The 57,671-nt window shown below is 39.0% G+C and carries 45 protein-coding genes (1 of these 45 cut by a window edge); 28 read left to right on the top strand and 17 right to left on the bottom strand.

The window, feature by feature from the left end:
• Window positions 1-94: 94 nt before the first annotated feature.
• Window positions 95-1,699, bottom strand: coding sequence for a xylulokinase (locus G626_RS0104165; RefSeq protein ID WP_022931541.1), 1,605 nt, complete (start codon window positions 1,697-1,699; stop codon window positions 95-97).
• 693 nt (window positions 1,700-2,392) lie between these two features.
• On the opposite strand from G626_RS0104165, the gene G626_RS0104160 reads away from it, so the two are divergent.
• The 18 genes from G626_RS0104160 (at window position 2,393) to truA (ending at window position 27,670) form a co-directional block, all read left to right on the top strand.
• Entirely contained in the window at window positions 2,393-3,622 is a 1,230-nt protein-coding gene (locus G626_RS0104160; protein ID WP_022931540.1) for a serine hydrolase domain-containing protein, read from the top strand.
• Window positions 3,623-3,671: 49 nt separating this feature from the next.
• Window positions 3,672-3,869: a DNA-directed RNA polymerase subunit omega gene (locus tag G626_RS0104155; RefSeq protein ID WP_022931539.1), complete on the top strand. Its 198-nt coding sequence runs from the start codon at window positions 3,672-3,674 to the stop codon at window positions 3,867-3,869.
• Window positions 3,853-4,836, top strand: a complete 984-nt coding sequence (gene miaA / locus G626_RS0104150; protein ID WP_022931538.1) for a tRNA (adenosine(37)-N6)-dimethylallyltransferase MiaA — start codon at window positions 3,853-3,855, stop codon at window positions 4,834-4,836. Before G626_RS0104155 ends, miaA begins: the two co-directional genes overlap by 17 nt.
• A 118-nt stretch (window positions 4,837-4,954) precedes the next feature.
• Window positions 4,955-7,114, top strand: coding sequence for an adenylate/guanylate cyclase domain-containing protein (locus tag G626_RS15365; protein WP_022931537.1), 2,160 nt, complete (start codon window positions 4,955-4,957; stop codon window positions 7,112-7,114).
• Window positions 7,077-9,866, top strand: a complete 2,790-nt coding sequence (locus G626_RS0104140) for a FecR domain-containing protein (protein WP_022931536.1) — start codon at window positions 7,077-7,079, stop codon at window positions 9,864-9,866. Before G626_RS15365 ends, G626_RS0104140 begins: the two co-directional genes overlap by 38 nt.
• A complete protein-coding gene (locus G626_RS18020) occupies window positions 9,856-11,433 on the top strand; it encodes a collagen binding domain-containing protein (RefSeq protein ID WP_022931535.1) in 1,578 nt (525 codons plus the stop codon). The genes G626_RS0104140 and G626_RS18020 overlap by 11 nt, the downstream gene beginning before the upstream one ends.
• Before the next feature lie 22 nt (window positions 11,434-11,455).
• Window positions 11,456-12,931, top strand: coding sequence for an InlB B-repeat-containing protein (locus G626_RS0104130; RefSeq protein ID WP_022931534.1), 1,476 nt, complete (start codon window positions 11,456-11,458; stop codon window positions 12,929-12,931).
• 10 nt (window positions 12,932-12,941) lie between these two features.
• Window positions 12,942-16,562, top strand: a complete 3,621-nt coding sequence (locus G626_RS17270) for an SUMF1/EgtB/PvdO family nonheme iron enzyme (protein WP_022931533.1) — start codon at window positions 12,942-12,944, stop codon at window positions 16,560-16,562.
• Window positions 16,563-16,679: 117 nt separating this feature from the next.
• Window positions 16,680-16,856 (top strand): hypothetical protein, encoded by a 177-nt coding sequence (locus G626_RS18015; protein WP_022931532.1) that lies wholly within the window; start codon window positions 16,680-16,682, stop codon window positions 16,854-16,856.
• A gap of 2 nt (window positions 16,857-16,858) precedes the next feature.
• A complete protein-coding gene (locus tag G626_RS17265; protein ID WP_022931531.1) occupies window positions 16,859-17,164 on the top strand; it encodes a hypothetical protein in 306 nt (101 codons plus the stop codon).
• Between the two features lie 9 nt (window positions 17,165-17,173).
• Window positions 17,174-20,692 carry an SUMF1/EgtB/PvdO family nonheme iron enzyme gene (locus G626_RS17260; protein WP_196800458.1) on the top strand — a complete coding sequence of 1,173 codons (3,519 nt, stop codon included), beginning with the start codon at window positions 17,174-17,176 and terminating at the stop codon, window positions 20,690-20,692.
• A 242-nt stretch (window positions 20,693-20,934) separates the two neighbouring features.
• Complete coding sequence (gene dxs / locus G626_RS0104105; protein ID WP_022931529.1) at window positions 20,935-22,890, top strand: 1-deoxy-D-xylulose-5-phosphate synthase; 1,956 nt, start codon at window positions 20,935-20,937, stop codon at window positions 22,888-22,890.
• Window positions 22,878-23,723 (top strand): dihydropteroate synthase, encoded by an 846-nt coding sequence (locus G626_RS0104100; protein ID WP_022931528.1) that lies wholly within the window; start codon window positions 22,878-22,880, stop codon window positions 23,721-23,723. Before dxs ends, G626_RS0104100 begins: the two co-directional genes overlap by 13 nt.
• Window positions 23,724-23,838: 115 nt before the next feature.
• Window positions 23,839-24,654 (top strand): diadenylate cyclase CdaA, encoded by an 816-nt coding sequence (gene cdaA / locus G626_RS0104095; protein ID WP_022931527.1) that lies wholly within the window; start codon window positions 23,839-23,841, stop codon window positions 24,652-24,654.
• Window positions 24,632-25,612, top strand: a complete 981-nt coding sequence (locus G626_RS0104090) for a CdaR family protein (protein ID WP_022931526.1) — start codon at window positions 24,632-24,634, stop codon at window positions 25,610-25,612. The genes cdaA and G626_RS0104090 overlap by 23 nt, the downstream gene beginning before the upstream one ends.
• The gene (gene acpS, locus G626_RS0104085) at window positions 25,612-25,986 is read left to right on the top strand and encodes a holo-ACP synthase (protein WP_022931525.1); all 375 of its coding nucleotides are present in this window, start codon (window positions 25,612-25,614) and stop codon (window positions 25,984-25,986) included. The genes G626_RS0104090 and acpS overlap by 1 nt, the downstream gene beginning before the upstream one ends.
• Before the next feature lie 12 nt (window positions 25,987-25,998).
• On the top strand, window positions 25,999-26,874 hold the full coding sequence (locus G626_RS0104080; RefSeq protein WP_022931524.1) for a DUF2225 domain-containing protein: 876 nt from the start codon (window positions 25,999-26,001) through the stop codon (window positions 26,872-26,874).
• On the top strand, window positions 26,858-27,670 hold the full coding sequence (gene truA / locus G626_RS0104075) for a tRNA pseudouridine(38-40) synthase TruA (RefSeq protein ID WP_027726967.1): 813 nt from the start codon (window positions 26,858-26,860) through the stop codon (window positions 27,668-27,670). Before G626_RS0104080 ends, truA begins: the two co-directional genes overlap by 17 nt.
• A 92-nt stretch (window positions 27,671-27,762) precedes the next feature.
• On the opposite strand, the gene priA is transcribed toward truA, so the two are convergent.
• From priA to thiI, 3 genes are all read right to left on the bottom strand, one after another.
• The gene (gene priA / locus G626_RS0104070; protein ID WP_022931522.1) at window positions 27,763-29,844 is read right to left on the bottom strand and encodes a replication restart helicase PriA; all 2,082 of its coding nucleotides are present in this window, start codon (window positions 29,842-29,844) and stop codon (window positions 27,763-27,765) included.
• A gap of 12 nt (window positions 29,845-29,856) precedes the next feature.
• Window positions 29,857-30,618, bottom strand: coding sequence for a uracil-DNA glycosylase (locus G626_RS0104065; RefSeq protein ID WP_022931521.1), 762 nt, complete (start codon window positions 30,616-30,618; stop codon window positions 29,857-29,859).
• A 114-nt stretch (window positions 30,619-30,732) separates the two neighbouring features.
• Window positions 30,733-31,908, bottom strand: coding sequence for a tRNA uracil 4-sulfurtransferase ThiI (gene thiI / locus G626_RS0104060; RefSeq protein ID WP_022931520.1), 1,176 nt, complete (start codon window positions 31,906-31,908; stop codon window positions 30,733-30,735).
• A gap of 38 nt (window positions 31,909-31,946) precedes the next feature.
• Here thiI and G626_RS0104055 point away from each other — a divergent pair, with 38 nt between their 5' ends.
• Window positions 31,947-32,990, top strand: a complete 1,044-nt coding sequence (locus G626_RS0104055; RefSeq protein ID WP_022931519.1) for a hypothetical protein — start codon at window positions 31,947-31,949, stop codon at window positions 32,988-32,990.
• A gap of 42 nt (window positions 32,991-33,032) precedes the next feature.
• Here the strand turns inward: G626_RS0104055 and G626_RS0104050 are convergent, their stop codons facing one another.
• Genes G626_RS0104050 through G626_RS0104035 form a run of 4 tightly spaced genes read right to left on the bottom strand, consistent with a single transcriptional unit; the run spans window position 33,033 to window position 36,566 of the window.
• Window positions 33,033-33,863 (bottom strand): glycosyltransferase, encoded by an 831-nt coding sequence (locus G626_RS0104050; RefSeq protein WP_022931518.1) that lies wholly within the window; start codon window positions 33,861-33,863, stop codon window positions 33,033-33,035.
• Window positions 33,864-34,670 carry a lysophospholipid acyltransferase family protein gene (locus G626_RS0104045; protein ID WP_022931517.1) on the bottom strand — a complete coding sequence of 269 codons (807 nt, stop codon included), beginning with the start codon at window positions 34,668-34,670 and terminating at the stop codon, window positions 33,864-33,866.
• A 2-nt stretch (window positions 34,671-34,672) separates the two neighbouring features.
• On the bottom strand, window positions 34,673-35,542 hold the full coding sequence (locus tag G626_RS0104040) for a lysophospholipid acyltransferase family protein (RefSeq protein WP_022931516.1): 870 nt from the start codon (window positions 35,540-35,542) through the stop codon (window positions 34,673-34,675).
• A complete protein-coding gene (locus G626_RS0104035; protein WP_022931515.1) occupies window positions 35,520-36,566 on the bottom strand; it encodes a glycosyltransferase family 8 protein in 1,047 nt (348 codons plus the stop codon). Before G626_RS0104035 ends, G626_RS0104040 begins: the two co-directional genes overlap by 23 nt.
• Window positions 36,567-36,698: 132 nt before the next feature.
• Here G626_RS0104035 and G626_RS0104030 point away from each other — a divergent pair, with 132 nt between their 5' ends.
• From G626_RS0104030 to G626_RS0104010, 5 genes are all read left to right on the top strand, one after another.
• Complete coding sequence (locus G626_RS0104030) at window positions 36,699-37,526, top strand: hypothetical protein (RefSeq protein WP_022931514.1); 828 nt, start codon at window positions 36,699-36,701, stop codon at window positions 37,524-37,526.
• 64 nt (window positions 37,527-37,590) lie between these two features.
• A complete protein-coding gene (gene ileS, locus G626_RS0104025; RefSeq protein WP_022931513.1) occupies window positions 37,591-40,812 on the top strand; it encodes an isoleucine--tRNA ligase in 3,222 nt (1,073 codons plus the stop codon).
• Window positions 40,799-41,674, top strand: coding sequence for a hypothetical protein (locus G626_RS0104020; RefSeq protein WP_156003163.1), 876 nt, complete (start codon window positions 40,799-40,801; stop codon window positions 41,672-41,674). The genes ileS and G626_RS0104020 overlap by 14 nt, the downstream gene beginning before the upstream one ends.
• Before the next feature lie 62 nt (window positions 41,675-41,736).
• Window positions 41,737-42,774 carry a uracil phosphoribosyltransferase gene (locus G626_RS0104015; RefSeq protein WP_022931511.1) on the top strand — a complete coding sequence of 346 codons (1,038 nt, stop codon included), beginning with the start codon at window positions 41,737-41,739 and terminating at the stop codon, window positions 42,772-42,774.
• Window positions 42,746-43,450 (top strand): tetratricopeptide repeat protein, encoded by a 705-nt coding sequence (locus tag G626_RS0104010; RefSeq protein WP_022931510.1) that lies wholly within the window; start codon window positions 42,746-42,748, stop codon window positions 43,448-43,450. Before G626_RS0104015 ends, G626_RS0104010 begins: the two co-directional genes overlap by 29 nt.
• Window positions 43,451-43,481: 31 nt before the next feature.
• On the opposite strand, the gene G626_RS17255 is transcribed toward G626_RS0104010, so the two are convergent.
• The 5 genes from G626_RS17255 to G626_RS0103985 are packed head-to-tail and all read right to left on the bottom strand — an operon-like array spanning window position 43,482 to window position 51,148.
• Entirely contained in the window at window positions 43,482-44,813 is a 1,332-nt protein-coding gene (locus G626_RS17255; RefSeq protein WP_022931509.1) for a nucleotidyl cyclase domain-containing protein, read from the bottom strand.
• Between the two features lies 1 nt (window position 44,814).
• A complete protein-coding gene (locus G626_RS0104000; RefSeq protein WP_022931508.1) occupies window positions 44,815-46,308 on the bottom strand; it encodes a motility associated factor glycosyltransferase family protein in 1,494 nt (497 codons plus the stop codon).
• Window positions 46,295-47,773: a 6-hydroxymethylpterin diphosphokinase MptE-like protein gene (locus G626_RS0103995; RefSeq protein ID WP_022931507.1), complete on the bottom strand. Its 1,479-nt coding sequence runs from the start codon at window positions 47,771-47,773 to the stop codon at window positions 46,295-46,297. The genes G626_RS0104000 and G626_RS0103995 overlap by 14 nt, the downstream gene beginning before the upstream one ends.
• A gap of 2 nt (window positions 47,774-47,775) precedes the next feature.
• Window positions 47,776-48,573 carry a hypothetical protein gene (locus tag G626_RS0103990; RefSeq protein WP_022931506.1) on the bottom strand — a complete coding sequence of 266 codons (798 nt, stop codon included), beginning with the start codon at window positions 48,571-48,573 and terminating at the stop codon, window positions 47,776-47,778.
• A 1-nt stretch (window position 48,574) separates the two neighbouring features.
• Window positions 48,575-51,148, bottom strand: a complete 2,574-nt coding sequence (locus G626_RS0103985; RefSeq protein ID WP_022931505.1) for a midas domain-containing protein — start codon at window positions 51,146-51,148, stop codon at window positions 48,575-48,577.
• Between the two features lie 155 nt (window positions 51,149-51,303).
• Here G626_RS0103985 and G626_RS15335 point away from each other — a divergent pair, with 155 nt between their 5' ends.
• The gene (locus G626_RS15335) at window positions 51,304-51,801 is read left to right on the top strand and encodes a septum formation initiator family protein (RefSeq protein ID WP_022931504.1); all 498 of its coding nucleotides are present in this window, start codon (window positions 51,304-51,306) and stop codon (window positions 51,799-51,801) included.
• Window positions 51,802-51,807: 6 nt separating this feature from the next.
• Here G626_RS15335 and G626_RS0103975 read toward each other — a convergent pair whose 3' ends face one another.
• Both G626_RS0103975 and smpB read right to left on the bottom strand, forming a co-directional pair.
• Window positions 51,808-52,689, bottom strand: a complete 882-nt coding sequence (locus tag G626_RS0103975; protein ID WP_022931503.1) for a TP0183 family DNA metabolism protein — start codon at window positions 52,687-52,689, stop codon at window positions 51,808-51,810.
• A gap of 1 nt (window position 52,690) precedes the next feature.
• Window positions 52,691-53,152, bottom strand: a complete 462-nt coding sequence (smpB, locus tag G626_RS0103970) for an SsrA-binding protein SmpB (RefSeq protein ID WP_022931502.1) — start codon at window positions 53,150-53,152, stop codon at window positions 52,691-52,693.
• Window positions 53,153-53,400: 248 nt separating this feature from the next.
• Between smpB and lepB the strand changes: the two genes are divergently transcribed.
• Window positions 53,401-54,099: a signal peptidase I gene (lepB, locus tag G626_RS0103965; protein ID WP_022931501.1), complete on the top strand. Its 699-nt coding sequence runs from the start codon at window positions 53,401-53,403 to the stop codon at window positions 54,097-54,099.
• 8 nt (window positions 54,100-54,107) lie between these two features.
• On the top strand, window positions 54,108-55,295 hold the full coding sequence (gene hemW / locus G626_RS15330; RefSeq protein ID WP_022931500.1) for a radical SAM family heme chaperone HemW: 1,188 nt from the start codon (window positions 54,108-54,110) through the stop codon (window positions 55,293-55,295).
• Here hemW and G626_RS0103955 read toward each other — a convergent pair.
• Together G626_RS0103955 and G626_RS0103950 are read right to left on the bottom strand one after the other, a co-directional pair.
• Complete coding sequence (locus G626_RS0103955) at window positions 55,276-56,640, bottom strand: HAMP domain-containing sensor histidine kinase (RefSeq protein ID WP_022931499.1); 1,365 nt, start codon at window positions 56,638-56,640, stop codon at window positions 55,276-55,278. The genes hemW and G626_RS0103955 overlap by 20 nt on opposite strands.
• 12 nt (window positions 56,641-56,652) lie before the next feature.
• Window positions 56,653-57,372, bottom strand: a complete 720-nt coding sequence (locus G626_RS0103950; RefSeq protein ID WP_022931498.1) for a response regulator transcription factor — start codon at window positions 57,370-57,372, stop codon at window positions 56,653-56,655.
• A 237-nt stretch (window positions 57,373-57,609) separates the two neighbouring features.
• On the opposite strand from G626_RS0103950, the gene G626_RS0103945 reads away from it, so the two are divergent.
• Window positions 57,610-57,671, top strand: the start of a protein-coding gene (locus G626_RS0103945) for a flagellar FlbD family protein (RefSeq protein WP_022931497.1). The gene runs 139 nt beyond the window's last position; 62 of the gene's 201 nt are visible here — the first part of the coding sequence; its start codon is at window positions 57,610-57,612; its stop codon lies beyond the right edge, outside the window.

Below are 57,671 nucleotides of genomic sequence, written 5' to 3'. Positions count from 1 at the left end.
CTCGTGTATTATGGTGATTTCGATACACCGCTTTCGCGGCACTCAATCACCGCGGTGGTTGAGTAGCCCGAAAGGGCGTATCGAAACCACATTTTTAAAGATTTTCTACTGCAGCCTTTTCGATTGCAAGGCCTTTCATATATCTGTCAAAGAATATATTAAAGCTTTCTACTAATTCATTTTCAGGTGCTGCAGTAGTTTTTTTGCAAGATTTGAATACTTCATTATTCAGGAAGTCATCAAGTGTTTTGTTATTTTTAGAATCAATAGCATATGCAGCTAGAAGTGCCATACCCCAAGGTCCGCCTTCACCCGCAGTTTCCATAGCGCTAACGCTAGTCTTCATAGCCGCAGCCATGTATTTCAATCCGGCTTCAGTTTTAAAGTAGCCGCCGGCACCAGTCATGCTTTCTACAGGAACCTTTTCTTCATCATAAAGAATATTCATACCTGCACGGAGAGCACCAAGAGAAGCGAACATCTGAGTACGCATAAAGTTTGCAACGTTGAACTTAGCATTTTCTGCACGTGCAAAGAGTGGGCGTCCGCTGTTAAAGCCTGTAATTGTTTCACCGGAAAGATAGTTGTAAGCGAGAAGTCCGCCACAGTCTTTATCAGCTTCAAGAGACTTGCCGATCAGATCATCAAAGAACTTACCAATCTTTGGTACATTGCCTGCACCGCACATCAAAGTAGCTACTTCATAGAAAAGATCCATCCAGTAGTTATGCTCGCCTGTACAGTTATTTGCGTGAACCATTGCAACAGGAAGTCCTGCAGGTGTAGTTACGATATCAATAATTCCAGGGTAAGCCTTCTTCAAATCCTTTTCCAGAACTACCATACTGAATACAGAAGTTCCGGCAGAGATGTTACCAGTTTTAGCGGCAACAGAATTAGTTGCAGCCATACCTGTTCCCGCATCTCCTTCCGGAGGACAGAATGGAATACCAGCCTGGAGCTCTCCTGTAGGGTCAAGGAACTTAGCACCAGCTTCAGTAAGCTCACCGGCAGATTCCCCGGCCATCAAAACCTTAGGGAAAACAGAATCAAGCTTAAGGCCGAGCGCCTTAACACCAGGAAGAGCTTCAAACTTAGCCTTGAAATCCGGATTATAATCAGCTTTACCAGCCTCGTATTTTACAGGGAACATACCGCTGGCATCGCCGACACCAAGCACCTTCTTTCCTGTAAGCATATAGTGGATATAGCCTGCAAGTGTATAAACATTGTTTATCTTGTTGATATGAGGTTCTTTGTTCAAAATAGCCTGATAAAGGTGAGAAACAGACCAGCGCTCAGGAACAGGGAAGTTGAAAAGGTTTGAAAGCTCCTTAGAAGCCTGACCTGTAATAGTATTTCTCCAGGTTCTGAATGGAACGAGAAGATTTTCTTCCTTATCAAAAGCAAGGTAGCCGTGCATCATGGCAGAAATACCGCCGGCACGGAACTTTGTAAGCTTTACGCCGTATTTTTCGGCAACGTCTTTTTTAAGGTCAGCATAACAGGTCTGCAGCCCCTCGTGAATCTGGCTCAAAGGGTAGGTCCAGATACCATTATCCAGAGTGTTTTCCCAGGTATAAGAGCCGCCCGCAATAGGCTCATATTTGTCATTAATCAGCACAGCCTTAATACGTGTTGAACCAAACTCAATTCCCAGAACGGCAGAGCCGCTTTCTATAAGTTCTTTGTTTCCCATAATATTTCCTTTTTAGTAAATCCTTTAACTAAATTATAGCCTATTATATTCAATATTAAAGTCTTTTACAATTAAGATTTTTACTGAATAAAGTTGAAATATTTACGTAGTTTTTAAGGAGGGGGGGCCCCCCCCTGCGCTCCAAAGTCCTCACTCACGGTGGTTTCGATACGATAGGTGCTTTAGCACCGTACTACTCTAACCACCGTTCGCTCCGGTCTTTTCCGCTACCCCCCCCCCGAACGGGGCACAGTTTTTTTACAAATTCACAATAAAGAATCCCAATCACTAAAGTACCGGCCCCGTAACGCCCCACTTTCCCGCGGGGGGATGGGCTCATAATGATTTTTTTCCGACAAAATACATTTCAAAGCTCCTCTTTGTCGGAAAACAACAAAGCCGAAAAACTAAAAATCCGACAAGACTCCCCTCAGGTATCTATTTTGTCGGAAAAAATGACTTAAAAACTCTCACAATTTATTAATTCAATCAAAAATCTCGACATTTTTCCGACAAAAACCTACCCAACTCTTCTTTTTGTCGGATTTTCAAAAAACAGGTCTGAAAATTTTCCGACAAAAGGCACTTCAGAGCTCTTGTTTGTCGGAAAATCCCTAAAATCTTCCCACCCCAACACTAAAAATCAGAAATCTCCATGATGCAAATCCCCTGTAACTGTGCTATCATAAAACTATGAATTATAAGTTACTCGAAAATGTACAGTCAGTTTTAGACGATTTTGTAAATAAAAAGGAAGCCGCAGGCTTAAATCTTCTGGTTTGCAAAGATGGCCGCGAGCTTGGTTACTGGCAGTCAGGCCTCGCAGATGTAGCCGCCGGCCGGGCCTATAACCGCGACACAATCGCCCGCCTTTATTCCATGACCAAGCCGGTTACCGCCGTTGCCGCCATGATTCTTATGGAAGAGGGTAAGCTTGACTTCGCCGCCGAAGTTTTCCGCTACCTTCCCGAGTTCAAAGATGTCAAAGTATGCACAGATCGCGGCCGCAAGGGAAATCTAAGACCCGCAAGGCGCCCGATCCTTATTCAGGACCTTTTGAATATGACAAGCGGCTACGGTTACGGCGCCTGGGGAGAAGGCTCTTTTTATGGAGAACACCTTACATCAGTTCTCATAAAGGACCTTAATGAAGACGAAAAAGACGGCGGCAAAAATCAGATTACCACAAGAGAATTTGCCCGCCGTATAGCCCAGATTCCACTGAACTTTGAGCCGGGAACAGAATACAACTACGGCTATTCCGCAGATATTCTAGGTGCCGTAATAGAGGTCGTTTCTGGCCAGAGCTTCAGTGATTTTATGAAAGAGCGTATTTTTAAGCCTCTTGCCATGAATGATACAGATTTTTATGTGCCTGAAGAAAAACAAAGCCGCCTTGCAAAGGTTTACCGCTCTATAGAAGACTGGACAGACGGCAGCGAAAAGCACACCCTGCAGCTTTTTACAGACTGCAACCTCGGCGTTCAGGATAAAATGAACCATCAGCCGGCCTTCGAAAGCGGCGGCGCCGGTCTCTGTTCAACCGCAGACGACTACATGAACTTTGCCCTTATGCTGGCAAACGGCGGAAGTCTCAACGGCCGCCGTATACTCAGCGAAAACACAGTGCGCCGCCTGAGCGACTCCCGCCTTATGCCGTCAGTTCAGCAGACTTTCGACATCAAAATGCCGCATCTGGCAGGTTACAGCTACTGCAACCTCATGAGAGTGGCTGCAAATCCGGGGGCCTGCAACGTATTTACCAGCAAAGGCGAGTTCGGCTGGGACGGCTGGCTTGGCCCATACGTCTCTGTAGACCGCGAATCAGGCCTCACAATTGTAATGACCATGCAGCGCTGCGATTCCGGTACCACTGCCGCCATCCGCCGTGCTCGAAACATCATTTACAGCTCACTTTCTTGACACTAAGTGTTATAATTGTTAAAATATTCTATTATATTTGAGGTGAAGAATGGTTTTTCCTTTGGAACAGTTAGTAACATTTAACGGCAATATTTATGAGATTACAGTAGCAGCAAGTCTTCGTGCATATCAGATGGCAAAAGTAAATGATCCTGAAATTGCTGCAAACCAGGATAAGGTTGTTTGTGCAGCTGCAAAACAGCTTTTTACACATAGAGTAACTTACCGCATTGAGCACAAAGACTAAGGTTTTAGTTATTTTTGCGCCCACAGCTTCGGGAAAGACTGCCTTAACGAGGGAACTTTTTTCACCTCAAGGCAGTCATTTTATTTTAAAGGCAGAAATAATCAGCGCAGATTCACAGGCAGTCTATAAAGAAATGGACATTGGCACTGCAAAGCCCGAAGCAGACCTTCAGAAAGAAATCCCTCATCATCTAATAAATCTTCTTACACCAGACCTGCAGTATAATGTGTCTGATTTTGTGAACGCTGCGGACAAAGCCTGCCAGGAAATAACGGCCCGCGGTAACTTACCGGTTGTAGTAGGCGGAACAGGCTTTTATATCAGAAATTTTTTATATGGCCTTGCTCCAACTCCGGTTTCAGATGAAAAACTCCGCAATGAACTTAAAGAACGCATAGCCCGCGAAGGAAATCAGGCCCTTTATGATGAACTGAAGAAAATTGACCCGGAAAGTGCGGCAAAAATCCATCCAAACGATGCTTACAGAATCTGCCGTGCCCTTGAAGTTTTTTATCTTAGCGGTAAAAAACGCTCAGAATATCAGGCAGAAGGTCAGGGGAAAATCCGCGATAAGTTTGATTTTAAGTTTCTTGTTTTGCAGCCAGAACGGGAAGAGCTTTATGACCGTATCCGCCGCCGTGTAGACCTCATGTTTGAAGTAGGACTGGAAGATGAAGTCCGTTCTCTTGTTGCAAAAGGCTACGGCAAAGACAGCCCCGGTATGAAGGCTATAGGCTACAGCGAATGGTTTGCAGAAGACGGCAGCCTTTATGGCCCGGAAAAAATCGAAGAAATCAAAGAAGCCATAAAACACCACAGCACAAAATATGCAAAGAAACAGTACACCTATATTAGAGATATTCCGGGTAGCCAGGTGATTGAATTTACTGCACAGGAAAATGATATTTTGAACATTACAGAAATAATAAATCAATGGATTGCCACGTCGCTTCGCTCCTCGCAATGACCTTGCTGTAACTTTGTCATTGCGAGGAGACCCTTGGGGCGACGTGGCAATCCATCATAAACATACAATTATTTGTAAGAATCTACTATAAATGCTATAATATTCCGATAATATTCTTATGGACAGTAACAAAGTGAAAGAAAAAAAAATCCCAAAAAATAAAGCCGATAAGGTTAGACACCCTATTGGTATAAAACTCATTGCAATTATTTCAACAATTGTACTTATTGCACTTGGCGGTGTTACCTACGCCGTCTCATACTTCGTAACCGCCGACGTCCGCAACAACGCCGAAGAAAACAATCTTACAATCAATAGCCGCACCGCCGCCGATACAGAAAACCGAATCACTTCGGCCCTGTCCAGTGTTGCTATGTTTATAGACCTCTTAAACACTGCCGGCTCCAATCAGACCGAAATCATGGCTCTGGAAAATCTGTACTTCGACCGCAACAAATCCGTGGCGGCCGTATATCTGCCGGACTCAGGTCGTCTCTTCACAAACACTGCCTTTTTTATTTCTCAGGAGCTCGAGCCGGATTCGGCTCTGAATTATTTTTTACAGGAAGAAGCCTTAATCGAAAAAGCCTCAAACGGCTATATGGAGCTGCATAACGCATCGCCGTTTTTTAACGCACCGGTCCTTTCCTTTTTTTATCCGGCAACCAGCGGTGGAGCGGCCCTTGCAGACGGATCTGCCCCAGAGAACTCAGGAAACAGTGTAGTCGCATTTTTGTTTTCTGCAGAAGACCTTAGCAACAGCTTTGCATCAGGCAGTGTAAACCAGTCTTTCTTTGTAAACAAAGACGGAACCATCCTTCTTCACAGCGACAGCTCTCTTATGATGCAGGCTGCAGACGAATCATCAAATCCTATAGTTAAGGCAATGCAGGAAAGTGCTGCAAACAACTCTCAGATTACCTATAACACAAAAAACGGAACAGAATACATAGGCGCCTTTAGAAAACTTTCTTTTGGCGACTGTGCGGTAATCACAACAGCCCAGACTTCAATCATTCTGGAAGGTGTAAAAAGAACTACCCGCAGAAATCTTTATATATCTGCAATCATTCTTTCGCTTTCAATCCTCATAATTTACTTTTTCTCAAAATCTCTCAGCCGTCCGCTTAAGGTGCTTACGGCAATTGTAAACGAAATCAACCAGGGAAACTTTAATACAGAGCTCTTCAGCGAAATCAAAAAAACACACAGAGATGAAATTGGTGTCCTTGCAAACTCAACCAAGCATGAACGCGAAATCTTAAATACCTTCACCAAGCTTACAAACAAGGGCGTTACTCAGGCTATCATCAAAAAGGAAATTGATTTTGAGCCACACCTTAAAGACATTACAATTTTCTTCAGCGACATTCGAGGCTTCACTGCAATTTCAGACGGCTTCAAAAATCGTTTTGGCGAAAAGTCTGCCGGCGAAATCATCAGCTTTTTGAACGACTATATGAGCCGTATGGTTTCCTGCATTACACGTACAGGCGGAACTGTAGATAAATTTGAAGGTGATGCCATCATGGCTGCCTGGGGTGTGCTTCGTAACGAAAGCCTTGACTGGGAACAGCTGCCGCCGGATTCAGCCGAATACAAAAAAGCAAAGAAACATCACGACGCATATGTAAAACGCGATGCCCTTGCCGCCATCACCTGTTGTATGGCAATGCGCTATTCCCTCATGCTTTACAACAAGGAAGCAGAAGCCTTTACAAAGGCACACGAAAAAGAACCTCTTGCAAAGTACAAGCCTCACATCAGAATTGGTGCAGGTCTCAACTCCGGACGCGCAACAGTAGGCTTTATGGGATCCTTCGACAAAATGGAATACACTTCGATTGGTGATGCCGTAAACTTTGCCAGCCGTACCGAAGCTTCTAACAAACCATGTGGAACAGATACTCTTATCACTCAGGATACCTACGATATTCTCAAATATGATTTTATAAAATGTAAGGAAAATAATTTTACAATCAAGCCTGAAAATAAACCTTGCGAACTGATTGTAGAACAGATTCCTGTAGACTTTGAAGTAAAAGGAAAGGGCAAGCAGCACTTCTTTGGTGTTGTAAATATGCCTGCCTTTGATATTGAAAAGTTCTTCAGTTTTGATAAGGACTTTAAACTGGATAAAGATTGCGAACGTGCGATAGGACCAAAAGGACCTAAGACACTTTCAGAAATGAGAAAGCTGCTCGGAATTGCTGAGCCTGATTTTGGAAAGGTTAACCTGGATGCGGAAGAGAACAAAATTCAAGTCGCCGGTTCGTGATTTTTTTGTAGTTGTTCTAACTCTTTCTGTAGCAGGCTTTTTCAGCTGGACCTTCTGGAAAGATTTAAACAATTCATCGAGCCGTGATGATAAAGATGAAATTGCAATAATCACTTTTAAAAATCGTATCGCCCAGCGTAAATACGAAGACCGTGTTGTCTGGGAAAGAATCGATAAATCAACTCCTCTTTATAACGGCGACCTTATCCGTACTGCAGAACTTGCAGAAGCAGTAATTACTTTCAACGACGGTTCAGAAGTAAACATTTATGAAAATACAATGATTCAGGTTTACTATTCTGATTTTGAAGGCGTAAATATTTCTGTAGGTAATGGAAACCTTCAGGTTGAATCTTCGGAAAAAGGTAATGTACAGCTTACAATGAACGATGGTTCAACTGTAAAAGCTTCAGGCGGAACAAGCCTTTCTGCAAAAACAAGTGCGGGTGGAGCAGGTTCTAAAACTGTTGAAGTTCAAAGCGGCTCGGCAACAGTCACAGGCGCCAGCGGTATAACAGAAGCAATGCAGGCAGGCCAATCATTAAGTGTAAAAGCAACTGGTGAAATTGCAAAGATGCCTGTTACCGTAACTTCAATTCCGCCGGAGCTGCGTGTGCTTAATGTAGAAGGGGAGCCCCTTCCTGTAAAACTTGAATGGAACAAAATTAATTCAAACCAGCCAGTAATTTTACAGACATCAAGAAAAAAAGACTTTTCACAGATTGCAGAAGAAAAAGTGTTAGCCTCGGCTAATGACTCTCTTATAAATATTTCTCAGGGTACTTTGTACTGGCGCGTATTCCCTCAGGGAAATGAAGACGAAGCGACAGAAGGAAAAATATCTGTAGAAGCGGCAGAGCCTCTTGAACTTATTTCTCCTGCAGAAAACGGTTCTTTCCAGTATAGAAACAGAAATCCTCTTTTGAATTTCCGTTGGAAGGGTAACGATTATGCTAAAAATTATCTTGTAAAAGTTTCTTCAACTCCGGATATGCAGACCACTGTAATTTCAAAGGTTGTGGTAAATCCTTCTTTGCAACTGGATTCTCTAGGAAGCGGCCAGTGGTGGTGGCAGGTTACTCCATATTACGAAGTAAACTCAATAGGTTATGCCGGAGCAAGTAAAGTTGCAAGTTTTATAATAGAAAGAACTGAAGGTATAACACCTCCGTCTCTTACAGTGCCTCTGCAGAATGCAGAGATTCATTATAAAGATTCACTGGATGTAAACTTCAGCTGGAAGAGTGACATTAAGGCTTCTTACGAACTGCTGGTTTCTGCAGATAAAGATTTTAATGATATTATCACAAGAAGAAAAACTGCAGGCCAGCGTGCCAGTGTTAGTTTTGCCTTACCAGAAAAAGACGGACAGGAATATTACTGGAAGGTAATCCGTAATTCTTCGGAACCGGATGATTTTACACCAGAATCAGATGTCCGTCATTTTACAGTTTCAAAATATGTAAGTGTACCGACAAAGCTTGTTTATCCTCCGGAAGAATTCAGTACAGAAAGTACAAAGGTAAGCAGCCTGCGCTTTATGTGGAAGCCTTCGGATGAAGCAAAGACAAACGGAAAAGAAACTACAATTCAGATTTCTTCAAGCAAAGATTTTTCTTCTGTTCAGGTAGAAAAAACAGTTCCGGGAACAACAATCGAAAATATAAATCTTCCTCATGGAGAATACTACTGGCGTGTTGCTACCGAAGGAATGGATGGAGAGCTTGAATATACACAGCCAAATCATCTTGTAGTTCAAAAAGAGTTAACCGCTCCTAACGTAACAAATGTAAAAGATGAAGCAGAAGTACTTATTGCAAAAGATGCTCCTGTAAAATTAAACTGGTCACCTGTTCAGGGTGCAGATTTTTATAACGTTCGTGTTTACGATTCAGACAATAAACTTGTAGCAGAAAAGCCGGAAGCAGCCGGAACAAGTGCAAGCTTTACTCTGCCGGATGATTCTTATTCAGTTAAGATTCAGGCTGTTGCTTCTCAGACAGAAATATCACCACTGAGAACCGGCCCTGTAGAAACTGTAGACTTTACTGTAAGAAGACCGGAGAACCTTACAGCCCTTAGTCCTGCCCCTTCTGCAAAAATCGACGGACTTAGTGCCCTGCGTACACCTGTAAACTTCACCTGGAAGCCAGGCCGCGACAAGGCTGTATCTACAGAGCTTGTAATTAAAAAACGCCAGGACGACGGAACCTTACGCACTGTAGAAAGTATCAAAACAAATAAAACTACTGCGTCAGTTCCTCGTCTAACTACAGGCTCTTATACCTGGCAGGTTATTGCAAGTACCCAGGATGGAATTCCAATCAATACAGAGCCTGTAAACTTTACTGTAACATCGGTTGCTTCGCTTGCCCGTCCAATGCTTATGTCTCCAAAACATAACCTTACAATGGACGCATCTTATCTCCGCAAAAACCGTTCAATCACCTTTGAATGGAAAGATGTTGCAGACGCTACAGAATATAACTTTGTACTTTATAAAAAACAGATTAATGGAAGCCTTACTCCGGTTTATACAGAAAAAGGAGTGAAGGGTAACAAGGTCAAACTCAAGAAACTTACTATGCTCGATTTAGGTGAGTTTGAATGGGATGTAACAGCCTTCTCTTATGCAAAAGACGGTTACGAAGAAAGAAGATCTCAGCCGGCCCAGGCAACATTTAAAATAAAGTTCGACGCACCAAAGCAGATAACAACAGAAAAAACAGGAAGGATGTTCAGTGAAGAATAATTTATTAAACCGAACAGCTAAAATCCTCACTGCAATTTTCTGTATCATGCTCCTGACAACAGGACATTTGTCTGCTCAGTCGTCATCTGGTGCTGCCCAAAAGTTTAAGCAAACTCTCCAGTGGAGCAGTGACCCTAACGTACTAGAATATAAAGTAGAAATTCAAAATAGCAGCGGTCAGATCATTCAGTCTCTAACGACAGAAGAAAGTTCTGTTAGTCTTGCCTTAAAAGAAGGTACCTACCGTTACCGCATCACCGCCTACGACTTCCTTGGCCGCGAGGCAGTTTCTACAGGCTGGGTAAACTTCGAAGTTGCAATTGCCAAACAGCCGGAAATTAAACATGAGAAAAAACTTGAGTCCCTTGCAGAAGACGGAAAATCTCTTGAACTTGATGTGAATGTTGCAGACGTAACTTCAGATTCAAAAGCAGAACTTGTTAATATGGAAACAAAAGCCCGCATTCCGGGAAAACTTATTCTTTCTGCTGCAGCGGGTGCCCCTGCGGTTGGACTTTCAGCCTCAGAAACACATGCTGCAAATAAAGTCCGCTTTACAGATGTTCCTGAAGGTAAGTGGAAGTTAGTTATTACTAACCCAAGTGGACTTTCAACAGAGACAGAAAGCTTTGAAGTAAAAGATACAATTAAAGAAGAGCGCCTAGCCGCTGCCAAAGCAGAAGCCGAACGTAAGGAAAAAGAACGTCTTGAACAGGAAAGATTAGCAAAAGAAGCAGAAGAAAAGGCAAAGGCAGAAGCAGAACGCCTGGCCCGCGAAGAAGCAGAAAAAGAAGCCCAGCGACTTGCAATCGAACAGGCAGTTCGAGAAGAAATGGAAAAAATGGCTGCAGAAAAAGCCGCCCAGGAAGCAGCACTTGAAGAAGAACGCAGACAAAAAGAAGAAGAGGAACGTCTTGCCCGCGAAGAGGAAGAGCGCTTAGCCCGCGAGGAAGAAGAACGCCTTGCAAAAGAAGAGGAAGAAAAGGCTAAGGAAGAAGAAAAAGCAAAACGCCGCGAACAATGGCTCAACTACGACCGCAAGTTCTACGTAATAGCAGGAGCCGGTACTGCAATGCCAATATATGACAGCGACTTCTTTGATGATTATGTTGAAAAAAATTTATTAAATCTGTCTCTTACTGCACAAATTGGCTGGCTTCCTGTTCATACAGAAAAGCTTCGCTTTGGTATGGAACTTAACGGCATTGCAAGCCGCTTTAATAATGAAAATGAATATTACAAGCTGGATCTTAATACACTTATGCTGCAGGATAATCTTGTTTTAAGATTCCGCTTTAAATCTAAAAAAGTTTGGTGGCAGGTCAAAGGAGGGGGCGGTATAGCCCTTGTTCAGGAAAGACTTGACTATTCGGAAATTTACGAAAATAATAAACAGAATAAGACTTTGAATTTCGGCTATTTCACTGCAGGCGGTGGTCTTTCTGTTTTAATTATTCCATCAGCAATGTTTATGATGGAAATAGGAGCAGATTTTTATAATCTGTTTATTCCAGACTTAAATATTGGAATCCTTAATCCTTATTTAGGAATAGGAGTAAGATTCTAGTATGATATGGAGAGTAGATTAAATGCGTGAGATTTTCAAACATTCAAAAGTTAAACTTTCTCTATTTTTCACATCTCTTCTATTAATTACATTTATATCTTGTAACGGCTTTAATTTTGGTGATATTGATTTTAACGGAGATATTCGTACTCAACTGGAAGAAGATATTGGTGTAACCTATTCTTTTTATGAATATCCGGATCTTGAATCTCAGCATATTGATCAGACTCTTATAACCGGAAAAACAATTTCAAATTCAAGATTTCCTGTATATGAACATGAAGATACACTTCTTGTAGGCTGGCAGTATCTTTGTAATACTCAAACCGGTTCAACAGAAATGCCGGATTATTTTACTTTTAATGAAAAAAATTACATACAGACAGTAAGACCCGGAATTACAGATGAAAGTCTTTACGCCGTCTGGAAAAAGAAATGTATAATTAAATTTGTAACCAACTGGCCGGGACTTGAAATTGAAGATGTAGTTATGCCGGCAGGCGATTTACTGGAATGGCCGAGGATTGAAACAAGACAGGGCGAATACCGTTTGTGGAATTGGTGTACAGACCCTGAGCTTACACAGTGGTATGACTTTTCTAAGCCAGTTGAAGATTCTATGACCCTTTATGCCCGCTGGGTAGAGGTTAGAACAATTACCTATCATAAAAATGACGGTTCGGATGAAGAAAACTGGCGTGAATATGAAATCAATATGGAAAATGAAATTTCAGACTGTATGTTTGGTGAACGCAGCGGTTATGGCTTTGTTGGCTGGGCTGATTCTCCAAGTGGCGGAGTTACAAAATATGCAGGAGACAGATTCACAATCACACAGGACATGGACCTTTATGCGGTTTGGTCTACTGATGTAGTAACTATAACATATATAGACAAATACGGTGTATTCCCTAATGCTACAGCCCGTATGGGTAATGGTGCCCATTATTCTGTAGGCCGTGTTTTAAGTAACGAAGGTAACTGGTATACAGATCTTGGAGAAGTATGGAAGCCTCAGGGTAAGACTGTCCTTGGTTATGATGAATCTTCTTCTGTTGGCCTCGACTGGCAGGGTAGACCAGCTGTGACTTACGGAAGATGGGGCTGGCACAATGTAAGCACTTCACCGGAACATTGGGAAGGCAGTAACTATATTACCCTTAATTCAAGCAAGACCTTCTATGTATACTGGGATGATATGATTATTCCTGGAGGAGAAGTAAGTGCAGACTTTACTTTTGAAGAGAGCCCTGATTCTGATATTCCAGGATTAGTAAGTGGACCATCTTCTACAAGTGGAAGCTCAGTAACCTTTACAGCAACAAGCGGATACGATGAATACAGATGGTATTTCGATGGCGATTATCAATCATCATCTGCAACTAATACCTTTACAATGTCTACTTCAGCATTATTACCTGGTGATTATACTGTTATGCTTGTAGTAAAGAGTGGTTCAGATTACTACTCATGGCAGGGAACTCTCACAAAGAACTAGGAGAAAAGTTATGAAGAAAATGATTAAAACAAAATTCAGATTTTTCTCTTTCTTACTGATTTTGCTGGCAGCTTTCTTTGCAGCCACCTTTTCTTCCTGCGAAAACGCCATTACAGATGAACCTTCTGAACTTATAGAAACTCAACAGACAAGTGAAGCAGCAGCGAAACCGGAGACTTCTAATAAAGGTTCAATCCAGATTAGAATAAATCCGGACCAGATAGCGGGCTCTTCTTCCAGAACAGTTTTACCGGAAATCAGCTACGACACAATTACAAGGGTAGTGCTCAGCGGAACCCATAACGGAAGTACAAGAACCCTTCAGGAATGGAGCAGTTATTATAGTGTAAGCTCTGTTTTGCTGGAGTTAGGTTACTGGGACCTTACACTTACCGTAGTTAATAATGGAAAGACCTTTACTTCAGAGACAGAATCTATAGAAGTTGTGTCTGGCACCGTAACGCCGGTTAGCTTTACTCTTTCAACAAGCTCGACAGAAGGCGGTATTTCTCTTTATGTAGAATTTGAAGGTGACGCGGTTGCCGCAAGTTACAGACTCCTGAACTTTCCCACAGAAACAGTAGCTGCTTCGGGAGATCTTACTGTAGCAACAAGCCCTGCAAAATCAGTTAGTTTTACACGGGATGCCGCAAGTAATCCGGTAGCAAAAGGAACCTATCGAATAGAGATAAAATTTTGGGCAGCTGGAGATATTCTCTTAAATACCTACAGCGAAATTGTCCGTGTAAAAGGCGGCTTTACAAGTTCTGCTTCCCGCTATATAGATTTAAATAATCTACATAATATCGAATATCATGCAGACGGCGGATCTATTCTGACTGGTTCCTATGTTGAAAAATATTCACTTCACTCCGGTACTATCGACTTGCCAACACTGCGTCGTGCCGGTTATGAATTTGTCGGCTGGTATAAAGATTCTGGATTAACAGACGGCCCGGTTACTGAATTTAATGTTAATACAGAAACTTCTCTTACTGATAAAAACTTTTACGCAAAATGGAACAGAGTCTGCGCAATCACATATTATCTTGCAAACCAGGCAGCGACTGCAGACAGCGATTGTATTGAACTTACAGAAGACCAGTGCGAAGAATGGGGATTAGTACAAAGTCATACACAAGGTCACGAAACAGAATTACCGTCTCAATATATAGAGAATGAAAATGGTGAGCATATAACTCTTGCAGGTTATACTATGGGAACAATAAGCGGAACAGGAACAGTCCTTACAAGTAACGGCTCAAATTACATTATTCCTGCAACAGTTACTACTGATACTGATATTTATGTTACTGTTAAATCACATATTGCGTATATTGATCCTTCAATAACTAGTGATGAAAACAATATTCCGTTTAATCCTTCAACACCGGCAAAGACAGTAGAAAATGCTCTCAAGTGGCTCAAAAATGCAGATTCAAGTAAAAATCCTGTTTTGTATGTTAAGTCTTCTCTCACCAGTGATATTGGTGATTTGTCTGGTTTGTCATTGTCTTCTGCTAATGGCGGCTATTATGGTGGAGCAATACTTAAAAGATATTCAAACTTCAAAAATGATTACCTTCTTAAACCTGCAAGTGGAGAAATAACATTAAATAACATAATTATTGATGGTGGTGCGGACTGGCGTGATAATGCTGATGTTACGCAGCCTTTGGCAGAAAATATAAATGTCAATGACAGTACAAATGTTGGTATAATAGCAGAAACAGGTCTTATAAAAGTATCTAATGGTGTTACCTTAAAAATGCTTCAGAATACTACCATAAGGAATAATGATTGTACAAAAGCTCAAAATGCTAAAACTATTGAAGTAATCAAAGGTGGAGTTCTAGAGATTAAGGATTCCACAATTACACAATGTCAGTCAGATGTAGGCGGTGCTATATGGTCGTCTGGAAAAATTATTGCAGATGATGTTGAATTGTCTTATAACCACTCAAATTATGAAGGTGGTGCATTATATGCAACTAGTGATTCTAATATCCTCTTCCAACAATCAAGTTTCCTTTCTAATTACGCTTCTTATGACGGTGGTGCTATTTATAATATGGCCACAACGAATGCTCTTTTGTTAAATAATAATTCCTTTGCGAACAATTATGCAAATTCTGACGGAAATATTATTTATAATGTTGGAAAAATGACATTAGCAGGAGAAACTTCAATAAGCGATGGTTCTTATGATAATGATTTCTATATTGATAATGATACCAATCATCCAATCAAAATAAATTCTGATTTTTCTATTACTACAACAAGTAATAAAATAATAATCTATCCTTATGAATATTATTCCGACTCTTCTTCAGCTCCTGTTTTTGACAGACAGATTTTTGATTTCTCGAGTCTTTCAACAAGTCTTTCAACTGTTAAAGACTATTTCGAACTGTATAATTCAAATTATGTAATTGATGATGAAGGTTACATCAAACCAATCCCAGGCACCGTAACCGTAACCCCAGGCTTCCCGGGCAATTATGTCTGCAAGTGGAGCCAGACCGTAAGCGGCTCAAGTCGCACAATCAATATTACAGTAAAAGATCTTAGTGGAGCCTCAATTTGGCCGGGAACTACAGCACCTGCTATTCTTTCTGATTCAATTGAAGTTGGCATTTACGAAGGTGCCGATTGTGTAAAGACTGAAAACACCTTAAGCTTTACATACCCGACCTACCTTGATCCACCAAGCGGAACTCCATTCTATGTTAAGTTCAATATTAAAGTTGATGATACAACCGCCTACAGCTACGACTACTGGCCGGAAGGTGGAGTAACTTATGTCGGAACAGGACTTATTCAGGCTCCTCAATCTACTTTTGATGGAAGTTCAGCTGTTACAAATTCAAGTGTATTTATTAGTGGAAGAAATATAGGAACTATAAAGAGCCTTATTGCCAGCGATCACGAAGTTACCCAGGGTGAATATACAACTTATTGTAAATTCGGTGGTGATCAACCTTCTGAAACTTATGGCGATGGTTCGAATTACCCTGCATACTATGTAAACTGGTATGATGCAATTGTTTACTGCAACCTTAAGACAATAAATGACCTGTCACTAGGGCTTAGTCATTGTGTATATTCTATTGGTGGAGAAAAAGATCCTACTAAGTGGGATGGAATTCAGGTAACAGACGGAAAATACTGTGGACCTTCAAGCAGTAATACAACATGGAACGGAATAACCTTTGACCAGAATGCGGATGGCTGGCGTCTTCCAACAGAAGTTGAATGGGAATTCCTTGCACGTGGTGGCAATCTTACTGGAACACAGACAACTTATAGCGGAAGTGATACACCAGGGGATGTGGCATGGTACTCAACTAACAGCAGTAGTAAGGCTCACGAAGTAAAAGGTAAAGCTGCTAACAGCCTTGGACTTTACGATATGAGTGGAAATGTAGGGGAATGGTGCTGGGATTGGTACGGAAGTATAAGTTCAACATCGGAGGCCACCGGAGCCGCTTCCGGCGATAATCGTGTCCTACGTGGAGGTACTTGGGACAATGAAGAGTCTTCTGTGAAATTATCCGCTCGGGCCAGTATGGAAGTGTATAAAAGGACCAACAGCCGCTACGGCTTCCGTGTAGTCCGTTCTTCAGACTAACCGTCATTGCAAAGAGCGTAGCGTTCCCTGAGCGGAGCCGAAGGGCGACCTTGCAATCCACAAAAAAAGTGGAAAAACTACTTTTTGTATAATATATTATAAATAGGAGGTTTTGATATGAGATGCATAACTAAAGAATATTCAGAAATGCTTAATAATAGTCCAGCATGGAATTTTATTAAAAATACGCCTCGTCCAGATTTTACTGAGCTCGATAAGGAAGTAGCTCACTTTGAAAAATGGATAAAAAAAGAACATGAAAAAGACAGAAAATTACTGAAAAAAGGGAATTAGAAATGATTGTTGAATTTTCTGTTTATGATACAAAAGATTTCTCTGTTGAGCATCTATTAGATTCAGATGAAAATCTGAAATTAATTAAGAATTTTGAAGCTGGTAATAATGCTCATGGTCTTTGTCTTGCAAAATATGTTGGTGTAAGTGCAATTTATATTTATGCTTTACCGGAAGAAAAACTTATGAAGCATTATAAAAAAATGGGATTCTCCAGACTTCCTCCAGAACCTGAAATGTTTTTACAAAATCATGTTAAACCAAAATATGATAAAGATTGTATTTTTATGTATCAGATACTAGGATAAAAAATGAAAATGACAATAAACCAAAAAAAGAAAAATCGACTTTCTCTTTTTTTACTGATACTCTTTAGTATTGGTTTACTTTCCATTTCTTCCTGCGAATTATTTACATCAACAGATTTAGAAGAAAATCTTACAGAATTAATAAACGAAACAAGTACAAACAGCAATGAAGAGAGAACCTTAAAAATTATTGTAACCCCTCGTTTTACTACTTCTTCCCGCTCCGCTGCTTTATCCAGATCTGCATATCCGAACTTTGCTGCTGAACTTGCTAATTTTGAGTTTTATGCAGTCTGTTCTGACACCTTTGGAGAGGCAAGTGCAGATTACGATTCTTCGGAAGGTTCTGTAACTTTTACAATCAGAAGTGCTTCTTTTACAAATAAAACCATTGATTTTTTTGCAAGAGATAAAACAAGTCATAAAGAATTATTATACGCAAAAAAGGAAAATGTATCTTTTACAATTGGTTCAGACCAGGTAATAAATACAACTCTGTATTTTCAGGAATATACTACTGCCACAGGAAGACCTGCCGACAATCCTGCTCCAAACGGCAAAATAAGTCTTGAAGTTTCTGCACCAAGTGGAAGTAAAGTTGTCTGTAATATTTATGACTCAAGTGCCACCCCGGTTCTTGTAAGTGGTGCAGCAGATTCCGGTATGGCTATAGAAATAAGTGGCAGCACAGATAATGCCCGTTCAATTCAAACAGTTGCAGCCGGAATTGCACCTGGAAAATATACCGCCAGAATCTTCATATATAAAGACGGTAATGATGGCACTGGCGGTACTGTACAATCAAATCCCGATTACAGAGAAGAAATCATAAATGTATGGCCGGGCATTACAACTAACCGCTGGTACTTAAGTGATGGCAGTAAAAATCAAACCTTGTCCATTACAATTACTCCGGGAGTTAGGTTTTACGTAAAAGGTACAAATCCATCCGGGCCTTATGCTACCGGCGGAGTATCAATAGACACAACATCAATTCCAGGCTCTATAAAAAATCCTTTTAGTACTATTAATGCAGCACTTGCAAAATGTACTTCTTCTACAAATGATTACAGAATTATTGTATGTGGAAGTGTAGAAGAATCAGTACAGATTAACTCTTCCCTTGGAGCTAAGACAATTACAATTGAAGGAGCCAGCTCTTTTGACACAGATATAATACAAAATCCGGCAGGTACCAGCATGATTCCTGCTTTAAGCATAAACAGGTCCGATATTACAATAAAAAATCTTCAGATAACTGGAGGGCGTTATGGTGGTATCTGCCTAGATAATATTAATTCAGGAGAAATTACAATTGATAGCTGTAAACTTTATCAGAATACTTATGGGGGAGGACTTTATATTTCGTCTTCCACCGCCACTGTTAAAGTAATTAATTGTGAAATATCTCACAATTCTTCAAATCAGTATGGAGGAGGAATAAACCCCTGTAATAATTGTATTGTAGAAGTTGAAGACACAAAAATATTATATAACAATTCTGCCACTTGTGGAGGAGGCTTTTATATTCCACAAGATTGCAGGCTTTCTTTTAAAAATGGTATTATCAGTAATAATTCATCAACTGCAGGTGGTGCTATTGGTATACAGCAAGGGACTTTCGAAATCAGTGGTTCTGTTTATATCCCTTATGGTGTAGAAGGTGAGTTTGGACCTGGCAAAAATGATATTCATAATCGTGTAACTCTTGCTGATAGTATAATAATAAAAAGTAAACTTACGCCTCCGGAAGAAGCAGGCGGAATAGTTGGAGCTGTTACTCCTTGCTGGTATAATACTTCATGTCCAACACTTATCACTCTTGATTCCAGCGTAACCAATACAACACTAAGAAAAGAGCTTAAAAAATTCACTTTAATACAAGATGCTGAAAATCCGACTACAACCTGGGTTTTTACTTCTACTGGTGGCCTTCAGGAGGCTGTTGCCTTTGCATATCCGGCTTCAACAGCAGGTTCTTTTAATGGTTCAACACAAATTTCAGAAGTATTTAAGCAAAACCGAAAGATAGGAAATATCAAAGGTATTGTTGCAAGCGACCACGAAACAACCCAGGGCGAATATGAACTCTACTGCAAGTATTTCAGTGGTTGTGAGCCAACAACTGCTATTGGAAAAGGCGATTATTATCCTGTATATAAGGTCAGCTGGTATGATGCTATTATTTATTGTAACCTTCGCAGTATTGATGAAGGCTACGAGCCTGTTTATGTGGTTGGAGGTAAAACAAATCCTGCTCAGTGGACGGGCATTGATGGCAATTCAACTGAAGGTTATTGTGCACCTTCTGGCTGTACCTGGGATGTAACAATACTGGCTGATAAAAACGGCTGGCGCCTTCCTACCGAAATTGAATGGGAATACCTGGCCCGTGGAGGAGATCTTACGGCTTCAAGCTATACTTACAGCGGAAGTAATACTGCAAGTGACGTTGCCTGGTATGGAAAATCATCAGGTGTGAATAAGGTAAAACAGTTAGCACCAAATGGTTTTAATCTTTACGATATGAGCGGTAACGTTTGGGAATGGACAAACGACTGGCATTCGAATAAAGAAGAAAATGGAGGGGACTGGATTCCATTAGATACTCCAACTTCAGGTTGCTATCCAGATTATCCAGCTAAAACTAATAAATGTAGAGTAACAAAAGGTGGCGGATGGTCTGGCGCTGTAACTCAAAGTCCAGTTTATAACAGGGGAAGTAGTGCTCCAAATGACAGAAATGCAGATATGGGCTTCCGTGTTGTCCGCGGTGCCCAGTATGTTGGAAGTAAGCTGCCTTCGGTCTATAAAGAAGTCGGCGATATAGTATTTAATGACGGTTCTGCAACTCCGTACACAAGCGGCATGTCTCTTACACCTACTCAGATTTCTAATGCTGCTGCCTTAATATACTACAAGGGCACAGGACTTAATAACAGTGGTAATACAACTAAAGTACGAACTCTTGGTGTGGGATTGAAGCGTGTGAGTGGACAAGCATGGTGTCTTGAATCTGCAAATGCGAATTCTGTTAATATTACCAGAATTCAATGCCCGCCTAATGCAGGTGGAAGTGCAGGTAATTATACTTTTGCATCTGGCGCAACAAAGAACGGTTCAAATAATTTAAAACTAATTGGTATTGAATTAGACTCTGATGATGATACTACAGATCTTGATAAATATCCTGCTTTCAAGTGTGCAAAAAATTATAAAGATGTTACTGATACTAATATAAGTGGAACAGCCTGTGAAGATGGCTGGTATCTTCCAAGTCTTGCAGAATTATTTGAGATTTTTGCAAAAGGCAAGGGAACAGGTAAAGTGTTCGATATAGATACAGCAATTCAAGCTCTTGGAGGGGATCAGATTGGATCATCAGCATGCTGGTCGTCGTCACAGTACGCTTCTGAGAACGCTGCCGAAGCTGGTTACGCATACTATTTCAGTTTCGGTATTGGAATATGTAGCCAAGACCCTAAGACCGAAACCGCAAGGATTGTTCGTTCTATCCGTGAGTTTTAATAATTAGAGCTCTAAACTATTGACACAACCTGCCAAAATCTGCATAATATAAAAACTTATATAAGTTTTAAGGAGTGCCATCGTGCCTTGTGGAAAGAAAAGAAAGCGCCAGAAGATGGCGACACATAAGCGAAAGAAGATGCTTAGACGTAATCGACATAAGAGCAAGTAGTTTTTAGGTCGAGACTATGTGTTGAAAGACCGCGTTATACGCGGTCTTTTTTTTACACTACAGAAGGTGGTTGAGTAGGCCGCAGGCCGTATCGAAACCACCGCAGTTTATTAAGAGGTCAATTATTCTTCTATCAAAAATTCATTCGCCGGTAGACATCAAAAAGCTTTCTCAAAAAGAACTCAAGCAGCTGGCCCAGGAAATCCGCACAACTATAATAAATGTTGTTGGTAAAAATGGCGGCCACCTTGCAAGTAATCTTGGTGTTGTCGAACTGACCATTGCGTTACACCGTGTTTTCAACAGCCCTCAGGATGCAATTGTCTTTGATGTAAGCCACCAGTGCTATACTCACAAGCTTCTTACTGGCCGTTATGAAGAATTTCCAACCCTGCGCAAGGCTGGTGGACTTTCCGGCTTTACAAACAAAAACGAAAGCCCTCACGATTACTTTATAAACGGTCATTCATCAACTTCAATTTCTTCGGCTCTGGGCCTTCTTACAGCCCGCGAGCTCAACGGTGAAAAAGGCAAGGTAATTGCCGTAATCGGTGACGGCGCCCTTACAGGCGGTATGGCTTTTGAAGGCCTTTCTCATGCGGGCCAGCTCTGTAAAAATCTTATAGTTGTTCTCAATGATAATCAGATGTCAATTGACCACAATACCGGCTCTCTTTCCCGCTACCTCAGCCGTCTTACCATGACTGCAGGTTATCAGACCTTCCGCTACCGTGTAGACAAGGCGGTAGATAAAATTCCATATCTTGGTCATCGCCTCGAAAAATTGATTTTCCGTTTAAAGCGTGCCATAAAAGGAATGTTCCTCACAAATAATCTTTTTGTTGATTTTGGTTTTGAATATGTTGGCCCTCTTGATGGTCATAACGAAGCTGCTCTTGAACGTGAGCTTCGCCGTGTAAGTAAGCTTCACAGGCCTGTTGTTGTTCATGTAGTTACAAAAAAAGGTAAGGGCTACAGTCCTGCAGAAAATAATCCGGAACTTTTCCATGGAATTGGTCCTTTCCAGATCAGCGATGGTACTGTAGAAAAATTTGATACAGAAAGCTTTACAGAAGCCTTCAGTAATCTGATGGTGGAAGAGGGCGAGAAAAACCGCGACCTTGTAGCAATAACTGCCGCTATGGCAAAGGGAACCGGCCTTTCTGCTTTTTCACATAAATATCCTGACCGTTTTTTTGATGTTGGAATTGCAGAAGAGCATGCAGTAACCTTTGCCGGTGGTCTTGCCAAAGGCGGAAAGGTTCCTGTTGTCTGTATTTATTCTACTTTTATTCAGCGTTCTGTAGACCAGATGATTCATGATATTGCCCTGCAGAAATCTCATGCAATTTTTATGCTGGACAGGGCAGGGGCAGTTCCAAGTGATGGAGTAACCCATCAGGGAATTTATGATATTGCACTTTTCCGTCCTATACCGGAACTTGAACTTATGACAGTTTGCAGCGCTGCAGATTTACGCCTTTGCTTTGAATGGGCAGTAGAGAAGGGAACCAGCGTAGTAATCCGTTATCCAAAACTAACCTGTCCTACAGAAGTGCCTCAGATGAGTCAGCCGGTGGAGCTTGGCCGTGGGATTTTTATTCCTTGCACAGAGTTTCCTATAGAAAACATCAGCGAAGCAGAGCTTGAAGCAAAAAAGAAAAAGATCCTCGTAGTTGCAACAGGCGGTATGTACAGTGAGGTTCAGAAAGCTGTGCGCGCAGTTCTTCTTGACGGTGGCTATGCTGATATTTATCTTTTACGTTTTATTAAACCTTTTGACGAAAGCTATTTCCTTGAGCTTGCCGGACGCTATAGCGGAGTTGTTTTTGTTGAAGACGGTGTAGTGATTGGCGGTATGGGCCAATACCTTGCAGGCCTGCTTGCAGAAAAAGGCCAGACAAATACCCGTGTACTTGGTTTTGAAGATAAATTCTATAATCATGGAAGCCGTGAAGAAGTGCTTGAAATGGCAGGCCTTTCTCCTTCTCACATCAAAAAGGCGGTAAAAGAATGCTGCAATTAAAACTTGGCTTAAAAAGAGCCGTAACTGAACGCCCTGCCTTTGTAATGGGTATAGTTAATGCCACCCCGGATTCTTTTTTTGAAGAAAGCCGTGGCGGAATAGACCGGGCCCTTCAGCTGATTGACGAGGGAGCTGATATTCTGGACATTGGCGGTGAGTCTACCCGGCCGGGCTACACACCAATTATCGCCGAAGAAGAAATAAACAGAATTATTCCGGTAATTGAAGCAGTTCGCAAAGTATCTTCAATTCCAATTTCTATAGACACAAATAAGCTCAAAGTTTTTAAGGCGGCCTTTGCAGCAGGTGCAGACATCTGGAACGACATAACGGCCTTAAGCGGAAGTTGCAAGCCCGATGGAGATGACGAAAAATCTGCCGACGGCACAGCCGCTGCTCATGGAGAGCCTTCTATTTATGCTGCCGAATATCTTGCTAAAACCGGTGCTTCTGTAATTTTAATGCATACAGGTCCAGCTTCCATTAAGGAAGTATCTGATTTTCTTGGTCAGAGGGCAATCTTCTGTATTTCAAATGGAGTTGCATCAGATAAAATCATTTTAGACCCTGGAATCGGCTTTGGAAAAAGTCTGGAAGAAAATCTTGCACTTATAAGTCAGCCTCTTTCAATCTGTGCAGGCCGTTATCCGGTGCTTATGGCTCTTTCCCGTAAACGCTGCATCGGCGACATGACCGGCCGTACTACAGAAGAACGTCTTGCCGGTACCTTAGCCGCAGACCTCATAAGCGTTCAAAGAGGCGCAAAAATAATCCGTGTTCACGACGTTTCTGCCGCAATTGACACTCTAAATGTGATGAAAAATCTCCGATAATGTAGTATAATAGTTAAATCTAAATGGTGGTTTCGATACACCGCACTATGTGCGGCACTCAACCACCGGTGGTTGAGTAGGCCGAAGGCCGTATCGAAACCACCATCGGAGTATTATGCTCGGTTTTGACAGAATTCTATACCTTTATGATTTCATACGGCCATTTCTTGATATTGCCGTAATGACATTCATTCTGTATAAAGCATACGATTTTATCTCAAAAACAAACGGCGTACAGATGCTTAAATCGCTTCTGATTGTCGTAATTGTATATGGTCTTGCCGTTCTCTTAAAGCTTCAGACAATCCTCTGGCTCATGAATATTATCGCTCCGGCTCTTGTAATCGGCTTTGCCCTTATTTTCCAGCCGGAAATCCGAAAGCTTTTTATCCGCATTGGCCAGAACGGCTGGTTCGCTTTTGGTACTCGTTCCCGCCACACTTACGTAGATGCTGTCCTTATTGCCGCCGAAATGCTTTCTCAGCAGAAGCGTGGTATGCTTGCAGTTTTCATGCGCCATACTCAGCTTGAAAATATCATTCAGACAGGAACCCGCTTGAATGCAGATCTTTCTTCTAGCCTTCTTATGACAATTTTTGGTAAGGATACATCGCTTCATGATGGTGCCTGTTTTATTCAGGGCGGTAAGCTGATTGCAGCCGGATGCTTTCTTCCAACTTCAGAAAACTACACAATCAAAAAGACCTTTGGTACCCGTCACCGTGCGGCCCTTGGACTTTCCGAAGTCTCTGATGCAGTTGTACTTGTTGTTTCAGAAGAGACCGGTGCCCTTAGTCTTGCCTACGATTCAAAATTAAATTACGACTTAAGCCTCGAAGAAGTTCGAAAAATTCTAGAAAATCTTCTGGAAATTACTTCGGAAGCTCAGGTATTGGAGGATACTGTAGATGAACACAAAACATTTGCTTGATAAAATCCTCGATAAATGGCCTTCTAAGGTTGTATGTCTTGTAATTGCAATCTTTTTATATTTCTTTCATCAGGCTTCTTTAATTGAATCTAAGACTTTTGTTGTTCCACTTCAGCTTGAAGAAAATGGAATTGTAATGCATGTTGGCAGTGTACCAGGCTCAGTTGCTGTTGTAGTAAGAACCAGCGATGAAATTATAAAATCCGTTTTAGCGACAGATATTACAGCCTCAGTTTCTCTCGATGCAATTACAACAAAGGGCTCTTATACCTTGCCTGTAAAAATTACTCTTTCTGAAAATCTTATGGCTTATGATCCTTTTGAAGTAAGACTTAAGGATGATACGATTACAATTGATGTTGATAAAAAGGTTTCAAAGTACCTTCCAATGGCTCCTTCGATTGTAGGTGAAGTTGCACATGGATATGAAATTGATTCTGTTAATATTTCTCCTTCTACCATTGAAATCTCCGGTCCAGAATCTATTGTAAATGCTATAGATAAAATTTATACAACAAGAATTAATGTTTCAAATGCCGAAACAAACTTCTCAACAGAAACTTCATATCAGAAAACAAATAAGTTGATTTCTATAATTGATGAAGAAAACTTCCGGGCTACAATTAGTGTTAAGCCTGTTATTATGGAAAGAGATTTCACTGAAATTCCTGTAGAGATTTTGAATCTTGATAAAGAACTTGAAATTTCCGGAGAGCTGCCACTTGTTTCAATCAAGCTTTCCGGTTCAATGCCTGTTCTTGAAGATTACATTCTTTCAAAGCATGCTGTTCAGGTTAATCTCCGTGATATTGATGAACCTGGAACTTATGAACTTCCTCTGCGTTATGTTCTTCCATCAAATCTAAATCTTATTGAAAAATCTGATGATGAATTGACACTAACTATCGTTCGTAAGCCTCTTGAAAATACAGAGCCTGCAGAGGGTGGAGCAGAATAGTGATTGGAGGAATTGGAACTGATATTACAGAAGTAAAGCGTTTTGAAAAATGGATTAAAAATCCGGAAATGCTGCAGCGCTTTTTTAATGAAAAAGAAATGTCTTCGGCAAAATCAGATTCTGCAAAATGTCAGCACTATGCAGCCCGCTTTGCTGCTAAAGAAGCTTTTTCAAAAGCGCTTGGAACTGGAATTACAGGTTTCAATTTAAAAGATGTATATATAACAAATAACAGCGAAGGAGCTCCTTTGCTGAATATAGAAGGTGCCGCTCTTTCACTAATGAAGGAAAGGCTTGGGCAGTGCAAGGCTTTTGTAAGTTTAAGTCACGAAAAAGAGTATGCGATTGCTTATGTTATTTTAGAAAAAGTTTAAGGAGGAGACGTTATGGCTGCTAAAAAAAATGGTCCAGAAAAAAAAGTCAGCATTTCTTACTGGTCAAAGGATAAGGTAAAGTGTCCTGTCTGCAAAAAAGAATTTGAACGAGAAATTATGCGAAGCGGTAACGGACGTATGATTGCCGGTGGACTTACAGAAGAGCTTCATCGTATTTATGAACCTTCAGTTAAATTCGGTCGTATCTATCCTCTTATTTATGAAATTGGAGTTTGCCCTAACTGTTATACAGCTTTCTTCTGGAATGATTTTACAGAAAAAATTGATCAGGAAGATGCAGATAAAATTTTTGAACATTCTGAAAAACGTAAGCAGAACTGCGAAGAAATCTTCCCTTATTTTAACCTTAAACATGAACGTACATTATATGATGGAACAGCCATGTATTACCTGGCCCTTATGACTTATGACGATATGGGCGCATATACTTTGCCTACAATGAAAAAAGCAATTCTGACTTTGCGCCTTGCCTGGCTTACTGCAGAAATCAACCAGCATTGTGCAGACCATAATTTTGATATTATTTCCAAAATGTTCTACAGCAAGGCTCTCTTCTTCTACCAGCAGGCAGTTATTAACGAAACTGAACGTGTAGAAAAAAGTTCTACCTTAAATAACATGGGCCCGGACATTGACAAGAACTATGGCTGGGATGGCGTAATTTATCTTTGCGGTCTTCTTGAATATAAATACGGCCAGCAGGATGATATTCAGTTACGCTTGAAAAAACTTAGTGAATCTAAAACTGCAATTGCACGTATTTTCGGTTTAGGTAAATCTTCTAAGAATAAGCCGGGACCTCTTCTTGAGCACGCCCGTAACCTTTACGATAATCTTTCTAAGCTTGTAAATGACGATGAGTTCTAGAAACATTCTCCTTACAATCTCTTACGACGGTACAGATTTTTGCGGCTGGCAGAGGCAGGATGATGCTAATGGCGGCGAAGCCAGTCGTACCGTTCAGGGAGAAATTGAAAAAGCTCTGGAAAAAATCCATAAAGAAAAAACTCCTTTGTATGGCTCTGGTCGAACAGATAGCGGCGTGCATGCTGTAGGGCAGGCTGCAAATTTTTATTCTCCGCTTGCAAGTATGCCGGCTGAAAATTACATTCGTGCTTTAAATGCATTTTTGCCTGATGATGTAAGAATTGTCGGGGCCAGAGAAGTTGCAGAAGATTTTTCTGCCCGTAAGTCTGCTACCAGCCGTAGCTACCGTTATTTTATTTCTACAGATTTAAATGGAAATGTTACAGCAGATAATCTCCGCTACTGCTGGCGTGTAAAAAACTATACACCTAATCTTGAACGTCTAAATAAATACTGCGAATGTCTTCAAGGCGAACTGGACTGTTCTTCTTTTGCAGCAAGCGGAGACGACAGCGTATCAAACAACCGCTACATAGACGGAGCCAGATTCTTTTTGCAGAAGGATCGATGGGGAAAAGATCTTCTTGTTTTTGAAATTGAAGCAAATGCTTTTCTGTGGAAGATGGTAAGAACATTGACCGGTACTCTTGTAAATCTGGATAAAGAAGGGGCGGCGGATGATGCCATGAAAAAAATCCTGGAGGCACATGACAGAACAAAGGCAGGAGTAACCGCACCACCGAATGGACTTTTCTTGTATGAAATTAAGTTTGACGGTGTAAGGCGACATGTCTAATGTGGTTTCGATACACCGCTTCGCGGTACTCAACCACCGGTATTTCGTTATACGGGTGGTTGAGTAGGCCGAAGGCCGTATCGAAACCTCATCTACAACAAACTCACCGGATCCACATCATATTCAATATAAACATTCTGATTATGAGTGTAATCGAAAAGAAGTTTTCTGGCCGCAGTCTGTAGCGGAACAATCGAACTTCCTTTAAGTAATATCTGATATCGCCAGCTGGAATTAATTTTTTCTATAGGACATTCAGCAGGGCCAATAATTTCCATTCCACGCGGTGCACCGTCTGTCAAAATTTTTACAGCATCTCTGGCTGTTTCCGCTGCAAGTGCTTTGTTGTAGCTGCGGAAAACAAGACGAAGCAGACGGCTGAAAGGAGGAAAGTCCAGCATTTCTCTTTCTGCAAGTTCACTGCCATAAAAATCTTCTATACGATTCTGGCAGGCATAAAGAACAGGGCCACGGCCAGGAGAGTAGGTCTGAACAATAACTTTTCCATCAGGAAAATAACGTCCGGCTCTTCCTGCAACCTGGGTAATCAAAGAGAAGGTACGTTCACCGGCACGAAAGTCCGGCATATGAAGACCTGCATCTGCTAAGATTACGCCAACCAGCTGCAGCTTTGGAAAGTTGAGTCCTTTTGCAACCATCTGGGTTCCAAGCAGAATATCATATTTTCCCTGGCGGAAATCTTCGAGAGAAGTAAGGAGCTCTTCTTTATTTTTCAGAACATCTGTATCAAGTCTCATGACTCTTGCGTTAGGAAACTTTGCCCGGGTCTCAGCTTCAATAAATTCTGTACCAAAGCCTGAACTTCCTATATCTAGAGAACCGCACTGAGGACAGCTTTCCGGAGGAGTTGTAGACCAGCCGCAGTAATGACAACGCAGGCGGTTTTCAATTTTATGATAGGTGAGTGGAACAGAACAGTTTTTGCACTTAAGCTCAAAGCCACAGGAATTACAGCGGAAAAAGTGAGTAAAGCCGCGGCGGTTTAAAAACAAAATTACCTGATGTTTTTGTTCAAGAGTTTTATTGATCGAATCTTCAAGAGGCTTTGAAATACAACCGTCTCCCGGATAATAGCTGAGGTCAATACAGGAAATATGAGGCATCTCGCCACCGGCAAGACGTTTTGTAAGAGTGTGGCGGATAATAGAGCCTTTCTGCATTCCATACCAGGCTTCAACGCTTGGAGTTGCGCTTCCCATAAGCAGAGGAATTTTTAATGAAGTACAGCGATGCATTGCCACCTGTCTTGCATGGTAACGCGGATTATTTCCGGATTTATATGAGCCGTCATGTTCTTCATCAATAATTACAAGTCCCAGATCCGGAACCGGAGCAAAAATTGCGGAACGTGCACCAACAACAACACGGGCTTCTTTATGCATTATACGGTGCCATTCACTGAGGCGCTGGGATGGAGTAAGGCCTGAGTGTAAAACTGCGGCTGTGTTTCCAAATCGTTCTAAAACTGATTTTACAACCTGCCCAGTAAGCCCGATTTCGGGTACAAGATAAATTACACCTTTTCCCATCTCAAGAATTTTTTCTGCTAGAGAAAGAAATACTTCCGTCTTTCCAGACCCGGTAGGACCGTATAAATAATGAAAAAGCCCGGTGGTTGAGTAGGCCGAAGGCCGTATCGAAACCACATTTGTATTATCTTTTTCTACGGTGGTTTCGATACGCCCGCTTTGCGGGCACTCAACCACCGTATTTAGAATTTCTTCTACAGCCTTCTTCTGCTCATCTGACAGTACATTCTTTTTCTTCTCTCCAACTTCTTCTTCAAAGCCAAAGCCACCGGCACTGCTGTCACGGCGGCCGCTTGGAATCATAGAAAAAACTGCTTCACCCAAAGTACAAAGATAATAACGGGCAATCCAGTTTGCCATTTCTATCAGCTCTTTTCCAAAGAGCGGTTCTTTATCTATAACTCTTTTTATAGGTCTGATTTTTTCAGGTCCAACAGGACAGTTTTCCGGCAGTTTATCACTTATGTTAATTATAAAGCCCTGAGTTTTTTTATTTCCAAACATTATTTCTGCACGTTTGCCAATTGCAGGAATAAGTTCAGCTTTTTCATTTTCCGGAGGTATGTAGGAATAAGTAAAACCCTGATTCACAGGAAGATTCAGTATTATTTCCAGATACTGCATAAATAACTACCGTTAGTTAGCCTTTATCGCGTCAAGACGGCGTTTGAACTTTTTAAGATCTTCCCAGGCCGGTCTTTTTAATTCTTCATTGCGGAGAAGTGCACTTGGATGATAAGTAGGCATAACAGGAATCCCGTTATATTCAAAGAACTCTCCATGCTGGGCATTAATAGAAATGTTCTGTCCTGTGATTTTTTCTATGGCAATTTTTCCCATACATAAAATCATCTTTGGTTTTAATATATGAATCTGTGCTTCAAGAAAAGAGAAGCAGGCTGCCTGTTCATCCGGCATAGGATTTCGGTTTTCTGGTGGACGGCATTTTACAATGTTTGCAATATAGCAGTTGCTTTTGCGGTCCAGACCAATTGCAGCAAGCATACGGTCAAGCAGAACGCCAGCCTTACCGACAAATGGTAAGCCCTGCATATCCTCGTCGTGTCCTGGACCTTCGCCAATTACAAGTACGTCAGGATGCTCAACTCCCATACCTGGTACAACATTGTTACGAGTGCGTGCTAAGCCGCAGCGAGTACAGCGGAGAATCTTAGCATTAAGTTCGTCGAGAGAAAGACCTTGTGTCATGTTCGGGCTTGACCCGGACATCTCGACATCTCTGTTTTGTCTAGATTCCCTGGTCGAGCCAGGGAATGACAACTCTGTATCATTCGCAAAGACCGGCTCTCCTGCAAACTTTTCCCGGGTATATCCGCATTCGTAAGCATCTGCTGTTTTGAGAAGGGTGTAGATTATTTTTTTATCTTCTGCTTTCATAGTTCCTTATATCATGCTGAACCTTCGCAGCATAGCTGCTCGGAGACTCGCTAAAAACAGTCCACTGGACTATTTTTGCCCTGCTACGCAGTGCCGCTCCCTATGTTTCAGCATCTAGTCTGTCTTTTTCTCAATTTCTCCACATGCTGTAAGTTTATAAATTTCTCTTTCTTTATAAGACTTTTCAATCAGCTCATCAACTTCAAGATTCTTGTAAATTTCTTCTGCTTCTTCCGGCTGGCCTCTAAGAACAGGGTGCCTTGGACTAAAGAGTACACAGCAGTCTTCATAAGGAAGAATCGAAGTTTCATAAGTATCAATAAAATATGAGTCTTTAATGATTTCTTCCTTATCCATACCGCAAAGAGGGCGGAGAAGAGGGAACTCTGCAAAGTGCTCTGTAACTGTCATGTTTTCTATGGTCTGGCTTGCAACCTGACCAACGCTTTCACCGGTAATAATACACTTAGCCTTACAGCGGCCGGCAAGTCTGTTTGCAACCTTCATCATGCAGACACGAAGCATAAGTGTGCTCCATGCTTCCGGAGCCTTTTCTTTAATCTTCATCTGAACATCAGTAAAAGGAATAACGTTGAGATAAAGAGTAATTCCATAATAAGCAAGTTTTTGGGCAAGAGTTACAACCTTTTGTTTTGCTTCTTCGGAAGTGTATGGATAGGAATGAAAATAACAGCATTCAATTTTCATACCACGGCGCAGCATACGGTAACCGGCAACCGGAGAATCAAGACCTCCGCTCAAAAGCAAAAGTCCGCGACCGCTGCAGCCAACCGGAAGTCCGCGGCAGCCAACATTAGAATCAACATATACAAAAGTTTTTTCGCGAACTTCAACATAAATAGTTGTATCAGGCTTATGAACATCTACTTTCATGAGGGCTTCAACGTCGCCAGCAGCTTCACAGCAGATTTCATAAGAGTTCATTGGAAAGCTTTTGTCTGCACGGCGGGCATCAATTTTAAAAGTTTTGCAGCCGCGTTCTGCCTCAAGCTTTGCAAGGTCATAAACGGCCTTATTAATTGCTTCAATTGTTTTATCGCAGACAGTAGCCTTAGCCCAGCCTGTAATTCCTATCAAATGATTAAGTGTAAATTCTACTTTTTCCTGAAAAGAATCTTCACATTCAATATAAAGACGGCCGGCACGAAGCGAAACCTTTGCCCCTGTGCCTTCCAGATATTTTGCTGTATTATGCTTTAATAAGTTTTCAAATTCCTGAAGGTTTGAACCTTTTAATGTTAATTCCCCAATTTTTGCCAGATAAGTCATAACTATATTATAAATGAAAAACAGCCGATAATAAAGATGTGAGAAAATCTTTTTTTGTTTGTATTTTTATAATCTTTAATGTCTTTTACTCTTTTGCCCAATCAATCCCTTCTAGACTCCTCGGTATCTGGGAAGCAAAAGACCGTTATGTTTTCTTTGAGCAGAATGATGAAGAAAAGCCTGAAATTGTAATTGTTCTTAAAACTTATTACGGCTGGTATTTGAACAGAGCGGCCGAACCTGCTTCATATAATGAAAAAGAAGCCCGTGTACGCAATACAGCAAATGCCCGCAATGCAGAGCATATTTATATTCAGAATGTAAATACAAAAGAAACAAATAATTCTATCTATGGTTCTCTGGATCTTGCATATTCTACCTGGCAGAAAAACACGATTCCATTTTTAGTAATTGATAATGCCATGTATCTCTCATATTTTGAAAAGGATATACACGAGGAGGAAATGGCGGATGATTTAGAGACTCAGGAAATGACTCAGGAAGGAAGGCTTACTCCATCATGGACTTTTTACCGGGGCATTGCTCCTTCCCAGGGCTTTATGCTGAGTCCACAGTCTATACCCGAAAATATCACAGGTTATATTATTGATGGTGACAAACTTTACGATGTCCGTTACTGGCGTACAGATATGGATTATTCTACCGACTACATTAACTTCACTTACCAGAATGATACTTATCAGATTCCAAAGCACCTGCGAAGCTGCAATACTAATTATTCCTGTGTTTCCGGCCGCAGTAAAAAAGTACGCAATACTGTAAAGCCTTTTGAATATAAGGCAGAAGATTTTATCTTTAATGATGACGCTTCTGTATTTACAAAAAATGAAGAGCCTTATCTCAAGCAGCTTGCAGACAAAAATACTTTTGAAGAACTGATAAAAATCATTAAGGACGCAAACTCACGCCGTAAGCCGGATCCGCCTGCATTATTTCCTGAAAGTAATTTGGACTGGCACTGGGATTTAATAGATCTTCTGGAAAAAGATAATAAGTTGATTCACGCGGTGAGGGAAAGACAGAAGAATTTTGGCCCGCGGGGAAGAGACCGGGGAAAGTAAGGTGGTTTCGATACGCTCCTTTGGAGCTACTCAACCACCAGTTTACTGATTTTCAAATACACCTTTGAGATAAATATATTCATAAAGAATATCATCAAACTGATCGTATTTAAAAACCGTATGTACCTTTGTTACGTGATACTGTTTGATGTTCGCAGTGTGAGGATATGGCAGCCAGAAAAGTCTTTTTGAAAAGTGTCTTACGACAGTCCAGTTTGGCCAGAGAAATTTCTGGTCGTTAAACTTCTGAGAAATGATTTTCTTCTTTGTAGTGCTATGCCAGAGAGCATCCTGATCTGCAAAAAGCCATTTTTTTGTTTTTATCTGATTTCTTGCTTTTTCAAAAAGTCCTGTTTGCCGGCATTTATTTAGATTAAAGAGAAGAACACCTGCATTAATATAATCAGGTCTGATTAAATACTTTCCGTAATGGTCATTGGCAGCAGCATATTCATAATCTGTAATATCAATATCATAAAGCATGCAGATATCTTTATTAAACATTATATCTATATCAAGATACAAAAACTTATCCGGCATTCCGGGAATTAAATCTGCAAAAAGGCGGATTAAAGTATAAGGTGAGCAGTAACACTGTTCATTAGGACTATTTGCGAACTCTTTCTTGTAAATCTCAGTTACATCAATTTTGCGAACACAATTTTCTGAATTATATTTTTTTGCAACTCCGTCAAGAAAGGAAATCATTTTGTCATCTATCGCGGTATAAGCTGGATTAAGATGTGAAACATCCATTGTTAGAATTGTGATTTCAAATGCTTCTTTTGTTTGTGTCCGCTTAAAAATAGAGAGCATACATGTGAGAACTCCATCGAAAACTTTTGAGTTTCCACAGAACATAATGTTTCGCATTTATTTATCCTCCCTTTCTTTTTGTACTTCAGAATCCTCTGCTTTAATATATTGAATTAATTCAACATTATTAAGCTTACTTCGTTCGCACATCTTATTATAAACCTGATTTCTTATATCTGCCTGCCTTTGCTTGCGGTCAAGTTTTTCATCTGCAAAAAAAGGTCCGTCAACATAAGTTACGATTTTTGGAGTTTTAGAAAAAGCTCTTTTTTGATATGTATTTGTAAAACAGAAAACTGCACAGTCATATGTTAAAGGATAACGGAAAGACATATCTGAAAAAGGTCTTATTCCTGTGTAAAAAGGCCATATATGGGCTTCCGGATAAATCATGATAGAAGCTTTTTCAGAAACTCTTAGTTTAAGTGTATCCATGAAATTTCTTGTAGCAGCAAGATTGTCAGGCAGGGGAAGTGCTCCAAGATATGGTGTAATTTTTCCGAGAACAGGCATTGAAACATTGTTCGCATTTACAACAACATAAGTTGAATGTGGAAAAGAAACCATGCTGGGAATAAGGGCGTCTGCAATGTTGTTAGTATGGTTAGCATAGACAAACACAGGTTTGCCTTTGTAAGCTCGTATGGCTTTTCTGTTTATGATTTTATGATGATATTTGAGTTTTAAAAATAACCAGGCTATTGGAAAAGCAAATATTCTGTACCAGAAAAGCCTCATAGTCATAAAGAAAAATGAAGAATTACCATACCAGTAATTTTCATCTATGGGACGAGGCTTTATTGAATCTCCGGCAAATTCATCGTTTAATTCATCTTTATAATAGATGACCTTTGGATGTTTCATGCTTACTCTGCCTTTTCTGTACTATAGGTAAGGGGAGTCTGATAGAAATCTTCGTAAACCTTTTTCCAGGCTTCAAAGTTTTTATCTTTCATTTCTTCGATATTTTCTTTTGCAGATTTTGAAGGATCAGCGAAAATCGCAGGAAGGATATTGAGTGTATATTCCTGAACAGGATAGCCGTCTCCATCAATTAAATCTGAATCTTCCATTGTAATAAAAATTGGGAGAACAGGCACTTTTGCTTCTACAGCAAATTTAAAAGCACCATTAGTTAATGGACGTGGTTTTCTGTAATTCCACCACATTGCCTGCTCTGCATATACAAGAATTTTTTCTCCACGGTTAAGAAGAACTTTTATGGCATCCATAAAAAGTTTCATTGTTGCAAAGCTTGAGCTTAATGGAAGTGTGTTACAGTGACGGAAAAAGAGACCGTAAATACCAGGAAAGTTAGTAAAGTTTCCTTCACGGATTACCTTGTAAAGATCCCGGCCCTGTTTGTGAAGGTAGGGTAAAAGTGCATGATGAACGGCAAAATTATCAAATGCATTAAAATGATTGCAGGTAATTATAAGACCGCCATCCTGAACGGCTGTAAAGTTTTCTATACCTTTAATTTCTTTAATAATCAGCTGCTTATTGGCAATAAGATTATTAATAAATTTTTCGGCCTTTATATTTACAATTTTTGTAAGTATTCTGTTTAAAAGCTTTTTATTAAGATAGTCAACCTTATCTGGTGTTAAAGGAATTGTCGGAGGGTCATCTTCAACATCGCGCTGCCACCAGCCTTTTTTTTCATATTCCGCTATTCTTTCTTCAATCTTAATACGCTGAGGATTTTTTTCATTAATTGTCTTTTCTTCTGTCATGATTTCTCTTTCTCTTGTAAGCTTTAATTGTTACAAGCTTTCTGATTCTTGCAAAACGTTTGATCTTGTCGAAAAACCACCATACACTTCCAGTTTTACCCTGTGTGTTATTGTAGTTATTAGGATCGTTTGCATCTTCTTCTGCCATCTGTTGAAGATTCTGCATAAGAACTTCATCCTTGTCAAAATCGGCCTGAGTTCTTGAGTCTCTCATCTGAATTAACTTGTCATAAAAACCAGACATCTTTGCATATTTCCAGAAGTATTCTTCATAAAGAACGTTTTTATACTTCCATGGGCGCCAGTTTATTTTCCAGTGGATTAAGCGCAGGTCTTTATCATCAAAAGCAGGGTTTTTATAGGCAGTTTTGTTCCAGCCAAGATTAATCCATCTTACATGACCTTTACACAATACATTAAGATAATCTTCATCCTGAACAACACGGAATTTATAACGGTTCAATAAATCAACAAATCTTTCTGCTATGAGTTTATTGCGCCATCTGCGGCAGTTAATAAGAAGTATACCGGCGTTGAAATAGTTTTCACGTTTAATTCCATCTGCTTTTTCAACGTAGTTTCCAAATACTTCATAGGTCTGCATTACTTCTTCAACTGCAGCTCCTACATAAAATCCATGAATATGGTGATTATAAAGTTCTGCGACATCTCCAAGTACGGTAATATCACAGTCCAGATATAAAACTTTTTTATAATATGGAAAAAGATTTGGAATAAAAATACGGTAATAAGTTTCTTTAGAGTAATAATCTCTTAAATGAAACATATCTTTAATCTTGTCCATTTCTTTAGCAAGAGAAATGAATGTGATTTCTGAGTTTTCTGTTTCCAGAGCTTTTATCTTATCAATGTTATCCTGCTTAAGTTCTGTAATGAGGACAAAGATTCTGTAAAAGTTTTCTTTTGAGGCATTATCTAAAAGTGATGAAACAGCTACAGCGAGAAAGGGAACATAATTATCATCAGTAGCAAAGCATACGGGTATTTCTTTTGTTTTCTTCATATAATTACAAATCAATAAAAATTTATTAATTTTAACATTTTTGTAGTTAAAACACAAGCAGAAATAAAATCATTCACAAAAAACAATTTTTTTGATATTGTTTGAAAGAAATTGCTCGAACAGGATTATAACATGAAAAAACTTTTATTCATTTTATCTTTTTTCTTTTTATTTACAGGCCTTTTTGCCTATGATTTTTCAAAAGCAGAAACAGAATTAATTTATAAGACTCTTGATGCAAGACTTAATACCAGAACCTGTGCTTCTCCGGACGAGGCTATTAAAGTTCTTGATAATTATTCTGCTTCGATATTTTCTGACTCTCTTTACAAAGACGCAGGTACTGAAGCCCGCTTCGTTGTAGATAATATGCTTGTTCTTGAAAAATACAGTTATATGTACGAAAAGAATATGACTTCACCAGACCTTAAACCTTTTATTCTTGCTCAATATGAAAAAATAAATGAATATACAGCTGCACATGAAAATGAAAAGCTTTCACCCTGGTTTTATCTTTCTTCAGGAGATGTAATTAACTCTTCCATGCAGTTTATTTCACAGGCCACTGCAATTAAACTGGGGCTTAAAGAAAAAGATGATTATGATGATGTTGTCAAAAATAATCCCGATCTTGCTTTTGCGAGAATAAACCGTGCCTTATGGTATTATTTTGCACCTGCAATTGGCGGTGGAAGTAAAAGTGTTGCAAAAAATGATTTCCAGAAGGCAGTTGAAACTGCAACCTGTGATTATGAGCGCTTTTATTCCCGTATTTTCCTTTCTCAAATATACTATGATGATGGAAATACAAGCGAATGCAAAAAACTTCTGGATGAATGTGATAAAATTCTTCCGGGAAATGTATATACGCCTTTTATCCGCTTTTTGAATGATAATAAATATTCGCTGCTATTTTATACAAATAACCGCGAGAAAGTTGAAAAAAAACTAGGGTTATAGAATAAAATCGTGTTTTATGTCATAATAAGAAGATTATAAATATCACTTATAAAAGGACATATACATGAGCTTTAAACCGGTTGATCCAAAAGTTGACTTCCCAAAACAGGAAGAGGAAGTATTAAAATTCTGGCAGGATAATGACATCTTCAAAAAGTCAGTTAGCCAGAGAGAAGGGGCAGAGGACTTCGTATTCTATGACGGCCCTCCGTTTGCTACAGGTCTCCCACACTTCGGACATTTCATTCCATCAACCATTAAAGATATTATTCCACGCTATCAGACAATGAAGGGAAAACGTGTTGAGCGCCGCTTTGGCTGGGACTGCCACGGTCTTCCTGTTGAAAATCTGATTGAAAAAGAACTTGGCCTTAACTCTAAGCACGAAATTGAAGCTCTGGGTATCGACAAGTTTAACGATGCCTGCCGTGCTTCTGTTTTGAAGTATACTTCTGAATGGCGCACAACAATTACACGTATGGGCCGCTGGGTAGATTTTGATAACGACTACAAAACAATGAATCCTGAGTTCATGGAGTCTATCTGGTGGGTTGCAAAAACTCTCTGGGATAAGGGCCTCATCTACGAAGGAAAATATATTCTTCCTTACTGCCCACGCTGTTCTACAGTTCTTTCTACTCACGAGCTTGCTCAGGGCTATAAGGATGTTCAGGATCAGACTGTAACTGTTCGCTTTAAGATTACTAAGGCTCCGGCCGGAGTAAACGACCCTGACATGGCAAATGGAAAAACTTACTTCCTGGCCTGGACAACAACTCCATGGACCTTGCCTTCAAACCTTGGCCTTTGTATGGGTCCTGATATTGATTATGTAAAGATTCTTGATAAGGAAAGCGGAGACTACTACATTTTTGCTGAAGCCCGCCTGTCTGCTTACTATAAAGACGAATCCGGCTACGAAATCATCTACCGCCATAAGGGTGCTGATTTTATTGATGCTGAATACGAGCCTCTCTTCCCATACTTTGCAAATCTTAAGGATCCAAAAGCCTGCGAAGAAATGAGCGGCCAGAAGTGCGAAAAGGGTGCCTTCCGCATGTTCAATGCAGCTTACGTTTCTACAGAAGACGGTACAGGTATCGTTCATATTGCTCCGGCTTTTGGTGAGGAAGATAATAAGGTATTCCGTGGTTCTGGTGTTCCAAACGTTGAGCCAATCGATGCTGAATGTAAGTTTACAAAAGAAGTTCCTGATTATCAGGGCCTTTTTGTAAAGGATGCAGATAAAGATATTATGAAGCGCCTTAAGGACGAGGGTAAGCTTGTAAAACGTGATTCTATTGTTCACTCATACCCACACTGCTGGCGCTGTGGCTCACCTTTGATTTACCGTGGTATTGGTTCCTGGTTCGTAAAGGTAGCTGATTATCACGATGTACTTCTCCGTGCAAACAGCAAAATCAACTGGCAGCCAGCTCATATTAAGGAAGGCCGCTTTGGTAAGTGGCTGGCAGGAGCCCGCGACTGGGCTGTAAGCCGTAACCGCTACTGGGGTAACCCGATTCCAATCTGGCGCTGTGATGACCCTGACTGTAAGCATACTCTTTGTGTAGGAAGTCGCCAGGAGCTTAAAGACCTCAGCGGAACTTACCCTGATGACCTTCACAAACAGTATGTAGATAAGATTACTTTCAAGTGTCCAAAATGCGGTAAAGGTACAATGCACCGTATTCCGGAAGTATTTGACTGCTGGTTTGAATCAGGCTCAATGCCATACGCTCAGGTACATTATCCTTTTGAAAATAAAGAGAAGTTTGAAAAGAACTTCCCTGCAAACTTTATCTCAGAAGGTCTGGACCAGACTCGTGGCTGGTTCTATACACTTACAGTTCTTGCAGCCCAGCTTTTTGACAAGCCAGCTTTTGAAAACTGTATCGTAAACGGAATCGTACTTGCTGAAGACGGACGAAAGATGTCTAAGTCCCTCCGCAACTATACAGACCCTGTTGAAGCAATCAACAAGTTTGGTGCAGATGCAATCCGTCTCTTCCTTATGCACTCGGCTGTAGTAAAGGCAGATGAAATCCGCTACTCAGATGCAGGTGTCCGCGACGTTCTTAAATCTATCATCATCCCATGGTGGAACTCTTATTCCTTCTTTGTAACTTATGCAAATATCGATAAGGCCGCTCCTACAGGCCACCTCTTTGATAACAAGACCCCGTCAAATCCTCTTGATGCCTGGCTTTTGTCTATCACTCAGAATCTTATTAAGGAAGTTTCTTCAGCCCTGGACGCTTACGACCTTTCAGGTTCTATTGACCCAATTGTTAAATTCATTGATGAACTTAATAACTGGTATATCCGCCGCAGCCGCCGCCGCTTCTGGAAGTCAGAAAACGACAGCGACAAGGCAGAAGCTTACGAGGCTCTCTATATTGCCCTTAAGACTCTTGCAACTGTTGCAGCTCCATTTGTTCCGTTTATTACAGAAGAAATGTACCAGAATCTCAAGCTAGACAGAGATAAGGAATCTGTTCACCTCTGCGATTACCCAACTCCTAACAAGGCATGGATTAATGAAGATCTTGAGTTCAAGATGGCAACCGTACAGAAGGCAGTTTCTATGGGACACAGCCTGCGCAATCAGTTCAACCTCAAGAACCGCCAGCCACTTGCAAGCGTTGCTTTGGTAACACGTAATCCAAGCGAAAAGACTGTACTTTCAGAAATGCAGGATACAATTGCAGAAGAGCTCAACGTTAAAAAGGTTGAATTCCACGACCGCGAAGACGAGCTTGTTGAATACAAGGCAAAGGCTAACTTCAAGGTTCTTGGTAAGGAACTCGGCCCACTCATGAAGCAGGCTGCAGGAATTATCGCAGGTCTTACAAGCGAGCAGATTCAGTCAATCCTTGATGGAACAAAGCTTAGCATTGATGTTGCAGGAAAGACTGTAGAACTCGACGAAGAAAAGGTTCTCGTTGAACGCTTTGAAAAGGACGATCTTAAGGTTCTCAATGACGGAACTCTTACAGTCGGTCTTGATTCTAAAATTACAGATGAACTCAAAAAAGAAGGTTATGTTCGCGACCTTATCCGTGGTATTCAGAACCAGCGTAAGGAAAACGGCTACAACGTAACCGACAGAATTAATCTTGAGCTTGGCGGAGATGCCGACCTGGAAGCAGCATTCAAGATGTTCGCAGACTTTATTTCCGGCGAAACACTTGCTGCAAAGGCAAGCTGGAATGCAGGTCTTACAGGGGCATACGAAGTTGAAGCTGATGATAAAAAATGGAGTTTCAAGATTGAAAAAGCATAATTTATACTGGCTAACAGTTTTATTTGTGCTCCTTCTTGCAGGCTGTAAATCTGCACCCGCAGGAAGACCAGTTGATGCCCTGGAATTAATTGATAACCAGAGTTCCTTCTACATTGCCGTTCCTAAGGCCGCAGATAACGTCCTCATTGAAAGAATTATCACCGGCTTTTATCAGAACGCTACAGAATCAGATGCAAAAATGATTGCCGACCGTGTAAATAAAATATATTGCGGTCTCAATCGTTCAAGACATGGAACAGATGTTCAGGCTTCAATAGATGGCTCTATTCCACAAAAATATTTACCAAAAGTCTTAAGTGCTAAAAACGGCTGGGTTATTTCAGATTATAGTCCTGAAAAATCAGATACTTCTTATAAGATTTACAGCGGTGATATCGAGATGGCTTTTCCATCAGATAAGCTTGCCTGCATAGGAAGGAATCTTGAAGGAATGCTTGATAAATATGATTCTCTTTCAAAGCTTCCTGCAGAAGATACAACTGAACTTTATTCAGATTTAGATTCTGAACTTACTGATTACTTAAAGGGTGCAGAATCAGAAATCCGCTTTTTCGCAAATAAACCACAATCTTTCCTGACAATTCTTACAGGTGCTCAGCTTGACCTTAAGTTAATTGATGTAAAGGGCAGTTTTAGAACAGATCCTAAACATCAGAATCAGTACCTCTTAAATCTTGATTTCAGATTCAAAAATGGTACCTTCCTTAAGGCTGGAAAAACTCTTTTAATTCTTGCCTTTGGGCTTACCAATTCTCAGGAAGAAATAATCGGAGACAGCGAACTTTTAATTCATGATATCAGAATAGATAAAGAGCAGCTTTATAAACTGCTGGCGCTATAAAAATACTGGTGGTTGAGTAAGCCGAAGGCTGTATCGAAACCACAATTATAAGGAGTTTTTAAATGGCAGAAAACAATAAGATTATTCTTAAAGCAGAAGATTTGGACGGATATCTTACATCTGAAGATATGGAAGATTTGAAGAAGCTTGAAGTAATGTTCAAGGATACAATGAAATCTTTTGAGCCAAAAGATGAAGCTAAAATCATAGAAGGTTACGATAAGCTTGGTCACGAAATGCAGAAAATCTGTGCTAAGCATCCTGCCATTAAAGTTTATTCCTTTGTAACGGAAGAGGGGGCACATGCTGAATGTTCACGTGTAATTTCAAAGCTCCGAGACGAGCGTACAGACCATCAGGAGTTTATGTATTACAGTCAGCGCGCTTACGAAATGCTTTTCCGAATGGCTTATACAGACCAGCACTCAGACAAGAAAGGACATATCGTTGTAAAAACTCCTGTAACTTTCCCGGTTCAGAACTACGCAGTTCATAAAATTCCTGATATCGACCATAAAATTGAAAACACTGTAATGTGCGTAATGCTCCGCGGTGCCCTTCTTCCATCTATGATTATGTCAAAGGAAATTCAGGAGTATTCAAGCCACGGCTACAAAACTCCATTTGCTCTTTTCAAAATCAGCCGTAACGATACTAAAAACGAAGCTGATATGGAATACATTATGGACCTTAATAAGTCATTCTTCAACCTCGAACAGCTTGACGGTAAGGATTTGATTTTTGCTGACCCTATGAACGCAACCGGTGGTTCACTTGTAACCGTTGTAAAATATCTGCAGAGTCAGGGAGTAAAACCAAAGTCTATTGCATTCTTTAATACAATTTCAACACTTAAAGGCTCGATCCGAGTAACACGAGCTCTTGAAAACTGCACCTGCTATACACTCTGGATGGACCCTGTAATGAACGAAAAGGCTTATATTATGCCTGGCCTCGGTGATGCAGGTGACCGTCTTAATGGCTGCGATACAAAGGATGCTCCACGAAATATGATTCAGCTTATTGCAGATTACGGCCACAATATTTCCGGCCTGTATAAGTCTCAGCTTTATGAAATTGAAAAAATTGTTCTCGGCTAAAAAATACCTTGCTGCAGGCTTGCTTGCATTAAGCCTTTCTGCTTTTTCATTTTTCTCATGTGAAAGTACGGAACTTTCTGTACCGGTTCCAGGTCAGGGTGCCGTAAAAACAAGAAACATTTACGCAGAGTATTATATACTTGGCGACTCATATTATAAACTTGAAGATTATAAGAAGGCTTCAGAATACTATGAGCTTGCCATGAAGAAAAAAGAACAGTACTGGGCTGCTTATTATAAACTTGCCAAGTGTTATATATTCATAAGCGACTGGGATAACGCCCTTCCAATGTACAAAAAAATTCTGGAACGTGATCCGGAAAATGCTTCCTTAAAAGCAAGTCTTGCCTATATTTATTCCATGCAGGGAGACTTTAAACGTTCTATTACTATTTACGAAGAACTGCTTGAAGCTCAGCCTGTCAATCAGGAATATCTGGAAAACTATCTTGCTGTACTCGCGGCAGATACAAAGAAGTTCGAAAAGAAGCATGCAGTTAAATTTACTTCCACTTACGAAACTCTGAAAACTGAATATCCGGAAAATAAGAACTTAAAAACTTTCGAAGACAAATATAAAGAACTTATGAATATTGTTGACGAAGAAGAGGAAGGGGAAGAGACTGAAGAAGGCCAGGAAGAGGAAGAGTCTGACAATTCTACGGTGATTGAGTAGACACGAAGTGTCGTATCGAAATCACTTTCTTCTACTGATTAGCTTCCATAAGCTGACGGTATTTTTCAGAGTCAACACGGAAGGCTATAACAGGAGAAGACTGGTCTGAATGTTCGATAGCCTGTTCTGCTTCCATTATGAGACGGTCTCCGCCAACCATTCTTATTGAACGTGACGAAATACCAATTCTGCAGTCATTATTATTTATGATGTTTCTGATGTCACTGTGAAGTTTTTCGGCAAGCTTTAATGCTTCATCAACATTCATACTGATTTTTATTGCTACAATGCAGTCATCTTTATATTCAAAAAGCAGATCTTTAAACTGGAATTGAATTATAAGATAGTTGCAGACATTCTTGAAAACTTCACTGTTTTTAAGAATGCCGGGAAGTTTAATAATAAAAAGTGAAAGGTCAATTTCAGAAGCTGTTGCTCTGTCTATTTCGTTATTAAGTCTTGTAGAGAGATATGATTCCCAGCTGATGCCTGTTTCTGAATTATACAAGCCGGATGGTGATTCTGGTTTTACTTCATCTACAGGGAGTTTTGCAGGTTCATTTGCAAGCTGTTCATCTGTAAGTGGTTCAGAAAGAATTGCCTTTACTTCTTCAGGTGTAACTTCTGCATGTTCTCTTTCACCTGAACTTTCTGAATCTTCTGCAGCTTCTTTTGTTTCATCGTTATCTGTTTGAGCAGCAGTAAGGTCTTCGTTACCATCTTCGTGAACTTCTTCATCAACATCATCATTTTCTGACTGTTCAATTACTTCTGAATCCAGTTCAGAATTATCTTCAGTTTCCATTTCATTTTCATCAATTGCAAAAGAATCTTCTGAATCTTCGTCGAAACTGATTACATCAGATGTATTTTCAGAAATGTTCAGATAAATAATCATAATGATAGTTATGATTGTAATTATCAAAATCATTAGAAATGAAATACGTGCAAAATAGAAAATTGAATCAGGCCTTATTAAATAAATATTACACTCTACTGAAACTGACTGTTTGTTTACAGTAAGACTGCTGTTAAAAGTTTTAGTTAATTTTGAAAGGGTTTCTTCTTTGCTTTTTCCAGAAGGGTATAAAACGACAGTTTCGTTATTACGGCGTACATGAATATAAGAATAATCTCCTGAATCTCCTACGGCGTCTTTAATGCCCTTTGAGTAGGCAGCAGTATTTTCTTCCTGGTTAAAACTTAAGGTACGTATATCATTTACAAGTTCTGTAAATTTTTTATCTGATTTTTCAAGGTTTGTTTTATATTCGTTGAACAGATTAAAGCCAAAGAAGCTTATTGCAAAAATAAAAACTGCTGATGCAAAAATTGTGTAAATAACGATAAATCGATTTTTCATATCATATATTATAACTTACAATAGAGTCTAAAGCAAGTTTAAGTAATTCCTTATACTCAAAGTTTTTATAGCCTTTGTTATTCCGTAACCAGGCTACATAAGGCAGTAATAATAATTCAACTTCATCTATTTTCATACTTTTGATTTTTGAAATAAAGGATTCTAGTGAAAAAGCTTTACCATTTGAAGCTGAAAAAAGAGCTTTATTAGAAGGGCAGTGTAATTTATAAATATCATCAGTTTTAGTAAATGCTATTCCTTTATCTGTCAGGTATTTTTCAAGTGAAAATTTATAAGCTTCAAGAATCTGTGTTGTTTTCCTTTTATTTTCTGTTTCCTTTAATTCCGTTCGGAACATAAGTTTAGAAAAAATCTGCTCAGATTCTGAAAGCTTAGTGGATACTTTATTATATAGGGAATCCAGATAAGTACCTGATGTATAAGCTTTTCCTTTGGAGTAAGAAAAGTCTGCTCCCAAAATCAGAATATCCTTAAAACCTGCCTTAAGGGCTATGTCTAATGCTGTAATAGTTACAGTTCCTGCACCGGAAAAAAAATCCGGCAGCTGAAAATTGTTGCTTTCGTTTATAGCAGATGAAAGGGGATGACCGGAGCAGAAAAAGAAAAGGTCTTTTCCGGATTCAAGCAGGTGTCTTGCAGCCGAAGAGTTTGCACATAAATCAAAGGCGTACAAAGTATTTTTACAGTCTTTATTTGTTATGAAATGATTATATGAAACTGACTGAGCATCAATAGATACAATAAGATCCGGGATAATATTTCGCTTAAGGAGAGCAAGTCCTGCTGTATCTGTGGAAATAATATAGTACTTGTCTGAAGTTTCTTTTTTGAAAAACTCAAGGGTGTCATCAAGACTTGGACCTGCAGCAACTACAAGAGCCGTTTTATTATTTTCTTTTAATATTGATTCAAGTTTATTTGAAGGAGAATAATTCTGGGCAAGCCTTGAATTGTTAATAATATTTGAAGTCCAGATTTTGCCAAAATGAGATTGTACGGAAAAATCCGCAGAAATAATTCCGAGAGTTTTTGTCAGTATTGAATTTATTTTTACGGTGAAAGCAGAGTTTTCATTTACCCAGGCTCTTTGTTCTATTATTTTAAGATTTCCATATTTTGCAGGAAGATAATTTTGAATTAATGTCTGCTCTAAAGATTCCAGACTGCATAATGAGATTAAAGGATTTTTAGAAAGCTTATTAAGGTTTTCATTTTGTAATAAAAAGTTAATGTCATCCTGATATAATTCAAGAGCAATTATTTTTGCAAACGGATTTTTTTGACTTAAAAGATTAATGAAGGTTCCGCTTCCGATTCCAAGTACAAGGAAAAAATTATATTTTTCATTAATTGAATTATAAAGACTTTCTGCTTCTCTTTCAGGATTATAGCGGGATTCCATGGTTTTACCGTTTAGAAAAACCGGAATTTGAGAACCATTTTTTGCTGTAATAAATTCTTTATATATCTGCATTTATAAGATTACCGGCCTTAATTTTTATCTTTTCCCATTCGTTATTTATTTTTTGAATAATTTCTGTGTTTTCAGGTTCATGAGCCAACTGTACATAATCTAAAGGAAATAATTGTTTTTTTAAGCTTTCTGTTATGTCTTTTCTTTTTAATAAATCTGATATTGCTTTTTTTTGAATGTTTATCTGCTCAGCAGTAAAGAAATCTTTTTCATAAGAGGTCAGGTCTTTTGTTAAATTAGAAAAATCTTTCAGGTTGATATCTTCAATCCATTTTAGTGAGTTTTTTCTGTCTTTTTCTTCAATTAGTCTGAATACATTCCGGTTTGATAATTTCAATGGATTATTTATAAACCAGTTTTTATATATTTCCAGACTATCGTTAGTTAGTTCAGATTTGAATAATCTTAAGGATTTGCTTTTAATACGATTATCAGATAAACAGGAATTTAATTCCAGCTGATTTGGCTGAGCGTGTTGAAAACCTTTCTGACAGGCCATATCAAGTCCGCAAAGGTAAATGTTTTTTGTAAAATAAGTTGCAGCAAAAAGAAGGGCAGTGCCGCTTACTGTTCCATTTCTGTAAGCTTTCATTGCTTTAAGTTTTACAGATGTAAATAAATCATTGGAAAAGCCGTCTCCGTAATTCAGAGGTAAAACGGTAAGTTTTTGCAAAAGAGATTTTTTACAATATCCTTCTGCAGGCATTGCAAGCGGTATCTCCTTTTTATATAAAACTTTTAAATGTTCCGAAGCCCAGTAACCGCCGTCTGTAGACATGCATAAATCAGGTTTTATTCCATTTTTTATACAAACAGTAATGGCCGAAGAAAGACATAAAATAAAAAACTTATTCTGATTATTTTTTATGTAATCAATGAAAGGTAAAAGGCTTGGCCCTGAAGATATTATAAGAATGTCTTTATTTACAGGTTCTGTCAAACTTGTAATATTCTGGCAATTTGTAAAAAAAATCAGACTGTTTAAAAACCATTTTTTTTCAAAATACTGTCTTGTTATTAATAAGGTTTTAGAACGGTAGAGAGCATTTTTTATGGAAGTCCAGACCTCTTTATCTATGTCACTGAATACCTGAGATGATGGAGTCCAGGGAGTGAAAAAGGTTGTCAGTAATTCTTCTTCTGTAAAAATACTTTCCAGATATGTTTCTAAATCTTTGTGCTCATAATAATTTAAGATGAAATCAAAATCTTTATTATAATTATTAAAGCTGTCGCAATAACGGATTGCTCCTATTTTACTTCCCGGGAATTTGTTTTTTAGAAAAGGAAGAATATAAGAAAGGCCAGGTTCTGTAATTATGATTTTTGATGCTGCATAAGGTAAAACTAAAGCCTGTGTAAATCTTTCTGCTTCTTTTACCGGAGAATAATTTGAATGGAGAAAATGATTTTCGACAAGTGCTGTTTCTTCTCCATTTTTAGCTTTTTGAATTGTTATCTTCAAAATTATTCCGCCTGTAAAAAGGATTGAATTTTATCGCATGAATCTGCAGTACCGGCAAAGCAGATTTGAATATAGTCAGTATGATTATTTAATACTTCTTTAAGATTTAGAATTATATGATGAGAAATTAATTCTAAGGAATATTCTTTATCAGTTATAAATACTGATTTTAATACAAAAGGATTTATCTGCAGGGTTGTATCTGGAATATTATATCTGCAGGTAAAGCGGTTGTATAACTCATTCATTAAAGTTTTTGTAAAGAAATCTAAATCTGAAATTTTGTCTTTTTCTGAAATATAAAAACTTTTAATTGCTTCTGAAAAATCAATTTTTAGCAAAAGGACAACAGTGTTTTCTTTGATAAGAGGATTCAGATTAAGAATGTTATTATTATGTCTTTGGGTATTAATTGATTCAAAATCTTTTGCAGCTGCCTGAGAAAGACTTCCGGCACAGATAATAATTTTACCGGCTGAGTTTTTGTATACGGAAAGGTCTTTCAGATTGTCTTTCATGTTAAATGAAAATAACTGAAGCAGTTGTCTGTTATCAGAATTTGAAAATGTATATATCTGACCCGAGTTTTTACAGATTCCATCCCAGAAATCTGAAGTTGAAGTTGCAGAAAGAATGGATTCTGCATCAAAACCAATGCTATCCGATACTTTGTAATCTGAATCTTTTTTTTCGAGAAGGGCACAGGTTTTTAAGGAATGTTTAATTATGAAATCAGAAAAAGAAATACCTGGATTACTTTTAATTTCATCCAGGTTATTTGCTCGCGAAAGAAGCCCCATATTAAGAAAGTCCTAATTCTGAGAAAAGCTTTTTGTAAGTTACGAATTCATCTGACTTAGCAAACTCAACAATCTTTTCTTCAGGAAGGTTTTCAAGCAGCTGATCCATATAAAGGAGTACTGACTTTATATCCTGTTTGAGGTCTGCGTTTGCAATATTATCAGAAGCATTATCGCCTGCTGAATTATCAAGGTAAGCAAGGTTGCTTTCAGAAAGGGTATTGTCGAGATTGTCAACTTCTGCAAATGAAGCAGCGGAAGTTGCTTCTTCTTCTACATTGCTTTCTTCGATTACAGGTTCTTCAACTGTTGTTTCTTCTTCAACTGCTTCATCATTAAGAACCTTGTCTACAGTAGGAATGTCGTCATCTTTGATTTCTTCTTCGATAACAGGTTCCTCTTCAATAACGGTTTCTTCTTCGATTACCGGCTCTTCTTCAACTACAGTCTCTTCTGTGATTGCAGGCTCATCTTCAATTACAACATCTTCTTCAACAATGTTTTCTTCTTCAATTGAGTCTGGCAGTTCTGAAGGTAAATCAATTGTATCTACGTCATCAGTTTCATCTGCAACAAACTCTGTAGCAGTATCCTCTTCTTCGGTTGTTTCTTTTACAGAATCCATAAAGTCTGAAGAAGTTGATTCTACAAGAAGGTCGTCTTCTTTTGGAATTGAGATTTCATCAGGAAGCTCTTCATTTTCATAAAGCTCATCATTTCCGTCTGGAATGAATTCGTCAATCTTAGGCTCTTCGAGTTTTTCTTCAGAAGTGAAATCGAAGTTATCTGACTGGTCTTCCTCAAAGTTAATGTCATCAAGGGAAGTGTCTTTTTCGTAAGAAATTGCATTTTCAATATCAGTTTCAATATCTGATGTTTCATCTTCAACTTCATCTGCTTCTACTTCAGAAGAGATAATAGATTCATCGATTACTGTATCATCAGGATTATCTGAAACTTCTTCTATTGTTGTGCTGTCTTCAATTACAGTTTCTTCAAAAGGAACTTCTGTTTCAGTATTTTCTGTTGTATCTTCAATTTCTACAGAGTTCTCTTCAATAACCGGCTCTTCGCTTTCTTCTACAGAAGGTTCCTCTACAACAGACTCTTCTACAGCAGCTTCTTCAGTAACTGTATCTTCGTTTTCATCTGTAGTTCCAGCTTCAACAGTATCACTGAATTCAGCTGTATTCATGATGTTGTCAAGTTCATCGAAGGAAAGGGCAATTGTTTCATCTTCATCATCACCGCTGAAGAATCCGCCTTCATCTTTTGCTTCCGGAATTTCATCTGCTTCGTTTGTTGCAGCGGCAATCGCAGCACCTGCGGCTACACCGGCAACTCCGGCAGCAACAGCTGCAGCAGGACTAACTGTATTTTCCTGAGTTTTAATTTCTTCAAGGTTTGTTTTAAGCTTATTCAGTTCATCTTTGAGATTTGAAAGCTCAGAAACAATCTGCTGTAAAAGTGAATTGTCTACAGTTGTAGAATTTTCATTCTTAGGTGCTTCTTCAGGAATAACTTCATCAGTTTCTTCTACAGCATCAGTTTTTATTTCATTAACAACTGGTGCAGATGCAGTGTTTTCGTCGCCAACAGTCAGATCATAATCAACAATCTTCTCTTTATTCTTGGCTTCTTCAACATCCTGTACGATAGGAGTCTCTTCTGCATTTGCATCAATACCAAAGTCTGAAAGATCAACATCTTCTGTATTAATATTTTCAGAAGAAGTATCTGGAGTGTGAACAGAAGTTTCTTCTGCTGTAAAGCTTGAACCAAAGTCATCCATTGAAACTTCTTCGGTTTCTACTTCTTCAGATTCTTCTGTGTCATAATCGTTATCATCTTCATCTGAAGTGATATCAAGAGAAACATTGTCTTCTGTTTCAACAGTATCTGCTGAATCATCAAAGCTTATATCCATATCAAGAGGTGCTTCATCTTCAATAACTTCAGTTTCTTTTGGACTTTCAGGAGCAGAATCAAAAGAATCTCCATCCATAAAGTCATCAAGAGAAAGCTCTTCAGTTTCATTTGATGCGGCTGCTGCAGGTTCAGCACCAGGCTCATAACCGTTATTTCCGGCAGCAACAGACTCATCAGAGAAGCCTCCGTCCATAAAGTCATCAAGTGAAATTTCTTCATCGCCGCTGCTTTCTGCAGAAACTTCTACTTCAGCAGCTGTATCACTTTCTTCGCCGGCAGCTTCTGATTCACTTGAATCAGGAATATCAAAATCTCCTAAATCAAGGTCTCCACTTTCTTCCGGAGCTTCAACCTGTTCTACTTCAAAGCCGTCTGTTATATTTGCAAGCTCATCTGTACTGAGCGTTGTGTCATCTTCATTGCCGAAATCATCCATGGAAGCAGAATCTGCACCCTGAGGTTCTTCCTTAAACATATCGGAAAAGTCGGAGTCGTCGAAATCAGGTAAATCCAAGCCACCAGCATCAAGATTCAGTTCATCCGATGGGTCTGCAGGGGTCTCGGTATTAGCGCTGTTCCCTGTTGAATTCTTTACCCAGACACCATAACTCTCAAGTTCATTTGTATTGTCATCAGATTTACTCATATAGCTCCTCTCATTCGGATAGTAATATACTTGTACATTTTATATATCGGCATATATCCCTGAAAAAAATAGAAGTATTTACTATATTCTTTTTTTATTATAACACATCTTTTCATTTCAGAAAACAGAAATTATTGCCGATATTAAAATTATCTATGAATCGTGCCAAGTATCTTGCAGCAATATTTTTCGGAACCTTTGTCTACGTTCTTCTTTCTATGACGTTTGGACAGAATAGTCTTTATTGTTATAACAAAATGGAAGAGCAGAAGCGGATTATAAGCCGTCAGACAGCTGATATCCAGAATATTAACAGCGAACTTTCCCTTGAACTTGCTGCTTTACAAAATGACAGAGCAGTAATTGCCTCTTATGCTCATAAGCTTGATTATGTAAGTGAAGGTGAGAAACTTGTTAAAATAACTGGTCTCAGACCCGCACAGACAACTTTGTATGATACAGGCACTGTTTTACGTCACGAAGAACCGGAATTCATATCAGAAAAAATATGTAAAATAGTGGGATTTGTTTTTGCCTTACTCTTTATTTTGATTTTCTTTTTATATGATATCAGTCGTGGAAATATTATAATAGGAAAAAACAAAAAACCGATTGTAACAGGTATTCCTGTTTATGATATTCCTCAGATTTAATCTTCTTTAATTAAGTCTTGTCCAGATAACGTTTACGCTTCCTTCTTTATAACTGTCTCCATCAGGTAAAAGAGTATCTTTTCTTCCCTTTAGGGTATTATTATCAGTTAAAGCCAGGGTCCATTTTATAGGTTTTGCTGATACTGCCGCTGAAAGTGCAGCTGTACGGTTTAATTCAGGGTAAAAAGAAGCATTTGAATTAGCTTTTTGAGTGATGACTACCATTTTGTTGTCATCTGATCCGGAAAGTTCTACGGTTATATTCATGGAAGCACCGTTGTTAAAAATAACAAAGCCTCTTCCGCCTCTCATAATTACAATTTTATTGATATTTTCTTCTCCTCCCCAGGTGCCGGAAAGCTCTTCTGTGGAAGCGATTTTTGCATTGCCTGATGAAACCGGATTCTGGATAGAAGCCGTTATGGAAGTTGCGGATGTATCGTTTTCTATAAGCTGCTTGATTGTATTTTTAAGAACATCTTTTGGTTCCATTAATATTTTATAGAAGGAATCATAGGTCTTTTTTTTTGAATGCTCTTCGTTTTTGTTTTTATCAACTACATAATAGGTGGTTATCCATTTGTCCGAAGAAGAATCTTTTGTAATAAAGGTGAAGAAAGATAGTTTTCCGTCTGAAAAAGAGGATGCATCCGGCCTTTCTGTAAGGCTTGGAGTAGTTCTTTTATCTGAAACGGAAAAATTATTGATTTCGGAAAGCTGGGTATAGTAAAGGTCGCTTGTCATTTTAGACATGTTTGCATCAATTTCTGTTGAAACTATACCGTAATAATCTATGCTGTAACTTTGTCCTGGCAGGGATAGTGGTATAAAAAAGAGAATAAATGAAATGATTATTGATTTTTTAAGAGAAATCTTTTTATTCCTCAAATCAACCTCTCAGTTTTCCTGCAAATTCACGCTGAATGTCACGCTGTACATCACGGTCTTTAATTGCAGCCCTTTTATCGTACATTTTTTTACCTTTACAAACACCCAGTGTAACTTTTACACGTCCGTTTTTCAGATAAAAATCTAACGGAATAAGGGTACAGCCTTTTTCATCAACACGTCTGGTTAACCTTTTGATTTCATCTGCATGTAAAAGCAGTTTTTTTGGTCTGTCCGGATCGTGATTAAATATAGAAGAGAAAGAATATTCAGAAATGTGAAAGTTTTTTACCCATACCTCGCCGTTTGTTATTTCAGCAAAAGCGTCAGGAAATGAGATATTTCCATTTTTTACAGATTTGACTTCTGTTCCTTCAAGTACAATTCCACACTCGTAAGTATCTTCAATAAAATAGTCAAATCTTGCCTTTCTGTTTTCTGCAATAATCTTTCTGCCGTCCATATCCTTATATTATAAAGTATAAAGATATTGCTTTCAAGTTATCAAAAAATGTGTAAGGCCGCTGGCGGGTCGGCCTTCTATAGCAAAGCGTTAAAAAAATTGCGAAAGCAATTTTTAGCTTTACCACCTATAAAAATTGAGTTTCATATTGGTTACAAATTATCGTTATATAAAATCAAAGAAAAATCTAACTTGTATGAAAATAAAATTTTTGATACTTTATAATATATAAAAACGAGGGGAATGTTTTGAACCGCAATATCGAAGTATTTTCATATCAGATAAAAAAAGAACGCCGCAGACGAACTGTATCGCTTGTTGTCTTCTTTATCTGTCTATATATCTTTATTAATCTTGTAATTTCTTATTTAATTTATCCTGTACGCCAGAATTCAATTTCTATGATACCAGACATTCCTGAAAAATCTATTGTAATGGTATCTTCTGTAAACGGTGGATATTCTCGTGGTGATGTGGTTCTCTTAAATGCCCGTAACCAAATGACATATCCTTTATATAAGAAATTGGCAGATCAGTTTATCCGCTTCTTTACAGGACAACAGCTTTCTTTATTTGAAAAAAATGAACTTCCTGCTTCAAAGTCTCATATAAGACGTGTTGTAGGTATGCCTGGTGATACAATTTATATGAGAGATTATGTACTTTATATAAAGCCGGCAGGAGAAAAGCATTTTCTTACAGAGTTTGAAATTGTAAATGAACCTTACAATGTAACTTTTTATGTTCCTCCGGCTGATTGGGATACAGGAATTGGTGTAAAAGGTTCATTCAATGAGCTTACTCTTGGATATGACGAATACTTTGTTCTTGCAGATAATAGAAAGTCTTCTGATGATTCACGTCTCTGGGGAGCAATAAAGGGTAAGGAAATAGATGCAAAAGTTTTAATGTGTTATTTTCCTTTTACTAATTTCAGACTTTTTTAATTGATTTAATGAGCGAGAGTCCTTCATCCCTTTATATTCATATTCCTTTTTGTATTTCGAAATGTGCATATTGTGATTTTTTTAGTCTACCAAAGGGAAATAAGGTTCCTGATGATTATATTGATGCACTGTGTAAGGAAATAATTTATAGAATAACAGTACTAAAAATAGATAGCTTAAAAACAATTTATATTGGTGGCGGAACTCCAAGCCTCTTGTCTAAAAATCAGTTTAAAAAAATCTTTTCAGCTATAAAAAGCTCCTGCAATTTAAGTCCCTCAGCAGAAATAACTGTAGAAGTAAATCCGGATGATGTTACTGAAGAACTGCTGGACGGGCTTTGGGACTGCGGAGTAAACCGGCTTTCCTGTGGTATTCAGTCTATGAATGATGCTGCTTTAAAAAGAGCCTGCCGTCGTGCTGATTCGACAACAAACAGAAAAGCCCTTTCATTGATAAAAGAAAAATGGAGAGGCGATACATCTTATGATTTAATCTCAGGTCTTCCAGGTGATGACGAAAAAAGTCTGCTTGCAGGTCTGGAAGAAATAGTTTCTTATAAGCCTTCTCATATCTCCCTTTATTCACTTACGATTGAAGAAAAAACGCCTTTTGGCAGCCAGTTGAATGAAGGGCTTTTTGATTATGATTTTGATTTTGCTGATAAGCTCTGGCTGAGCGGCCGCGACTTTCTTGAAAGTCAGGATTATAAGTGGTACGAAGTTTCCAATTTCTGCCGCGAAGGTAAAGAGTGTGCTCATAATTTAGTTTACTGGACTCATGGTGGCTATGCCGGCTGTGGTTCTGCTGCCTGCGGCACTGTTTACAATGAAGATGGAAGCGGCCAGAGGTGGACTAATACGACAAATGTTGAAGATTATATAAGCTTCTGGGAGCAGGTGACAGAACCGCTGGCAGAGGCTCCTTCTTTACCTCAAGACTTGGAAATAATAGATAAAGAAAACTCTGAGTTTGAGTTTTTTATGATGGGGCTTAGAAAACTGCAGGGAATAAAGGCAAGAGACTATGAGTCGATTTTTGGTGAAAGGCTGCCGGAAAAGTTTTTGAGATTATTTGAAGACTGGGAGAAAAAGGGGCTTTGCGTAAAAAGAGCCGGGCAAGACGGAGATGAGATTTATGCCATGAGCCGGGAAGGTATGCTTTATCTGAACCGCTTTAATATGGAATTGTTATAGTAAAGCAGCTGCCTTTTTTCTTCTGTGATTCAACGCTTATTTTCCAGCCGTGAGTATCCATAATGTTTTTTACAACTGCAAGACCAATTCCCATGCCTTCTTCCTGACGGGAATTTGTTCCCCTGTAAAATAAATCAAAAATATAATCCAGGTCTTTTTTTGCTACGCCATAGCCTGTATCTTTTATTTCAAGAATTATGAAATTAGTATCATCTAAAGTTTTTGTATATGCGTTAATTTCTATTAAATCATTTTCTTTTGTATATCTGATGGCGTTACTTAAGAGATTTTCAAAGGATCTGTGTATCAGCTGCTCATTAAAAGGTACTTCAATATCTTCTGGCAATTCGATATTTGTGTGAACGTTTCTTTTAAAGATTTTTGCGGTTACCTCTGCATATTTTGAAAAATCAATTATAAGTCTGCTGATAGATTTATTTACCAGCTGCTCTTTTATTTCAAAATTGTTCAGCTTCATGTAATTGAGCAGGGTATCAATCATTTCTTCCAGCTGGGAAGTTTTTTGTTCAATAAGTTCCATGGATTTTTGAATTTCATCCTTATCAGAAATTACGCCGTCCATAATTGCTTCGGAATAGCCCTTTATTACTGCTACAGGAGTTCTTAAATCATGGCTGATTCCCATCATAAACCTGTTTTTACTAGCCTGCATTTCTATAAGTTCGCAGCGCATTTTTTCCAGGCTCTGCATGATTGTAGAAAATTCATTTTGTCTTGCAGCTGAAATATTATTTGTAATAGGTTTATCAAGTTTTCCTTCTGCCAGCTGACTGCTTGATTTTTCAATCTTGTTAAGGCTGTTAAAAATATTTCTGGAAATAATGGTTATTAATGCCAGACTGACTGCTGTAAGAAAAATAACTATCATCAGAACTTTTAGAATAGTTCTGATTCTTTTTTCATTAGAAACGTTTTTTTGCGGGACTCGGGTTATTAGCAGGGTGTCTGATTCTTTAGACGGTATTTGCGTAAACTGGTAGAAGTATTTATCTGATGTTTCAGATGCAAAATTCCAGATTTCACCTTTCTGCATAAACTTATCTGCTTGAATTTCATCCATAGTTGAATACAAGACTTTTCTGCTTGATATTTGTAAAAGAATTGCTTCTACATTTGCTGGTAAAAGCTTCAGGGATTTTTTTAAGTTAATTCTGTCTTCTTCCGGAATATTTGAAAAATATTGAGATTGAAGTTTTTCTGAGCCCTGCATAAGGTAGCGGTTTGGAGAATGCATGTAAGTATGTATTAAAACAAAAATAGAGCAGAGAATTGGTATAGTTGTAATTAAAGAGGAAAGAATAATAAACTGATGTTTAATTTTCATGACTGCTATATTCTAACAGTTACTTGTTATACAGTCACTAGAGAAAATGTAACCGTTGCCAAATTCTGTTTTGATGTATTTGCAGTCAGAAGGATTATCTTCAATCTTTTTTCTAAGACGCTGAATGTAAACTGCGACGGCTGTAATATCACCGTATTCAACTTTCCATACATTCTGATAAATCCTTTCTGGTGATATAACCTGACCTGCATTTTTAACCAGAAATTCAAGAACCTCATATTCCTTAGAAGAAAGGGAAATCTTCTGATCATTCTTTTTAAGAACACAGCTTCCAAGAAGGAGAGTGTAAGGACCGAACTGAATATATGATTCCATTTTTTCAAGGAAGAAACTTTGCCGTCTGAGATATGCTTTTACACGGGCCATAAGTACACCCGGTGAAAACGGCTTAGTTACAAATTCATCAGCACCATAGCCAAGGCCCTTGATTATATCTTCATCTGTATCTCTTGCCGAAAGAATCATTACAGATGGTAATTCGTTGGGATGTTGTTTTTTCAACTCTTCAAGAAACTCAAAGCCGCTCATGCCCGGAAGGTTTAAGTCAAGAATTATAAGGTTAGGTTTGCAGCCGTCTTTTAATTCTTTAAGTGCATCTTCAGCATTTAAAAAGGTTTTTGCTTCCATCTGCTCTTTTGTAAGATAGAGCTTAATGAGTTTAGAAATAGATTCTTCGTCTTCAATTACATAGATACAAGGTGTGCTGTTCATATAAAAGTTTCCTTTTGTTTCTATGTCTAATATACTATAAGCGGCGGCCTTTTGTAATAGAAAGTTATTTATATAATAAAAAATTATTAAAATTGTGTTATAGCCAGAAAAAGTGGTGAAATTGTGAAAAAAAGGGCTAAATTCCTGCAAAATTCTGCAGATTTTTTCTAATTATAAGAAAATAATAATTGAAATATGAAAAAAAAAGATTATAATTAATGTAAGTATAAAAAACATATGATTGATGTAATGCGGTTAGATGGGAAAAAATATTGGGTGAATCCGCACATGATTGAAAG

The organism is Treponema bryantii NK4A124 (genome assembly GCF_000421345.1).
In the GTDB taxonomy this organism is placed as follows: domain Bacteria; phylum Spirochaetota; class Spirochaetia; order Treponematales; family Treponemataceae; genus Treponema_D; species Treponema_D bryantii_B.
This window is presented reverse-complemented; position numbering and strand designations above follow the sequence as displayed.

Bases quoted from the DNA above. Each gene is read 5' to 3' on its own strand.
- smpB (WP_022931502.1), bottom strand. From the start codon at position 53,152: ATGGACGGCAGAAAGATTATTGCAGAAAACAGAAAGGCAAGATTTGAC.
- G626_RS0103950 (WP_022931498.1), bottom strand. From the start codon at position 57,372: ATGAACAGCACACCTTGTATCTATGTAATTGAAGACGAAGAATCTATT.
- G626_RS17270 (WP_022931533.1), top strand. From the start codon at position 12,942: ATGAAGAAAATGATTAAAACAAAATTCAGATTTTTCTCTTTCTTACTG.
- G626_RS0104080 (WP_022931524.1), top strand. From the start codon at position 25,999: ATGGCTGCTAAAAAAAATGGTCCAGAAAAAAAAGTCAGCATTTCTTAC.
- G626_RS0103990 (WP_022931506.1), bottom strand. From the start codon at position 48,573: ATGGGGCTTCTTTCGCGAGCAAATAACCTGGATGAAATTAAAAGTAAT.
- G626_RS0104050 (WP_022931518.1), bottom strand. From the start codon at position 33,863: ATGCGAAACATTATGTTCTGTGGAAACTCAAAAGTTTTCGATGGAGTT.
- G626_RS0104030 (WP_022931514.1), top strand. From the start codon at position 36,699: ATGAAAAAACTTTTATTCATTTTATCTTTTTTCTTTTTATTTACAGGC.
- G626_RS0104040 (WP_022931516.1), bottom strand. From the start codon at position 35,542: ATGACAGAAGAAAAGACAATTAATGAAAAAAATCCTCAGCGTATTAAG.
- G626_RS0104015 (WP_022931511.1), top strand. From the start codon at position 41,737: ATGGCAGAAAACAATAAGATTATTCTTAAAGCAGAAGATTTGGACGGA.
- G626_RS0104100 (WP_022931528.1), top strand. From the start codon at position 22,878: ATGCTGCAATTAAAACTTGGCTTAAAAAGAGCCGTAACTGAACGCCCT.
- G626_RS0103985 (WP_022931505.1), bottom strand. From the start codon at position 51,148: ATGAGTAAATCTGATGACAATACAAATGAACTTGAGAGTTATGGTGTC.
- priA (WP_022931522.1), bottom strand. From the start codon at position 29,844: ATGCAGTATCTGGAAATAATACTGAATCTTCCTGTGAATCAGGGTTTT.
- G626_RS0104130 (WP_022931534.1), top strand. From the start codon at position 11,456: ATGCGTGAGATTTTCAAACATTCAAAAGTTAAACTTTCTCTATTTTTC.
- G626_RS0104035 (WP_022931515.1), bottom strand. From the start codon at position 36,566: ATGAAGAAAACAAAAGAAATACCCGTATGCTTTGCTACTGATGATAAT.
- G626_RS0104065 (WP_022931521.1), bottom strand. From the start codon at position 30,618: ATGAAAGCAGAAGATAAAAAAATAATCTACACCCTTCTCAAAACAGCA.
- cdaA (WP_022931527.1), top strand. From the start codon at position 23,839: ATGCTCGGTTTTGACAGAATTCTATACCTTTATGATTTCATACGGCCA.
- G626_RS18015 (WP_022931532.1), top strand. From the start codon at position 16,680: ATGAGATGCATAACTAAAGAATATTCAGAAATGCTTAATAATAGTCCA.
- G626_RS0104045 (WP_022931517.1), bottom strand. From the start codon at position 34,670: ATGAAACATCCAAAGGTCATCTATTATAAAGATGAATTAAACGATGAA.
- G626_RS0104155 (WP_022931539.1), top strand. From the start codon at position 3,672: ATGGTTTTTCCTTTGGAACAGTTAGTAACATTTAACGGCAATATTTAT.
- thiI (WP_022931520.1), bottom strand. From the start codon at position 31,908: ATGACTTATCTGGCAAAAATTGGGGAATTAACATTAAAAGGTTCAAAC.
- G626_RS15335 (WP_022931504.1), top strand. From the start codon at position 51,304: ATGAATCGTGCCAAGTATCTTGCAGCAATATTTTTCGGAACCTTTGTC.
- G626_RS0104000 (WP_022931508.1), bottom strand. From the start codon at position 46,308: ATGCAGATATATAAAGAATTTATTACAGCAAAAAATGGTTCTCAAATT.
- G626_RS0103955 (WP_022931499.1), bottom strand. From the start codon at position 56,640: ATGAAAATTAAACATCAGTTTATTATTCTTTCCTCTTTAATTACAACT.
- G626_RS0104160 (WP_022931540.1), top strand. From the start codon at position 2,393: ATGAATTATAAGTTACTCGAAAATGTACAGTCAGTTTTAGACGATTTT.
- ileS (WP_022931513.1), top strand. From the start codon at position 37,591: ATGAGCTTTAAACCGGTTGATCCAAAAGTTGACTTCCCAAAACAGGAA.
- G626_RS15365 (WP_022931537.1), top strand. From the start codon at position 4,955: ATGGACAGTAACAAAGTGAAAGAAAAAAAAATCCCAAAAAATAAAGCC.
- G626_RS17265 (WP_022931531.1), top strand. From the start codon at position 16,859: ATGATTGTTGAATTTTCTGTTTATGATACAAAAGATTTCTCTGTTGAG.
- G626_RS17255 (WP_022931509.1), bottom strand. From the start codon at position 44,813: ATGAAAAATCGATTTATCGTTATTTACACAATTTTTGCATCAGCAGTT.
- G626_RS0104165 (WP_022931541.1), bottom strand. From the start codon at position 1,699: ATGGGAAACAAAGAACTTATAGAAAGCGGCTCTGCCGTTCTGGGAATT.
- G626_RS0104140 (WP_022931536.1), top strand. From the start codon at position 7,077: ATGCGGAAGAGAACAAAATTCAAGTCGCCGGTTCGTGATTTTTTTGTA.
- truA (WP_027726967.1), top strand. From the start codon at position 26,858: ATGACGATGAGTTCTAGAAACATTCTCCTTACAATCTCTTACGACGGT.
- G626_RS17260 (WP_196800458.1), top strand. From the start codon at position 17,174: ATGACAATAAACCAAAAAAAGAAAAATCGACTTTCTCTTTTTTTACTG.
- G626_RS0104010 (WP_022931510.1), top strand. From the start codon at position 42,746: ATGAAATTGAAAAAATTGTTCTCGGCTAAAAAATACCTTGCTGCAGGC.
- hemW (WP_022931500.1), top strand. From the start codon at position 54,108: ATGAGCGAGAGTCCTTCATCCCTTTATATTCATATTCCTTTTTGTATT.
- G626_RS0104090 (WP_022931526.1), top strand. From the start codon at position 24,632: ATGAACACAAAACATTTGCTTGATAAAATCCTCGATAAATGGCCTTCT.